Raw genomic sequence first — 57,671 nt, 5'->3', positions numbered from 1 at the left:
AAGTTATGTTAAATTTATTACACAACGCTTATCAACATTCGCCAGAAAACACATCTATTACGATACGTGTACTCATGAAAACAGATTCTTTTACAATAAGTGTACAAGATGAAGGTGAAGGTATTCCTGAAGAAGATATCCCGCATATTTTTGACCGCTTTTATCGTGTCGATAAATCTAGAACACGAGCTACAGGCGGAAAAGGTATCGGGCTAGCTGTTGCAAAGGAAATTGTAGAATTGCATAACGGTTCCATTCTAGTAACAAGCCAATTAGGAGCGGGAACAAACTTTATAATCGAGCTACCTTTTGAATAATATGCGTGTGAAAACACCAGTAGTAGTAAACACTACTGGTGTTATTTTGTTCATAAAAACAGCTCATCTAAGCTAAGCTTTTGAAATTATTCTTATTTCAATATAAAATAAAGGTACATTTGCAAAGATTTGGAGGGTGATATAATTGGATATCCATGTATTAACAAAAGACGAAGCAGAAATTTACTTAGAACTTCGCGTAGAAGGATTAAAGCAAAACCCTGAAGCATTCAGCTCTTCTTATGAAGATATTATTAATAAAGAGTGTGCGATTGAATATAAAGCACAAAAATTAGCACAAGATGAAAACTATACGCTAGGTGCATTTAAAGATGGAAAATTAATCGGAGTTGCAACACTGGAAACGAAACCATATGTAAAACAAGAACATAAAGCTAAAATCGGTTCTGTATATGTATCTCCAAAAGCACGCGGACTTGGAGCGGGAAAAGCACTTATTAAAGAATGTCTTGAGCTTGCTAAATCTTTAGAAGTAGAACAAGTTATGCTTGATGTTGTCGTTGGAAACGATGGAGCGAAAAAACTTTATGAATCATTAGGTTTTAAAACATTCGGTGTACAAGAACGTTCATTAAAATATAACGGACAATATTGGGACGAAGAGCATATGGTCTTATTCTTAGATGAAAATAAATAATAAAAAACATCCTCATGTTTGGAGGATGTTTTTTACTTTCTTGTAAACCATGCCTTATGTAATAATTGAATCGCTTTCGCAATCTCTTCCTCTGATAATATCGCAAACCCAAGTAAAACTACACTCTCAGGTGCCGTACCGTCTTTATAGTACGTAGACACAGGATATATTTTGATACTATGTTTCGCAGCTTCTTGAATTAATTCTTCTTCCCGCATTCCATTATGCACTTTTAATAAAATGTGTAATCCCGAATCTTCTCCTATCACTTCAACACGATTAGAGAAATACTTCTCTATTTCAAAAACAAGTCGATCTCTCTTCTTTCGGTAGACAACACGCATTTTATGAATATGTTTTTCCCAATATCCTTCATTTAAAAATCTTCTAATCACTTCTTGATCTATTCTTGAAACACTTTGTGTATAAAATAAATATTGCTGTTGATACTTTTTAATTAATTTCTTCGGCAACACCATATAGCTCATCCGTAGCGATGGCAATAATGCTTTAGATAGCGTCCCCATATAAATAACTTTCCCCTCTGTATCTAACCCTTGCAGCGCCGGTATAGGCTTTCCAGAATAGCGAAATTCACTATCATAATCATCTTCAATAATATACCTGCTCTCTTCTTTCTTTGCCCATTGTAAAAGCTGCACCCTTCTCGTAATAGGCATAATCATTCCATATGGAAACTGATGGGAAGGTGTAACAAATACAACATTCGCATTGCTATTTTCTAAATCTGCAATACAAATTCCATCTCTATCTAAAGATAACATTTGGACTCTTGCTTCTCCTTGTTCAAAAACAACCATCTTCCTATGATACCCTGGGTTTTCAACTGCATAATTGCTTCCCTTTAACAATTGAAACAATAGTTTCACTAATATTTGTGTTCCCGCTCCTAATACAATTTGACTAGCTGAACAACGCACACCTCTAGATTCATACAAATAATTCGCAATCTCTTCTCTTAAGCTTGCTTCTCCTTGAGGGTGTCCTAGAAAGAGAAGTTCGTTATTATGCGGCTGCCATACTTCATTTACAATTTTCCGATACATATTGAATGGAAAAGCATTTGTATCAATTCCTGTTTGTGTAAAATCAAATTTATAACTCTTCTCCTGAAACGGTACTTCTTCTATTCTATCTCCGCTATCCTCTACATGAACCATTTGCTCAATTTTGCATACAAAATAGCCTTTTCTCGATATCGACTCAATATAACCTTCTGCAAGTAATTGTTCGTACGCTGCCTCTACTGTATTTTTACTTACCTGTAAATGTATCGCTAACTTTCGCTTAGCCGGTAATTTCGTAAAAGGGACAATCGATCCATCTTTAATTTCTTTTTTTATATACTCATACAATTGCACATATAATGCCTTTTTACTATTCATATTTAAATTAGGCGTTAATTCTAACATAGTATCTGACCCCTTAATAAAACTAAAATCTGATACTTTTTATAGTACCAGAAGTTATATATAATTCCTTTTATCATGTCACACATAAAAAATCAAATACTGGAGAGGAGAAACATGATAATGAAAAATGGTAGACGTATCGGACTCATTATGATTATTACAGGGGCTACATTATGGGGATTATCTGGTCCAATGATTCAGTGGCTATTTCAGCATACTAATGTATCCTCAATTGATTTTTTAACAATTCGATTGTTGCTTGCAGGAATATTTATTTTGTCTTTCTTACTTATAAAGAAACAAAACATATTTCAAATTTGGAAACACCCTAGATATTCTATACAACTTATTATTTTCTCTATTCTCGGCATGCTTGGTGCGCAATACGCCTTTATCGAAACGGTTCATATTAGTAATGCAGTCACAGCAACACTATTTCAATTTCTAGGTCCTGTTCTTATTACCATGTATGTTGCATTTGAACAAAGAAAATTCCCTGCTTCCATGCAACTATTCGCAATTATAGCCGCGCTAATAGGAACATACTTTATTATTACAAATGGCTCAATTGAAAATATTGTTTTATCCAAAGAAGCTATTATTTTTGGACTATTAACAGCAATCGGATTTGCATTTTATACCCTTCATCCGGCTTCTCTCATTAAAGAATGCGGGACAACTGTAGTAATTGGTTGGGGAATGTTAATCGGAGGAATTGCACTACTTATTTATAATCGTTCATTCGGGTGGAATCAATTTTCACAAACCCTCACACTAAAAACTTTTTCTATGCTTATTCTTATCATTATTAGTGGTACCCTTTCTTTTCTTCTATATATCGGTAGTCTTAAATATTTAGCAGCAACAGAAACAAGCATTTTATCTAGCATTGAACCCCTTGTAGCTGCCATCGTTTCAATCACTTGGCTAAATGAATCTTTTGGAACATATCAATTATTAGGCGGCGTATGTATCGTTCTGTCCGTTATTTTTTTGACGATGCCTCAAAAAGAAACCGAACCAACCTATACAACGGAACAAATATAAAATGAAACTTTAATTAGTGGGGACTATCTCCCACTAATTATTAACCTACACCAATCGGGCTTTTACGGGATAAAAATGTCAAAAGAGGTCGTACAAAACTTACGACCTCTTTTTATACTTTAAAGGAATTGTCCCGCCTTCTAGCAAATACAATTACACTAACAATAAAAACTAGGAGTGTGGCACCATGAAAAAAATTGGAACTATGCTACTTCTCTCCTTCCTCATCACTGGATGCACACAAGCACAACCTGATTCAAAAGCATCTAAAACTGAAGCTGTCGCAACGTCATCCACTCAAGTGAACGCACCTTCCTTCTTTCACCTTAGTGTTTTAAAAGATGTAAATTGGGAAGAAACACCTTCTTTCATAGAAGGAAAAATGCCTTTAAAAGGCATCGAAGGTAAAGTCGCAATGGCTGATAGTCCTATTATCGCAAATGAACAAAATGAAATAATGTGGTACTTTCTAGATTCTGAAATACCAACTGGAAAATTGTCTATTATTGCGCTAAAACAAGGATCTGTAACTCCAACACCAGTACTCTTTCAAAAAGAAACTTCCAAACAAACTTGGACTACTTCAAATACAATCGATTCTACTACAAGCGAACTCCCTCTCGCTATGTCACTACCTTCACCTGGATTATGGTTATTAAATATATATGTGAATGAAAAATATTATAATCAGTTTGTAATCACCGCTAAGTAAAGTGACAAAGATAAATCACTTCCTTACAACAATGTAATTTCTACGTCATGTACTTCGATAGTTGAATTATCTCTCTTCTCTTATACTTAAAGTAAGAAATGAAACGAGGAGAGATGAGAGATGAAAAAAATGATAGAAGTGATCGTAGCAGTAACTGAGGTTTTAGTGAATGGTAAACAAGTTGCAATGGAATTAAATAAATAGTGAAGAAACATAAATAATTCTACACTTCTTCATTATTTTGATTTCTTATCTCAAAAAAGCAGTGCCTTTTAGGCACTGCTTTTCGCTATTAATAACGTGGTATTTTCGTAATTTGCGCGACGCCCGAATCAATAGCTGCTTTCGCTACTGCTTCTGCAACACTTGGAACAACTCTTTTATCTAATGGATTCGGGATTACATAATTCGCATTACGTTCTTCATCAGTAATGATGTTAGCGATCCCATATGCTGCCGCTAATTTCATCTCTTCTGTAATATCAGTTGCGCGCACATCTAACGCACCGCGGAATATTCCGGGAAACGCCAATACATTATTTACTTGATTCGCATAATCCGAGCGCCCAGTTCCTACTACAGCTGCCCCAGCCTCTAATGCATCCTCAGGGAAGATTTCTGGAATTGGATTCGCCATTGCAAACACAATTGCTTTCTCATTCATCGTCTGTACAAGTTCTTTCGTTAATACGTTAGGAGCAGATACGCCAATAAAAATATCAGCTTGGTGAATCGCTTCTTTTAACGTTCCACGCACATGTTCACGATTTGTCTTTTTTGAAACTTCAATTTGTGCTTCGTTCATCCATGTTTCACCTTCACAAACAATACCTTCTAGGCTAACTAGCGTAATGTGCTTTGCACCAGCCTTTAATAATAATTTTCCAATTGCAATTCCTGCCGAACCCGCACCGTTAATAACGATTTTCACATTATCCATTTGTTTGCTAACAACTTTTAATGCATTAATAACAGCTGCTAAAACGACAATAGCTGTTCCATGTTGATCATCATGGAATACAGGAATATTCGTTTCTTCTTTTAATCGTTTTTCAATTTCAAAACAACGCGGTGCTGCAATATCTTCTAAATTAATCCCTGCAAATGTAGGCTCTAAATTTTTTACAAGGGTAACGATTTCATCTACATCCGTTGTGCCTAAACATAATGGGAAAGCATCTACATTCGCAAACTTCTTAAACAAAATACTTTTTCCTTCCATAACAGGCATAGCCGCTTTCGGTCCAATGTTTCCTAAACCGAGTACCGCTGTTCCATCTGAGACAACTGCCACCATATTGCCACGTGCTGTATAGTCATACACTGTTTCTTCATCTGCCGCAATTGCTTTACACGACTCCGCTACACCTGGTGTATACGTCAGGCTTAAATCATCCGCTGAATTTACCTCCACTTTACTTGTAATTTCAATTTTCCCTACTAATTCTTTATGCAATAACAATGATCTTTCATTAATTTGATTTGCTAACATACTTATAATCTCCCCTTAATTTGACAAGCTAGCTATATGAATATAGCTAGCTTGTTTGATCATGAAAACATTTTTAATAATATTGTCGCCGTTACAACCATTGCCGCCCCGCCTAAACGAGTTGAAATTTGCGCGAACGGCATTAATTCCATACGATTTGAAGCCGATAAAATAGCAACATCTCCAGTTCCGCCTAAACCGCTATGACATCCAGTTACAATCGCCGATTCAACTGGATACATTTTCATCACTTTCCCTACAAGAAAACCTGATGCTACCATTGTAAGAACAACCGATGCGCACACAACAACATATCCTACTGAAAGAACTGCTGCTACGTCTTTTAACGGAATATATAGCAATCCTAATCCAACCATTAAAGGCCAAGTTAAATTCTTCGAAATAAATTTATATAAATGGAATGCTCCTTGCTCCATTTTTGCTGGCATTAATTTAAAGTATTTCACAAGTGCTGCTGAGAAAATCATAATGATTGCCCCAGGAATACCGATGAACTTAGAAGCAAATCCTCCGAAGATGAAGAACGTACACGCAATTAATAAACCTGCTCCCATTAATGAGAAGTCAATTGGCTTCTCTGTATTTTGTTCTTTTAATAATTCTGCTTGATTGTCTGTTTTCACTAATACACCGTTACCACTAAGCTCCGGTTTCTTCTCACCTAAACGCTTCATATACCCTGCACTTACAATTGCGAACATATTTCCAATAATAGCTGCTGGAATAAGCTGTGATACAAACGTTGCTGACGATTCATTTAAAATATCACTATAAGCTAGCGACAATGGTAAAATCCCTTCCCCGATACCACCACTCACAATTGGTACGATGATAAAGAAGAATGTGTGCTTCATTTCAAATCCAAATAATGAACCGACCAATAACCCTACTGCTACAGAAGCTAACGTCCCTACTACTAAAGGAATAAACATGCGAACGAAACCTTGTACTAACACTTTACGGTTCATTCCTAAAATACTTCCGACTACTAAACAAGAAATATATAAATATAAAAAGTTCGATTTTTTCATTAACATAGTCGCAGCTTCCATTGAAGCTGGATTCATCCAGTTAAAAAATACAAGTAATGATGGAATAAATAACGAAAGTATTGCTGGACCGCCGATATTTTTTAAAATTGGAATTCTCATCCCAATATCGCCTAAGAAAATCCCCATGATCATAATAACTGCAAATCCACCAATCATATCTGCTGGCAATTTATTATATACAGATGCCCCATAAATAATAGCAGCCAATACTACATATAACGGTAAAGGTATAACACCGATTTTTACATTCATAATTTTAGAAGCGAAAGATTCTCTTTGTACTTCATTTCCTTCAGAAAATGATACCGCTTCCACATTCTTTTGAATTCCCATATGGCACCCCCTCGTTTTCTTAATAACAATATTAAAACGCTTTCAATAGTAAAAATAGTTTTTGTAAGTTTTGTAATTGATTTTGTAATTAAAAAAAGTATAAGCGACTTATACTAAGTCGCTTATACGTAAAACTCTATTTTCTTTTGATCAACACATCTTAATTTACTTACAGGTCTTCCCACATGTTGGTACATCATTTCGTTTTCTAACACCCCAATGTCAGTCAAAAACATTACATATTTTCGAATAGAAACTCTTGAAATTCCAACTAATTGTGCCATTTCATCTGTTGTAAACACCCTTCCATTCAACGACTCGATCTTCTGCCAAATTAATTGCAATGTTTGCTTCGTTAACCCTTTCGGAAGCTCTTTCGTGACAGTAGGCGCCCTTTTTTCTTTTTGTAAAATTAACGAATCTAATTCCGATTGACTAATTTTTTGTTGTTCTTTCATAAAAGTAAGTTTTTCTCGATATATAGTTAATGCCTCTTTAAATCGTTCAAATGTAAATGGTTTAATTAAATAATCTACTACGCCATATTGTAATGCTTTTTTAATACTTCCCATATCATGTACAGCTGAAATCATTATAATATCGATTTCTTTTTCTTGGTTCCGGATATACATTAAAAGCTCAAAACCAGTCTCTTCAGGCATAAAAATATCAAGTAATACTAAATCTACTCGTGATTTCTCTAATATTTCTATCGCCGACTTTACTGAGTTAACTGCTTGAACAAGCTCAAACCCTCCTACTTGCTCTAAATAATGCGTATTTAACATTGCTACCATCGGGTCATCTTCTACAATTAAAACTTTAATCATATTTGCCTCTCATCCCTACCTTTAGGTATTTCAATTGTTATCGTTGTTCCCTTTCCTACTAATGAATGCATATGAATTTCCCCATTTATTCGCTGTATACTTTCTTTTACAAGATACAAACCATAACCGCGGTTATCTCCCTTTGTGGAATAACCTTTCGTAAATAATTCCTCTATTTCTTTTTCTTGTATACCTTTTCCCGTATCTTGCACTGTAATAGTTAATATATCCCCTTGTTGTACCTTAACTTCAACTTGTTTCTGTTCACAATTCGTAACTGCCTCTAATGCATTATCAATTAAATTTCCAACAATCGTAATAAGTTCATGGATAATACTTTCATCATCTATTTCCGGCATATAAGAATCTTCACTTATAATTAATTTTATATTTTTCTCTCTAGCATAGCTGAGCTTCCCGAGTAAAAAACCAGCAAATACTGGACTTTTTATTCTTTTCATAACTCCACCAATTTCATATTGATGCTCTGATACCATGCCGCTTATATACTTCTGTAATTCTTCATACTGTTTCATATGTGTAAGCCCTAATACGACATGCATCTTATTCATAAACTCATGAGATTGTGCCCGTAATGCTTCTGCATATAGTCTAATACCAGTTAGTTCCTCTGCTAGTTTTCTAATCTCTGTTTTATCACGAAATGTTGCAATTGCACCAACTATTTCTCCTTTTACATATAAAGGAACTCGATTCGTCACAATCGTAATTCCGTAAATATTTTGTTCTTCGTTTAATTGTACTTCTCCCGTTTGCAATACTTCTTTTATACGTGAATTTGGCATATACAACTCAACATCTTTACCGATAAAATCTTCTTCAAGTCCGCTTTTTTTAAATAGACGTTTCGCTTCATTATTAATTAACGTTACTCTAGCCTCTTTATCTACAGCAATAATACCTTCCTTTACAGATTGTAGCATCGTATTTCTTTCTTCAAGAATTTTTGCTATCCTGTGCGGCTCAAGACCGAATAAACTTTTCTTTATATGTCTAGCTAGCAATATTGCTCCTATAATTCCGACTAATACACCAACTCCGACACCAATATAAATGATATGTCTACTTTCCTTAACTCTCTCTTTTACATTATCTGCTGAAATACCAACAGCCACTGCTCCAAGTTGTTCACCTGTTTCAGAAAATATTGGTACAAACACTCGCATGGAAATACCTAAAGTTCCTTCTGCTAACGATACATGTTCTTTTCCTTTCAATACAGGCCCTTCATCCCCGCCAATAAAATGATGACCTATTTTTTGAGGATCTGGATGAGATTTTCTTATTCCATCCATGTCCATAACTACAATAAATTGAACACCTGTGTTTTTTAATATCCTATTTGTATACGTTTGGATTGCAGAGGTATCTGCTTTCCCAACCAAACCATCGATTACAATCGAATCATTCGCCACAATGTGTGCAATTGTTTTTGCCTTCTCTGATTGGCTATCCTCCGTCGTCCGTTCCACATTATGACTAATTAATACATCTGTCACAAGTAAAGAAAAAATTACAACTGTACAAACTAACAATGTAATCGTTTTCCACAAATTCCATAGTCTTTTTCTTTTTTTCATCCCGTTAATGACTCCCCTAATTGCTGAATAGAAAAATAAGTAAGGTGATATTATTTTCACCTTACTTATCTGCTATTATTATACTTTAAATTTACTAGTCATCGCTTGTAGTTCTTCGGCCATCTCAGCTAAGTTTTGCGAAGCTGAACTAATTTCTTCCATGGAATTAACCTGTTCTTCTGTTGAAGCTGCAACACTTTGCATACTAGCTGTATTTTCTTCTGCAGCAGCTGCAATTTCATCAATAGCATTTGTCACTTCATTTGCATCTCCAGCAATTCTCTTCGTTGTTTCTACCATTTGATTAACTTGAGAAACAATATGTGTAGTAGAACTTAAAATTTCCGTAAAACTTACTTTCGTTTTTGTTACAACATCAAGGCCTTGTTGAACTTCTCCATTCACATTATCCATTGCCTTAACAGTATGTTCAATATCCGCCTTAATTTCTGCGATTAAATTTGCAATCTCTCCAGATGACTCTCCTGATTGCTCTGCTAATTTTCTAACCTCATCTGCTACAATAGCAAATCCTCGTCCCTGTTCACCTGCTCTTGCTGCTTCAATAGCCGCATTCAAAGCTAATAAGTTCGTTTGAGTAGCGATGTTTTGAATTGCTTCAGAAATAGCCCCTACCTGCTTTGATTTCTCATCAAGAAGTTTAATAATAGCATCTGACTCGGATACTGATTTAGAAATAGACTGCATTTGTTTTGCGGTTTGTTCAACTAAATCTTCTCCCTCTTCAGCTCTTTCTCGCGCATGTAATGAGGAAATAGAAATTGACTCTGCGCTTCCAGTTACATCTTGAATTGCTGTATTTACTTGTTGCAATGTAGCCGCACCTTCTTCAACACCTTGACTTTGTGATTCGGCCCCACCTGATACTTGTTCCATTGCAATTGTAATTTGGTCTGTCGCATCATTTGCTTGCTGTACGCTCGCTGTTAACTCTTCTGCCGATGCTGCAACATGTTCTGCTGAAAAGCTTATTTGGGTAATAACATCTTGTAAAGACGTAGACATTTCATTAAATGAATTCCCTAATTTTCCTATGTCATCCTTGGAATGGATTGTAATTTTCTCTGTTAAATCTCCCTTACTAATTTTATATGCCGATTCAGCTATTTTTCGTAATGGCCTTGTAATAGACTTTGTAATGAAATAAATTAATACACTACCAAATGCAATAGCGATAGCAATGACAATCAAAGTCTTATAAAACACTGGACTGGCAGCTTGAGTAATTTCTTCATCGAACATAACGCCAACTACTTTCCAGCCTGTTTTCTCATTTGTTGCAAAGATTAAATTCTTTTTATCATCTTGTTCTGTATAAGACACATTTCCTTGTTTATCTTCATAAATTGGTTTAATCCAAGGATCAGTAACTTTTGCACCTGGTTTTCTAGATGGATGACTAACAATTTGCTTATTTTGATCTAAAATAACTGCATAACCTTTTTCACCAATGTTAATCATTTTGGAAATTTTTAAGATGTTATCTAAGTTTAAATTAATTCCTATAACACCTTTACCATCTTTTACTTCTTTCGCAATTGTCACTACCATATTTTTTGTAGATGCTGATTGATATGGTGCAGTAACAATTACTTTCCCTTTATTTTCATGTGCTTCTTTATACCAAGATCTATCTGTTGGATTATACCCATCAGCCATTTGGATAAATGGTTCTCTTATAAACTTTCCCGTCTCTGTTCCAATATAAATACCTTCTACTTCTGGATGAAGCTTTATATATTGTGCTAACTTCGTTCTTACTATTTCTTCTTGTCCGTTTGGATATGTATCCTCTGTTAAGATGTCTGCAAAGTACGTCGCATCAACAAATTTCTCTTCTATATTTTGAGAAATAACAGTATTTAAAACTGAAATATTCTCCTTTGCTTTATCTGTCATTTGATGTTCAAAATTTGTTTTGGCAGTTTGATATGAAACACCACCGATAATAATTCCTGGTATAGTTAAAATAATAAAAAATGAAATGATTAATTTTTTATTGATACTCATACATTTAACCCAGTTAAATATTTTTTGCATAATAAGCCTCCTTTATGTAATGTGGATACTTGTGTCATTTTATACAATTAACATATATAAAACAATATATAATGATAACATGTATTTTTTTCGTCAATTATGCATTTTTGCATATTCAATCCTTATACGTATTTTAATCATAAAAATAAGAGAACTTTAGCATTATATATGCTAAAGTTCTCTTATTTCTTAACAGCTTCTACTCTATAAAACTTTTCTTATAATCCTCAAATGTTTTATCCTTCCCCTTATAGTCATATTACTAAAAATCTTCGTCCTAATTTATTTAGCGCTCTTTACATAACTAATTGCCTGACTTCCCATTTGTACCCATGCCTGTTCAAAGGCTTCTCTCGGTACTTTTACATCTAAGCTATCCTCAAGTGGATCTCGAATATATACAGATTCCTGATCATACCCAATAAGTACAACACAATGTTCATTATACGTAATAGAAACATCTCCACTATTTGTTTCCCATGTAGTAAATTCATCTTCATCTAATGGTGCAAATGTTGCATTCGTGATCATGACTACAGGTTTCCCTGCTTTTACACTCTTATAAATTTCTTCTATATTCTTCCCTGTTAAGTCTACAGCTTTATTAGGTAAATATTTTTCCGCTAACTGAAAAAGTGGCCCATGATATACACCGTATCCTGATTCAGAGAATGTATAAATATTACCTACAAATCCTTCATTTGGATTCCCGCGCACACCATTGTCTATAAAATCAACTTTTTTTATTTCATTTGCTAATGTCATCTTATCCACTGAAACACCAGCGTATTGTAACATCATCGCTAAGCTTGTCACTTCACAGCCTCTATCCAATTCTGGTAACTGCTGAATTAATGGAACATTTGATAAGATGACTTTTTCATCGTTATTACTAAACTCCGTTTCTTTTCCTCTTTGTATATTTGAGAATGTTAACTTCTCTACATACTTTGGAATTCCATTTGTATATACACTCCATATTGCTGTACCTAGTAAAGCTGTACATATATACCACTTCAATTTTCTTATCGCTTTCACGCCCTTATTAATTCGTTAAATAAGAATAAAATGCGTCAGCATCCGTTCGTATCATCGGTACAAAATTTAGTTCTTTTCCTTTTTCAGGCTGATCTTTTTTTATCTTTTCTGCTAACTCTTGAATATTCATATTCATTTTATCCATATTAAGCTCATCTGCCATTTTTAGCACCATTTGTTCATTAATTTCTCTTAATATTTGATATATATCTTTACCATACAAATCAATATGATATTTTTTTGCTTCTTCCTGTACTTTTTGTTCGTACACTTCTTGTGCTAACTCTTCAATTTCTTTTCCTTTTTGAGAAATGTCTAACTTTCCTGCTTCTTCTCTTACTTTCTTTCCGTAGATTTCTTCCGCGATGTCTTCGATTTCTTTTCCATCTGTCGAAATACCTAATTTATCTGCTTCATCTTTAATTTTAATCGCATTAATTTGAGTAATTAAATCTACAATTGATGTATTCTCTATAGATATACCTAGCTTTAATGCTTCTTGCTTTACTTTTGTTTCATAGATTTCTTCTGACAGCGTCCCAACATCTTTTCCTTCAATCGATATGCCTAACTGCTCTGCTTCCCTTCCTACTTCTGTTTCATGAATTTCTTTTTCTAGTGTAATTTGTTCTTTTCCTTCCGTTTCAATACCTAGTTTCTCTGCTTTTTCTTCTGTATGCACTGCATGTATCTTACCATTGTTCAATTGTTCTTTACTGCGCTGCGTGTAATCAGTCTTTCCTTTTGATGTTTCAGAAGGAGAGGCACCCCCTAATATAATTAAACTCATTACTCCAATAGCGAATACCGTCATCATTTTCTTTTTCAAAATTAATTCCTCCCTCTTATACTTTCTTTCCCATCATTCCCCTAGTTTTTTTAATACTATACATACATCTCATCGCTGCTTGAGATAACATTATGATTGATAAAACTCACTCACATACACCTAGTCTCTTCTTCATGTAACGAACTTTCTTTATGCCATACATAATATAAATAGTTTCTTAACTTTATCTTAAAAAAAGACGACCTTGTAAAAACAAGATCGTCTTCTTACTTATATTCTTTGATTTTTAGGGAATATCACTTCAAAGCAAGTTCCATCTCCCCATTTGCTCTCTACTGATATTTTTCCATAATGCTTTTCTACAATCCAATTTGCGATTGAAAGACCTAATCCAGCTCCTTCTGACGTACTTCTTGCTTTATCCCCTTGATAAAAACGATTAAATAATTTCGGAATATCCTCTTCTTTCACTCCTATCCCGTCATCTTTCACCTGTATACGAATTGAACTACTCGTTTGCGTGCAATCGATTTGAATATGCCCACCTTCGTTTGTATACTTCATCGCATTATCTAACAGTATGACCATCATTTGATGAATCCGCTCTCTATCCCCCATAAAAGATACACCACGTTCTACTTTTAGCATCATTTCTTTTTCTTGATAAGAAGCAATCTCCTTATATGGAGCTACTATTTCTTCTAACAATTTATCAAGTTCAAATGTTTTCTTATCCATCTCAATTTGATTAGAATCAGAACGTGCTAGCAATAATAAATTACTAACAAGTTTCGATAACCGCCTACATTCTTTTGAAATTGTAGAAATATCCATCGCTTTTTCTTCTATCGTAGCGGATGGTGACTGGAATAAAACATCCGTTTTTGATTGAATAACTGCAAGTGGTGTCCTTAGTTCATGTGATGCATCAGAAACGAATTGTTGCTGTTTCTCCCATGAATTTTGAATAGGTACAAGTGCTCTACCAGCTAGGAAAAAGCCGATACCTATCGCACAGAGGCTTCCTATGCTACAACCTATAACGAGAATTAAAAATAAAGTATTTAACATTCCTTCTTCCGCTGTTATATCTCGCACGATTTGAACTATTTCTCCATCTTTTTGAAGCGAAAATGCTCTAAAATATCGTCCTTGTACTTCAATATCTTGTAAATCCTCTAATTTTTTTGGAGAAAACTTTTCCAAATTCTCTTCAAAAATAGAACGAAATTTACGGTTATCGCCCTCTATTTTCACTATTTTTCCATTCCAAGTTATTCTAGTTACTCGCGGATCTCCAATTTGGATATTCTCCATGCGTTTTCTTGGTGGTATTTTAACATCTAATTTTTCTCTATACTGAGCTATCATTTTTATAGATTGATCCACTTCATTATAAATACGCTTATATGTGTATGAATAAATAATACTACCTAATATACCTATTAATAGAATAAATACTAATGAGTTCACTATAGTCAAACGAATGCGTGTTTTTTGAAACATACTTCCGTTTTTCATTGTTCTTTTAATATATATCCAATACCTCGAACGGTTTGAATATCTTTCTGATAACCGGATGGCTCTAATTTTTTACGTAAATGATGCACATACACTTCTACAATCGCTACTGTCGTATCTGAATCAAATCCCCAAACACGATCAAAAATTTGTTCACGCATTAAAATCTTCCCGCTATTTTGAATGAGATACTCTAGTAGCTCATATTGTTTCAATGTCAGCTTAATACCTTGTCCATCTACTTGAACATCTTTATCTTTTCCGAACAATTCAATCCCTCTATAACGAATCGTTTGCTGCGTTGTTAAACTACCACTTCTGCGTAGTAAAGCGCGAATTCTCGCTTTTAATTCAGGGGCCTGAAATGGCTTAACGATATAGTCATCTCCACCAAAGTCCAATCCCTTCACCCGATCTTCTAAAGAATCTCTCGCTGTCAAAAACAGGACTGGTGTTTCAATCTTTTCATCACGTATTTTTTGAATCACTTCAAATCCGTCCATCCCTGGCATCATCACATCCAGCAAAATTGCATCATATATATTTTGAAGAGCTAAAAACAATCCATCTTCTCCATTTATTGCCGTATCTACTTCAAATTCATCACGCAAAATTTGTACGATAGACTCTAATAACGAAGCATTATCTTCTACTACAAGTAAACGCATGCTCTCACCTTCCATCAAATAGTTCAATTCTATTTATTATTACATTTCTTCTCTTCATAACAAAAGAATGTAGTTGCATTACGTAATTTCATTTTTAACTATTTCCTTCTAAAATTTTGAAGTTTTATTATAAAAACTTTGTCTTAAATTTAGCTTAATAAAAAATTGAAAGAAATAAGATTCCTCTTATCTCTTTCAATTTTTTATTACATATACCTTTTTACTCGGCAACTCTAAACAATTTAGCTGACCGCCATACACAGCCCCGCCATCAATTCCAATAATACGATTACTACCAAAATACACTCCGCACTCCTCACTACCATGAAACGTTTTTGTTTCCGTATGCCCAAATACAACAACCTTTTCACCGCTATATCCATTATGAAATTCATTACGGATCCACATTAACGTATATGGTTCAGATTCAGAAACTCGTTTCATCGGTTCAACCCCAGCATGTACAAATATATACTCTTCTGTTTCAATATAATGATCTAATTCTTGAATAAACTTTATATGTTCCTCTAATACACGAGAGTGTAAAATTGGTTTTTGGAAGTCTTTCTCATTAACCACAATATCTTCTTCTACAAATCCATAGCTATATAATGTCTTATCTCCACCATTTCTTTTTACCCAATGGTTCCATGAACGTTCCTCATTTGTCGTTAACGCCTTAATCATCATATCTTCATGATTTCCCTTTAAAATGAGTGCTCCCTCTTCTTTCAATTCTCTTACCTTTTCAATTACAGCACGCGCATTTGGACCACGATCTACATAATCTCCCAGTAAGATTAATTGATCCTGTTTCGCATCATATTGAGCTTCTTCCAATAACTGTTCAAACTTTTCTATCTCTCCATGAATATCACTAATAACAAGAATTCTTTTCATATTATCCCCCCTCTTTCTAATTATAGTTCAAAACAACGGAAAATTCCGAATCTTAACCTTGAATCATATTTATCACGCATTAACGGGCCGTAAGACCCCCACTGATTAAAGTTTCACTTTATTACAAACTAAACTATTACCCTTACAACAATGTAAGTCTCTTGTCATCCAATTCGATAGTTGTAATTACTGTATTTCCTTATACTGAAAGTAAGAAATGAAACAAAAAACAAGGAGAGATGAGAGATGAAAAAAGTAATGGAAGTTGTAGTAGCGGTAGTAGAGGTTTTCGTAAATGGTAAACAAGTCGCAATGGAGTTAAATAAATAATGAAAAGGACAACATTCACTCTAGACCCTTTACTCATATAAAAGAGATAAGACTTCATCATTTCTTTGATCCCTTATCTCCCTATAAAGAAAGCCGTATCCCTTTTAAGGATACGGCTTTCTCTTATTTTTGACTCGTACGAGCTGAAATACTAATTGCTCTATCTGTTGCTTTGGCAGCTTCATCTAACGCTTCTTTACTATTCTTCCCGTCATACATCGCTTCTAATGCTTTTACAACTGCATCTCGTGATTCTGGGAATACACTAATTAAAGCACCTTGTGTTGCTGGAGATTGCTTTGTCGCTTGCAGTTGATCTACTGTTACTTTCAACTGCGGATATTTTTCATATTGCTCTTTTACTAATGGCTCATTATATGCATCTGGATTAATTGAGAAATAACCTGTTGCAGTATGCCATTTCGCTTGTACGTCTGGCTTCGTTAAATATTTCATAAAGTCCCAAGCACCTTGTTGCGTTTCTTCTGAAACCATATTCGTCATCCATAATGATGCTCCCCCAATAACAACACCATTTTGTTTCGAATCCTCTGGATATGGAATATATGAAACACCTACATTAAACTTAGATGCATCAATTAAATCACGAACACCTGCTGAAGAATCTAAATACATAGCAACTTGTCCAGACTGGAACGCAGCACGAATATCATCCCAACTTGCTCCATACTTTCCAAGGGCGCCAGCTTTATTTAAATCATCTAACATTCCAAATACTTTCTGTCCTTCTTTACCGTTAAATACCGCCTTCTTTGCAGCATCCTTACGACCGTTTTCGTTATCTACATATAAAGCACCTTGTGTCGCTAACAATTCTTCAAAGAACCAACCGTAGTTAAGCATGGAGAATCCATATTGTTTTACATTTCCGCCTTCTTTAATCGTTAACTTTTTCGCTGCTTCTTGTAATTCCGCATATGTTTTTGGAGCTTTCTCTGGATCTAAGCCCGCCTTTGCAAAAGCATCTTTATTATAAATTAATACTGGTGTAGATGAATTAAATGGCATAGAATACATTTTTCCATCAACTGAATAATAATTTGTAATTGCTTTTTCTAATTTTGACGTATCGTACTTATCTTTTTTTATCCAGCTATCAATTGGTGTGATTTTTTTGCTATCAATCATATATTTCGTTGTAATTTCACTCGATTGAACAAGAGCTGGCGCTTCTTTCGTTGCAGACATCGTTCTAAATTTCGTTAAAGACTCTTCATATGTCCCTTGGAACTCTGCCTTTATCTCGTATTTATTTTGCGACTTATTATAGTCTGCAACAAGACCATCTAGTACTCCTTGTGTTTTTCCACCCATCGCATGCCAGAAGCGAATTACAGTTTTATCACCATTTTTTTCAACTGGTGCTACTTTTGCCTGTGCTTCAGGTTTTCCCTCTGTTTTACTATTTGAACAAGCGGCACTAGATAATGCCATTGTTGCTGCCATTAATAAAGCAGCACCTTTTTTAACTAGACTCATTTAAATCTCACCTTCTCTTAGTTATTTAATTGCACCTTTTGTTAATCCTTGTTGTAATTGCTTTTGCCCTAAAAATAGTAAAATCAATGTTGGAATAACGATAACCGTAACACCGGCCATTACGCTTCCCCAATCAGTTGCAACTTCTTGAGACTGAAGCTGCTTTACACCGATTTGCACTGTTCTTACTTTTTCATCAGTGGTCACTAAAAGTGGCCATAAATACATATTCCATGTTGTTAAAAAGCTATATACTCCAAGCGTAATAAAACTCGTTTTACAATACGGTATTACAACGCTGAATAAAAATCTTATATTTCCAATCCCTTCAATAAAAGCAGCTTCTTTCAGTTCATTCGGGAGTGTCATAAAATGTTGACGTAACAAGAAAATACCGAAAGCTGTTGCAAAAAACGGCACTGTCATCCCAGCGAAACTATTGATCCAGCCAAAGTTTTGAATCGTTAAAAAGTTAGGTACCATCGTTGCTTCCCACGGAATAAGCATCGTTGAAATAAACAGGAAGAAAATTAAGTTTCTCCCTTTAAATTGAAGAAAAACAAAAGCATACGCCGCTAAGCTTGATACGATAAGTTGTCCAATCATAACGACTGTCGATACAATTAAACTGTTATATAAGTATGTAAAAAGTGGTACTTTTTGAAAAATATTAATGAAATTATCAAAAGTAAATTGAGTTGGAAATAACCTTCTCATTTGAATATCGTCTGGTGTCATAAAGCTTATTAAAAACGCATACAGTACAGGAAAAAATACCATTACTGCACTAATTATGAGCAGCATGTATAATAGGAAATTTTGCTTCCACTGTTTAACAATCATTTATAATGCACCTTTCTCTCAGCAAACTTAAATTGAAGTAATGTAGCAATGAAAATGAAAACAAATAATACCATCGCTTGTGCACTTGCTGTTCCAAATTGATGATTCACAAACGCCTCTTTGTAAATCGAGTACACAATTAAATTCGTTGCATCATTCGGTCCACCGTGCGTTAAAATATCAATTTGTCCAAAGCTTTGGAACGCACTAATTAACGTTACTGTTACAATAAAGAATAAAGTTGGCGATAGCATCGGTAATGTAACACGGCGAAGCTTATATAAATAACTAGCACCATCTATAGATGCACTCTCATATAAAGACGTATCGATATTTTGTAAACCACCTAATATAACTAAAAATGCAAACCCTGTATTCACCCAAACTGTTGTAACTGATACAGAGAATAGTGCCCAGTCCGGGCTCGTTAACCATGCGATTGCAGGAAGATTCATAGCGGCTAATATATTATTAAATAATCCTACACTTGGATGAAATAAAAATAGCCAAATCACTGCACTAGCAGCTACTGAAATTCCCATCGTCGAAGAAAACAGAACTCGGAATAACCCAATACCTCTTACCTTTCCATTTGCAATCAATGCAAGAAACAAAGCAAATATAATACTTGTAGGCACTGTATATAAAACAAATAGTAAAGTTGATTTTATACTTTTGTAGAAGGCTGGATCAGAGAATAAATATTGATAATTTTCTAAGCCAACGAAAAGATTAGCTTCTCCATGTATATCGGTTAAATAAAAACTATAGTAAATCGTCCTAAACAATGGATAGAACAGAAAAATCGAAAATAGCAAAATAGATGGCGCCAAAAACAATAATCCTATTCTTAAATCTTTCGTTCTCCCCCATATTTTTTTCTTTTTTGACACCTTTGTTTGAACTGGTAACTTACTTACTTCGATCATTATTTCGCCACCACTTTCAACTCTTCTTCAGCTACCACTTTTAAGCGTTCATTCGTGTTTTCGTTAAAGAAGCATAACTTTTCTTGTGAGAATAATAATTTTACTTTGTCACCTTTGTTCAAGAGTAACTGTCCGATGACTTTCGCACTCCAAGTTGTTCCATTTACCGCAAAGTTTAATATAGATTCATTCCCTAATACTTCTACAGATTGCAGCGTCACTTCTTGTCCTTCCTCAGACAGTGCAATATGCTCAGGACGCATGCCTATACGAATTATTCCTTCTGGTAATTGCTTTAACTGTCCAATAGATAATGGAATTTGCAATTTCCCTATATGTAATACACCTTTTTCTTTATCCACTTCTCCATCATTTATATTCATAGAAGGAGAACCTATAAAGCTTGCAACAAATTCGTTTGCTGGTTCGTTATATATGTCAAGTGGTGTTCCAACTTGCTGTATACTTCCTTTATTTAAAACCATGATACGATCTCCCATAGTCATCGCTTCTATTTGATCGTGGGTAACGTAAATCATCGTAATTCCTAATCGCTGCTGAATTTCTCTAATTTCAATTCTCATTTGCGCACGTAATTTCGCATCTAAATTCGAAAGTGGTTCATCCATTAAACAGATTGGTGCTTGACTCACGATCGCCCTAGCAAGCGCAACACGCTGTCTTTGTCCGCCTGATAATTGACCTGGTTTCATTTTCACATACTCTTTCAGTCCTACCATTTCAATAGCTTCCATTAGTCGCTTTTGTCGCTCTTCTTTTTGTACTTTTCTTACCTTAAGTCCAAATAAAATATTTTCTTCTACAGATAAGTGTGGATATAATGCATAATTTTGAAATACCATTGATAGATTACGGTCTTTCGGCTCTAGATCATTTGCAACACGTTCATTAATAATTAAATCTCCCGAAGAAATCTCTTCTAAGCCAGCGATCATTCGTAATAATGTGCTTTTCCCGCATCCCGAAGGTCCAACTAAAACAAAAAATTCGCCCTTCTTAATATGAACCGATACGCCTTTAACCGCTGTCTCTTCTGCATTTTTATATACCTTTGAAACATTTTTCAATTCAATCACAAAGTTGCACTCCTTTTTTCTTCATGTATCCATACTTCATAATGACTTGTTGAAATCGCACTTGCTCCTGCACGAATTGCAATTTCCGCAACTTCTCGCGTTTGAATCAACCCGCCTGCAATAATAGGAAACTCTATTTCCTCTACTAGCTGTTTAATTATAGAAGGCATAATCCCCGGCATAATCTCTACTGCATTTGGTCTAGTCGTTTTACAATTTTCAATTGATTTAGTAAGAGATAAAGTATCTACAATAAAAATACGTTGAATTGTTTTCAATCCAATTTTATTAGCATTTCGAATTGTCGAACCCTTTGTTGAAATAATACCTTGTGCCCCGATAACATCTTGAATATACAAAAGCGCTTCCTCTGTATTCGTATTTAAACCTTGTATAAAATCACAATGAAGAAATACATCATGTCCATGTTTCTGCAATTCATATACACGCTCTGGTAATTCCAGCATTGAACCAGTCATAAGAAAAACTGTTTTCGGCAATTTTTTGTATGCTTTGTATCCTTTCCAATCCTTTATCATCGCAATATAAGGTTCTTTAAACATTTATTCCACCTAACTGTTCTATTTTTATCCAAACTAAAAACACCTACTTACATAGAACGCCTTTCTCCTTATTTGAACTCTAGGGAATAGAGCACACCTAAGAAAGTGGCACATTATATGTAAGTGGGTGTTCTCAAATGTTCTCTACCCTAGTTATTTTGTTACCTTTACTATATTACGCATTTATTAAGTCAGTTTTGATAGATTGTTAATTAGGTGTTAACCGAATGTTAATATTCACCATATCACCATTTACATTAATCTATATATTTAAATACAAACAAATAGAACGAAACAATACTTAAAATTCAATCAATATGTAAATTCATTCCATAGTTAATAAGTTTTAGTTTGCTTGCCACTGCTTGCGAAGCAAAATTATCCCAAGCAGTACTATAAAGTGGAATGCGCTTTTCCTCTTGTATTGATAAGGCCCAGGCTGTAACAACATCAGTACCATATCCATTCCCTTGAAATTCCGCTAAAGTTTCCACACTTGCCTCAGCAGCTACGGGCGTACTTCTGGCACTGCAACAAACAGAAACTACCTTTTCATTTTTTACAATTGCAAAATAAGGTTTCCTCCATTCCATCTGTTCTATTAGATTAGGAAAATTTTCTCGCAAAAGCTCTCTATTCTTCTCAGTTATTTGTATTGTTCTAGTCGGCTTATGTAAATTACTATGAAACATGAAAGCAGGACCCATCCAAATATTTTCCACTGTTCTTTCTTCATTTAATATATTAATAATCTTTGCTATCTCTATATGCTTTGAAGGTTCTCGAATTAACTTCTCAATCTTACTTACCGTTTCATCATCCACATTACAATGATATCTCGTTATACTCCCTTCACGAGTTCTGCCAAGAAAAAAACGTGGTGCTTTCGGATTTCCTTGTTCATTTACATATTTCATTTTTCCTACTCGATTATGAACAAATAAAACCTCTGCCTGAATTACTATTAAATCAAGTTTTGAGAGCCTCATTTTTATCCTCCTTATTTACTCCATTTACCATCCATTCATAATCTATTTTTCATGTTCAAAATAAAAATCCCATTTAAATACACATTACTGAATCCATCATACTAACTGATTTCTTCATTCTGTCTATCTAAATGGGATTATTTTTCGTTTTTTACTCTACTGGTTGTTGTGGCTGTACTACTTCATTCGCTCCAGCTAACCTCAACATATTTACAATATCTTTAAAACCTCTTTTTTCAGCGTATTGCAGTGGCGTCAGATGTTCCTTGTTAGCCATGTTTACATCTGCACCGTGATCAATAAGCAATTGAATTACTTTCTTATGGTTTTCACTACCATTTCCTAATACAATTGCTTCTAATAGCGCTGTTCCACCACGTTCATTTTTATAATTCACATCAATATCTGTATGCTCTAATAATTCTTTAACAACCTCTACATGGCCACGTTCAGATGCAGAAATAAGTGCTGTCCCACCTGACCTAGTCGTTTCTTTCGTATTAACTCCTGCATTAATTAATACTTTTACAATATCCGTATATCCTTCTCTACTTGCATAAAGAAGTGGATTACTTTTTTTCTCATCTTTAATTTCAATATTAGCACCTGCACCAATTAATGCTTTAACTGTCTCTACATGATTTTGGTACGTCGCTGCAAGGACAGGCGTTTCTCCGTTGTCACCTTCTACGTTTATATTCGCTCCATCCTGAATCAACTTCATAGCTGTCTCTGTGTCTCCAAGAGTAGCTGAAAGTAACAACTGTTTGTCCATTAAATTTATACTTTTCTCTTCTTTAGATTCTTCCTGTTCTTTATGCTTCTCTTTTTTCTTTTCATTTTTCACATGAACCGGTTTCGATTCTGGTTCTTCTTGCTTATCGCAAGCCACTACCGTCATTAAAAGTCCTAATAAAATACATAATAAAATTTTTTGTTTTCTCACAACTACAGCTCCTATGAAAGATAATGTTTTCTTAACCATTCCTCCATCACATACAATAACTCTTCTTGAGTACATTTATCCATAAGCCCTTTAGATTCCTTCTTTAATCGGATTATCTTAAGCTTATACTATGTTTCTCAACCTATTGAAATGATACGCCTGATGGCCCCATCATTAACATTATGAAGCAATTAGTTTAGCACGTTTTTACCGCATTTGTATATATTTCTAAAAAGTACATAAATGATTGCTTTAGGTTACTATATTCCATTGTAACCGTTCTGCTAAAAATTTTACACCTTTTCTATATTTGCACCTGAGTAATAATAGAAAAAGACAACTACATAGTTGTCTTTTTCTATTAATGATGTCCACCATGATTTCCTGCTTTCGGTTTCCCCATCATTTCTTTATTCATTTCCCATTTATGCTCTGCTAGCTCTTTATACGAAAGAACTTTCCCCTTATAGTTAGATACAAAGCTCTCTGCATCTTTTTTATTTTTAAATGAAATGACATTATAAGCCATCGGTGTCGTTATTGTTTTATCATATACGTAAGTAGCGTCTTCTAACGAAATCCAATCTTTCGAATCATAATCTCGGACAAATTTCTCTTTCGTCTTTTCATCTGAGTTGATCTCCATCCATTTATACATACAACCGATATCATCAAACTTTAACGCTTTTCCATTTTCTAAAATAATTTCTGTTGCAAATTGATTATCTGTTACCCCAATTTGGCAAATATCACATTTATCATGTTTCTCATCAATGGCAACAGCTGCTGTTTCCTTTTTCCCACACCCGACTACCGTAAATACGAAACATAAACATATAGCAAGTACGACATATTTTACTTTCATCAATATTCCTCCCTAGAAACCGTATACTCCACGAAAAGAATACCAAAAGGTTGTGTGAGATTTGTGAAAAAACAATGTGCTTTTTGTAATATAGGAAACCAAAAAAGATGTGTAGTTATTTCTACACATCTCTCATCACTCGCAACCTGTAATTAACAAATCATCTTCTAATTTAACTAATAATGTATCCGCACTAATTTCCTGTCCAACTTCTACATTTACCAATCTTATATTTCCACTAATCCCGACTGCAATTTTTTTAAGCTCACCGTCATTTTTTCGGATCATCAGTAATTTTTCCCATTCATATACGTAAGAAGATTCATTAATAAAAATCTCCTCTACTTTTCCTTCATAAGAGCTATAAATCTCTTCAATTCTCGTTTTCATATAACATCTACTCCCTATTTCACACTTCACTATTTTCATCTTATTCTACCATTCTTACGAGAAGCAGCTTACTTTTTAAAAATTCAAATTAACTACCGTGAACAAAATGAACAAAATAAAAATTATGCTTCTAATGATGTTATTTTTCAAATTATTTACCATTTGAATAGATGCTTTTATTATAAATAAAAAACCTTTTTCTGAATTTTTATTCTATTTTGAAAGCGCAATCATTCTTTTGAGGGGGAAATTACATGTTAGCACTACTTGGATTTGCGATGGTATTTGTCTTTATGTTTTTAATTATGACGAAACGTATGTCAGCGCTAGTAGCATTAATATTAATTCCGAGTGTTTTTGCATTAATTGGCGGATTCTATGCCAATATGGGGCCAATGATGTTAGAGGGGATTCAAAAATTAGCACCTACTGGTATTATGCTTATGTTCGCTATTTTATATTTTGGAATTATGATTGATAGCGGTTTATTCGATCCTGTCATTAGTAAGATTTTAAAATTTGTAAAAGGAGATCCTTTAAAAATCGTTGTCGGAACGGCTATATTGACTATTATCGTTTCTCTAGATGGTGATGGTACAACAACATACATGATTACAGTTTCCGCAATGTATCCACTATATAAGCGCCTTGGAATGAACCCCCTCATATTAGCTGGAGTTGTTATGTTAGGGGCAGGGGTAACAAATCTTACACCTTGGGGTGGACCCACAGCTCGTGTTATGAGCGCACTTGGACTTGAGGCTTCCGAATTATTTACACCTCTTATTCCAGGAATGATTGCTGGTGCAATTTGGGTTGTTTTCGTTGCCTACTATCTTGGAAAAAAAGAAAGAAAACGTTTAGGAATTATGGATGTACAGTATTTAAAACAAATGCAAACAATGGATGAGCAAGCTGCAACTGTCGAAGCAGCAGTGCATAAACGTCCTAAACTTCTATGGATTAACTTTTTATTAACCGCCACATTACTTGTCTGTCTCATACTAGAAGTTATGCCGTTACCTGTTTTATTTACAGTCGCTTTTGCTATCGCTGTTATGATTAACTATCCAAACTTACAGCAACAGAAAGAACGTATTGCTTCTCATGCAGGGAATGTATTAGCAGTTGTTTCTCTCGTATTTGCTGCCGGTATTTTCACTGGTATTTTATCTGGAACAAAAATGGTAGATGCAATGGCTAACAGTGTAGTAACTCTTATACCAGATGCACTTGGACCACAACTACCAATTATTACAGCACTTCTCAGTATGCCATTCACATTTTTCATGTCTAATGATGCATTTTACTTCGGGGTATTACCTATTTTGACGAAAGCTGCTGCTACTTACGGAATTAGTGCAGCTGAAATGGGACGTGCTTCCTTACTTGGACAACCCGTTCACTTATTAAGTCCTCTTGTCGCTTCCACTTATTTATTGGTCGGAATGGCCAAAGTTGATTTCGGTGAACATCAACGCTTCACTTTATTGTGGGCCGTTGGAACGACAATGGTTATGTTAATTACCGGAATTGTGATTGGGATTATTCCAATATAAGATGCAAAAAAACAGTAGAAGAAATAAAATCCTCTACTGTTTTTTATTATGAAGAAACAAGAAAATAACGTCTCTCCGGTCTCCCAACACTTCCATATATTAGCTCTGCGTGGACTTTCTTCCTAGATATCAAATACTCTAAATAGCGCCTTGCCGTTGATCGGCTTACTCCAATCATTGAGCTTAACATTTCTGCTGTAATCCCTTCTTCATTAACTGTTAACATATGCTTTTTTACTTTCGCTAAAGTATAAGGATCTATCCCTTTCGGGGCATATTCTATTTGATCTCCCTTCACGCCTCTTTGAGACCATAAATATTCAATTTGCTCCGTAGATAATTGATTGTTTTTCTTTAACTGTATAATCTTTTTTTGATAGCCTTCCAGACTTGCTTTAAATCGGTCAAACATTAGTGGCTTTACGATATAATCTGTTACTCCACCTCGCAGCGCGTGCCTTACTACATCTGTTTCCGATGCCGCTGTAATCATAATAATATCTGTATCGTGCAAATGATGCCTAATATATGTGACAAGTTCCGTTCCTTGCATATCAGGTAAGTACACATCTAATAAAACAAGCTGTGGCTTCACAAGCTCTAGCCATTCTTTCGCTTGTTCTCCAGTCGTTGCCGTTCCAATTACTTTAAATCCCTCAATTTTTTCAGTAAAACGACGATGAATGTCTGCAATCCGAATATCATCTTCTACAATTAATACTTCAATCTCCTCACCCATTACTATTCGCCTCTCTCTTTCGGTAGTGCAATAATAAATAACGCACCACCTAAATCCCCTTTTTCGATTGCAATACTTCCATTTAAATCTTCTACTAACTCTTTCACTTTTGCTAATCCATATCCTCGCTCTCCTCCTTCTTTCGTCGAAAAGCCTTTATAGAATATGCCAGTAATTATTTCATCATGAATCCCTTGCCCTGAATCTTCCACTTCAATTAATATTTCTTCTCCAATATCAGTTACAAACATCCTTACTTTCTTATCATTCTCTTCATTTTTTTCAATTGCTTCAAATGCATTCGTAATTAAATTCCCTAAAATAGAAACGACATAATTACTCTCAATATGTGGACTTAATTTGTCTAAACCACTTTCTCTATCTAGCATAAAATCAATCTTCAACTCTCGTGCTCTATTATAAAATCCAATTAAAATTCCACCTAGCCATGGATTTTGAATCCGCTTCATAATAAATTGAACAAAATCTTGATATACCGCTGTTTCCTTATGAATAAGCTCTAAAGCATCTTCGTATGATTCTAATTGGATAAGACCTGAAAGCGTATACAATAAATTGTTATATTCGTGCGTTTGCGCTCGTAATGCCTCTGTATATTGCTTCGTCTGAGATAATTCTGCTGTTAACTGATCCATTTCAGATTTCAAACGTAAGCTCGATACAACGCCAGTTACTTTATTCTTTACTTTAATAGGTAGACGGTTCGCAATAACAGCCTGTCCTTTTATATTTAATTGACGATCAAACTGTTCTTCACCAGTTTGAAGTACATCTAGTATCGTTGAATTAGGAATTACATTTAAAATAAATTCCCCAATAATATTTTGTTGCTTATCTAGCGAAAGAATATCATAAGCTGCTTGATTGACTAAACTAATCATGCCATTTTTATCGATTACAATAATCCCTTCACGTACAGATTGAATCACTGTACTATGCTCTTCATATAAAGATGAAATTTCTTCTGGTTCCATCCCGAACATCATTCTTTTTATACTTGCCGCTAAATATATAGAGCCGATTATCCCAATTAAAAGACCTATTATTGTAATCCAAAATACACGCTTTCCATACACTTCTACCGCTCCATGAATATCAGCCATTGAAAACCCAACAGACACCACACCAATAATTTCATTTTCCTGGTTACGGACTGGGACTTTCCCACGCAACGAAGGGCCTAATGATCCATTAGCTTTAGAAACATAAGATTTCCCTTCTAATAAAACGCCTTTATTATCTCCGCCAACCATTTTTTCTCCTATTTTATCTCGCTCAGGATGTGCATAACGAATCCCCTCTTTGTTTCCAACTACAATAAAGTCAGCCTCTGTATCAATTCGAATTTTTTCTGCGATTGGCTGAATAATAGAAGCTGGATTTTCTTTTTGAAAAGCTTCCTGAATTTCTGGTATCGCGGCAACTGTTTTCGCAACATGCAAAGCCCGTTTACCAATTTGCTCTTCTACCGTTTCAGATAATATGTAATAAAATAAATAACTCGTTAGCATAAGTACAACTAAAATAAGTGTACTAATAGTTAATGTAATTCTCGGTTGGAGTTTTAATTTTTTAAATTTCAAAACCATTCCCCTAACATGATTAAAGATAGAATTTAAAGAAAATACAGTTTTTTATTATCATAACACGGTTACTATATATTTCTTTCTTTTTTATCTTCATAAAAAAAGAAACGAAGCATAAGTACTACTTCGTTTCTTAACAGTTTATTATTATATTTTAAACTTACCAATCATCTCTTGTAATTCTTCTGCCATTTGTGATAAATGGACTGCTGCTGCATTTATTTCATCTACTGAAGCTAATTGTTCCTCAGAGGAACCAGCAATATTTTGAACACTTGCGGCATTTTCTTCAATCGTAGCTGCAATTTCATTAATAGATGCACTTACTTGTTTTGCATCTACCGTCATTTGTTTTGCTACATCTACCATGCTATCAATTTGTACAACTGTATCATTTGTAGACTTCAATATTTCGACAAAGCTTTGCTTCGTTTCATTTGCAACTACAAGTCCTGATTGTACTTCTGCTCCAACTTGATTCATAGAGCTTACTGTTTCTTTTATATCAAATTGAATCTCTTTCACTAGTTTCCCAATTTCCGTAGAAGACTGTCCTGATTGTTCTGCTAGCTTTCGCACTTCATCTGCTACAATTGCAAATCCTCTACCTTGCTCTCCAGCTCTCGCAGCCTCAATTGCCGCATTTAACGCTAATAAATTTGTCTGTTCTGCAATATGTTGAATTACTTCAAGGATTGCTCCAATTTGTTTCGACTTATCGTCTAACAAACCAATGATTTTGTCTGACTGTGAAACAGACTCATGAATTAATTGCATTTGATTCACAGTTTGTTCAACTAACTTCCCACCATTTTCAGCTTTTTTCTTCGTATACATAGAGGCTGTAGATACTAATGAAGAACTATCTGCAACACGCTGAATTCCTTCTGTAACTTCTTCTAACAATGTTGCTCCTTCTTCAACTTCTTTCGTTTGTATTTCTGCACCACTTGATACTTGCTCTATAGCCTGTGTAATTTGTTCCGTTGCTTCGCTTGTCTGCTTCATACTAGCTGTTAATTCTTCTGAAGATGCCGCTACATGACTTGCTGAAGTGTTTATATTGGAAATGACACTTTGTAACGATGCAGCCATCTCGTTAAAACTTTCTCCTAGCTGTCCAATTTCATCTTTAGAATGAACTGTAATTGATTCTGTTAAATCACCTTCACTAATCTTCTTCGATGATATGACAAGTTGTTTTAACGGTTTAATAATAGACGCAATTATGAAGTAAATTACAATCCCACCGATTATTAGTGAAATTCCAAGAACAGTTATTGTTTTATAGAAAATAGGTTCAGCCGCTTCGATAATTTCTTTGGAAGGCATAATTCCTGCTATTTTCCATCCAGTTTTCTTATTCGTTTTAAAAGTGATATTGCGATCTTCACCATCTAATGAATAATGAAAATCCCCAGCTTCCTGTTTATACAATTCTTTACTAAGTTTCTCTTCTAATTTCTCTCCTGGCTTCATTTTCGGGTGCGCTACTACATTTTTATCTTGATCAAATATCGCTACATATCCTTCCTTACCGATATTAACCATCTTAGAAGTAGTAACAATATCATTAATGATTAAGTCAATCCCAAGAACTCCACTTTTATCCTCGTTTTGTTTTGCTAGTGTAATAACAATATTTCCTGTCGTTTTTGACTTATATGGAGCAGTTACAATTACTTCTCCGCTTTTCTTCACTGCCTCTTTATACCAATCTCTTTCTGTAGGATTATATCCATCTGGCATCTGAATAGCTGGTGATTGAATGAACTGTCCATTACTAGATCCTGTATAGATTGCTTCCATTTCTGGATGCAGTTTATTGTATTCTTCTAGTTTATTCTGTATGTTTTGAATTTGATCTGCTTGGTAACTTGATTGTGTAAATAATTTCGTAAAATAAGTTGCATCTATTTTTTTACTATCCAATTCCTTATTAATTACATTATCCAAAATTTTTATATTATCTTTCGCCGAGTTTAAAATTGTTTCATTAAAATTCGTCTTCGCCTGTTGATAAGACGTCCAACCAATTACAATACTTGGAAGAATTAAAATAATAATAAATGATACAAGTAACTTTGTTTTTAAACTACTACTCCTTAATTTCCCTTGAAACATACTTCTACCCCTCCATACCGTTTTAAATGTAATTAATTAACATTTAATCTTTCTATAAAAATAATACGATTTAAATGTATCAATGAGACTCTCTATCTTTTTATACATCTAAAGAATTGATACATATCTTTTTCATTCTATATAAATTAAATAATTAAAACAATGTATAAAAATGTATATTATTCGAAATATTATAATTCATAGGAGAACCTCTAGTATTTCACTTACTAGAGGTTCTTTCCACCTTACTATTCTTTATCTACTTTTTTTTTCTCATCTTCTACTACAGATACAACAGGTTTATCGCTTGATAATTGTTGTACCGCTCCTTTTCCTGCAAATCCTTCTAATAGCTCTTTTAAGTCAATGCCAGAAGAAGCTTTTAACGTTTCTTGCATCGTTGCCATTAAATCAGTCGCATAACCCGCAACTTTTCCGGCCCCGCTATTTTTACCACCGCCGCCTGTATCGACAACTGTGATTTTATCAATATTACTAAGCGGACTTGCAAGTTCCTTCGCATAACTTGGAAGCATTTTAAGAACCATATCCATAATTGCCGCTTGACCATATAATTCAAATGCTTCTGCGATTTTTTGTTTCGCTTCTGCTTCTGCTAAACCTTTTAATCTAATAACATCTGCCTCTGCTGTACCTTGCGCTTTTTGTACTTCCGCTTTCGCTTGACCTTGTGCTTTTTCAATTTCCGCCTTCGCTAAACCTTCTACACGTACTTCTTCTGCACGTGCTCTCGCTTCTGCTTCAATCTTATATTGATCCGCATCGGCTTTTTTAATTTGTTTTACTTTTTCTGCTTCCGCTGATTGCTCAACAGCATAGCGATCTGCATCGGCTTTTTTCTTAACTTCTGCATCATATTGCTTTTCACGACGCGCAATTTCTTTTTCTTCTAACTCAATTTGCTTTTCACGCTCAATGATTTTAACGCGCATTTGCTCTTCTGTAACACCTTGTTGTGCTTTCGCTTGTTGTAATTCGTAAGAAAGATCCGCATCTGCACGCGCTTGTTCTTGTTCTCTCTTATAAGACTGTACTTTTAATTCTTTATGTTTTTCAGCTTCAGCGATTTGTGCATCACGTTGATATTCTGCTTCTTTTGCCTCTTTTTCAGCACGGGCTTTTTCAATACGTGCTTCTTTTTCACGCTCTGCATTCGCAATTGTTGCATCACGCTTAACTGTCGCAATTTGGGGCTGACCAAGCGCATCTAAGTATCCGTTTTTATCCATTATTTCTTTAATTGTGAAAGAAACAATGCGAAGTCCCATCTTCTTTAAATCTGTAGAAGCTACTTCATGTACCTTTTGAGCAAATTGCTCTCTATTACTATACGCATCTTCTACTGTCATAGAAGATAAGATAGCACGGAGATGCCCTTCTAAAACTTCTTTTGCTTCTATTTTTAACTCTTCTGTTTCTTTTCCTAAATATTGTTCAGCTGCTGTGGAAACTTCTTCAATTGTTGATCCCACTTTAATAATAGAAACACCGTTTACTGTGATCGGTACACCTTGTTTCGTATACGTATCACGTGTACCAACTTCTAATTTATAGTTTAATAAGCTTAAAGGCTCTGCTCTCTGCATAATTGGAACTACGAAAGTACCGCCCCCGCGAATAATCTTAATCTTCTTTCCATCATCAGTGGTAACTACATTCTTTCCTCCACCAAGCCAGTTCCCTGTAACAATTAACGCTTCATCCGGACCAACCGTACGATACTTCGTAATAAATACTAAAATGAGTAGAATTAAAATTGCGAGTAAAACTCCACCGATAATTAATGGAATCGTCATGTAAGTTCCCCCTTATAATTTTGGTTTCTTTAAAGAATAAGCGATGTTTTGTACAAGTAAAACACCATCTTGGACTCCCTCGATAATAACCTCTGTTCCTTGCGAAATATCTTTTTTTCCAACAGTTTTAGCTGGGATTGCATTACTTCCAAATTGGGATGAAATTAATACTTCACCAAATCCTTCTGTAGGAATTGTCGTAATGACTTCTCCTTTGCAACCGATAAATTCATCCATACGTTGCATCGTATTTTGTTCTGCTTCTGCAATCGGTTTTAAAATTAGTATTTTCATGATGAAAACACCGATAAAAGATATAGCAAATGCAGCCCCGAAAATAGTAATACTATTAAAGGAGAATAAGTACTCTCCTATATAACTAAGCCCACATAACATGGCGAAAAAACTAAGTAATAAAGTAACAACGGATACAGATCCGCCCCCAAAACTAAATATCGATTCAAATATATCTCCAAAAAAGATATAAATAACAGTGAGTATAGTAGCAATAATAAATCCGTATAAATAAATTGTTTCAAGTGGATAACCAAACAAAGCCATTTCTTATCCCCCTCTCTTAAACAATCCCCTTTTTTGTTATGTGTATGCCCCACCTCTTTCAAAGATTATTGTTCTTAATTTTCAGTCATTTACCTTTTAAATAAAAGCCTGTAAGACAGGCCTCTAAAAAAGAACAGGAGAAACCTATTGTGACAGGCTCCTCCTAGAAAATAACCGATATATTATATATCTATATAATATACTATTTTCCACAAAAAGTAAAGTTAAACATACATTGGAAAAGCACTTATTTTACTGACAATTCGTATGTTCCATCGCCATTATCATATTTATATACATACAAGTAATACTTACCTGGTTTTGCATTAAATTTTGCTTCTATATGATTCCCATTAGCTTGACCGTAAGCCGCATAATTTTGCATATCTGATTCATGGTGAAGTACCCATGTCATCCCAATTCCATACTCATTTAAAACAGAAATATCGATATCTTTCGCTGATGCTACATTAAATGTATAAACATCAGTGTGGTCCCCGCCAATAAGACTACCTTTTATCTTACTATTTAGCTCGATACGATTTGCTTCCTCTGGACGATTATTTGGTTCTGATTCTGTTAAACTTCCATCTTTAATCGTAACAGTTGTTTCGCTTCTGCTCTCTTTTCCTTTATCGTCTTTTACTCTTAACGATACTTTATAAGAACCTTCTTTTTCATATACATGTACTGGATTCACTTCTGCACTTGTGCTTCCATCTCCAAATTCCCATAAATAAGAAACAATTTTTCCATCTTCATCGTTTGAATCATCACTTTTAAATTGAATTCCCTCTTTTACAAGCCCATTATAAGGGCCATTTATATTAACTGTTGGAGCTTTATTTTCTCCATCATCTTTCGCAATTCCATGGAAGACTACATCATATTCAAATTCATTTGAACTATTCACACGATAATTAACGAAGTAAGCTGTAACAGTTTTGTAGCCACTCCATTCTTTTTGCGCCAATTGTTCTAAAGATTCATTTACTCTTTTACTCATTTCTTTCCAATCTTCTGATTCACCTTTTGTGACACTTCCTGTATACGTACCTTCTAATGTAAATGTATTAAAGAATTGAGAATTATGTTTTGTCATTTTTGTATCTTTCATAGGCAACGTATCACTAATTTCTTTCTTCACCGCTGTTAATGACTTCGTTGCATGTTCAGCTAAATAATCACCAGCTACTTCTGGTACAGTGTATGTATCTTGATTATCAATTAACTGCTGCATATACTCTTGATACTCTTTATTTAACTTAGGATCTTTACTTAGATTTTCACGATATGCATCATAATTTTTCACATCATTCGCACGAATCAAATCTTGAATTTTATCAAATGTTTCAAACTGATGCGTATATAAGTAAGACTGCAATGCGAACGAGTAATTATAGAAATCCCAAGAACCGTATTTAGCAAATAGTGTACGCTCTGCTGTATAACGGCTTGCAGGATCAGATGATAATCCGCTAATTATGCTCTTTCTTGGTACAACGTTATTCGTACGAGTAGATCCTGCGAAAAACTCTGCATTTCCTTCTTGGAACCAAGTTAACCTTTCATTTTGATACATATCTCCTCTTCCAAATAGACCTGGTACTTCATATCTACCTTGCAGGTAATGAGTAAATTCATGACGGAATAACTCTTCTAAACTATAAATACTTTGCTCTGGTGTACGCTCATATGTAAAGAATGTACCTGTCTCTTCAATATAAATTCCACCGTTGTTTGTTTCATATCCATACAATTGTCTATTTAACTGATATTCATCTGGACTATTATAAATTACGATCGTTAATACATCATCCGCATTTCCTGGCTCTAACGCTTTGTCATTTCCAATTACACGGTGATACTGTGCCTTTACTTCCTTCGCAGCCCAATATAGTCTCTTAATTTTTTCTTCTGATACTTTATCTCCTGTTTTGAACACAATTGATCCATCGTCGAATGTATACGTTTTTGGTAAGTATTGCTCTTTTCCTTCTTTACGTATTTTCTCTAAATCTACTGTATTCCCGCTATAATCTTTACCATTATAATTTGTTGTAATTTGTTCTACCGCAACAAAATAAGGTTCACTTAAGCGCGGGTACATATGCATGGCTTTTGTAACAACCTCTAATCCTTTATTTGGATTGCTATGAAACTTCCCTAAACGGCTAGCAAAATAAATTCCATTATTAACGAGCCATTTATTTTCTGACGTTACTTCATTTAGAAGAGCAATACGATTTATTTCATTAATAAACCCATCTACTTTTCCATACCACATCGTTTCATTCGCTTCTTTACGAGCCTCAGTTAAGTACGACTGTATATCATAGTCAATACCTTGCATAATATCGTATATTGCTTGTCCCTTCATTCGATCATTTACATAAGTAGTATAATTATCATTGTATTGCTTTAAAATATTCGATGCGTATTGAACCGTTTCAACATCGCTTGAAGCATTACTAATTAATTTACCGTATGCAGATACGACTGTATCTTGTTCAACTGTACCAAGCTTAAAGTTTGGATTTTTTGCGATTGCTTTTAAAGCAGGTAAACATTTATCCTGGAAGCTTCTTTCATTTAAGTCGCTTAATTCACTATTATAAAATGCAAGATAAAAAGCTGAACGCAACACTTCAGTAAACGTTTGAATTCCTTTTGAATCATCTTTCGTAAATGTACTACCTCTATGAGCTAATTCATCTATAATGACTTGCATTTTTCCTTTATCTTTATAAAAAGCCTTTGCATCTTCATTAAACTGGAATAAGTCTGTAATTTGGTGCCACTTAATACTGCCTAACGTTTCAACTAATTCTTGATCATTCATTTTGTTTAAATCAGCCATTGAATAGCTTTCTTTAACTTGCTTTACTGCAGTTTTCTTCGTAATAGATGCTGGTCGCTGTGAAAAATCTCCTACTTTTAAACGTTCTTGAAATGATAAAGTTTCATCAACTTTTGAAATATGTCCAACTTCATCTACCGACTTTTCAATTCCAACCGGTTTCGTTTTCAACACGTTATACGGTACTTTTTCTTCCGCTGCTGCATGAGTTTGAAGTGCCCCTAACGATAAAGCCATTGTACTAATGCTAAGCATCACTTTATTGATCTTTGATTTCTTGTTCATATCCTTGCCCCCTATTTTAATATTCCATTCAAGAATTTAACATAAAATCTGGATGTAACAATATAAAATGCAATATTTCATATTATTTCTTCCTATAATTTGTACATATCGTGAACGCATTGCTCTTTACCTCCCTAAAACAAATTACATCCTTTCATGTTACAAAAAGAGAATTTTTTGACAATTAAAAACTTAATTGTTATGATTATTATAATTGTTAACTTTATTAAATAAGGGTGGGATTCTATGATAAAAAAAGAAAACAGTGTATTTTATATCTCCTTCTTGCTAACAACATTATTCATTATATGGGGAATTACCCCAGCAAGTTGGATACAAGGCTACGATTTACAAAGTGTTACATCTTCTTTAAACTCATTTATCCTCAATAAATTTGGGTGGTTTTACTCTCTACTTATGACTACAATGATTATTTTGGCTGCTTATTTAGCATTTTCTAAGTACGGTTCTATTCGTCTTGGTAAAGATGGAGAAAAGCCAAAATATAATTATCCATCTTGGCTATCCATGTTGTTTGGGGCAGGAATGGGAATTGGACTCCTCTTTTATGGAATCGCTGAACCGATTTCACATTTTACAGATCCATTAACAGGAAAAGCAGGTACAGAAGAAAGCGCCAAACTCGCTATGCAATATTCATTTTTCCACTGGGGACTCTTTCCGTGGTCACTATACGCAATGGTCGCTTTAACAATTGCATATTTCACATTCCGCAAACAAAAAGGTAGCACTATCGGGGCTACAGTTACTCCATTATTTAATCGATCGAAAAATTCCCGTATCGGAAAAACAGTTGATATTTTAGCTGTTTTAGCCACAGTGTTTGGCATTGTACCATCTGTTGGGATTGGTGCTCAACAAATTGCTGGAGGATTAAGCTATTTATTCCCTTCCATTCATAACACTTTACTTACCCAGCTCGTACTTATAGCTATCTTCGCTGTTTTATATTTAACAAGTGCACAAACTGGCTTAGATCGTGGGATTAAATATTTGAGTAACTTGAATTTCTCTCTTGCAGGTATTTTACTCATCTCTTTCTTACTTTTAGGGCCAACCGTATTTATTATGAAATATTTCACATCTACACTCGGTTCTTATATTGGAGCTTTGCCTAGTATGGGATTAAATTTAGGAGCATTTAATGAAAAATCTTCTTCTTGGATTGAAAATTGGACTATTTTCTATTGGGGATGGTGGATTTCTTGGTCTCCATTCGTCGGCACATTTATCGCACGTATTTCTAAAGGGCGTACAATAAAAGAATTTATTTTTGGAGTTGTATTAGTCCCAACTCTTATCTGTACATTTTGGTTTGCAGTATTTGGTGGTACCGCAATTCATATGGAAATGTTCCAATCGCTTGGAATAGCTGATGAAATTGCAAAAAATGGTACAGAGATTGGATTATTTGCTGTTATTTCACATCTACCATTCTCTACATTTTTAACGATTATCGGGTTAATTTTAGTAGCCACATTTTTCGTTACTTCTGCTGATTCAGCAACATTTGTTGTTTCCATGCAAACGAGTAACGGAAGCTTATCACCGAAAAATAGTTTAAAACTTATATGGGGATTAACAATCGCGATAATTGCCGCTATTTTATTACAAGCTGGAGGATTAAATGCACTACAAATCGCAGCTATCATCGCAGCACTACCATTTTCTATCGTAGTCGTTCTTATGGTCATTTCGCTCTTTAAGGAGCTGCGAAAAGAAGATGTTAATTTGCAAACAAAAGAAGTATCTCAAAAAATAAAAAAGGTTATGTAACGATTAGCACCTCAAATTACTTCTGAATCCGTAACAACTGAGGGAAAAGTAGATTAATAAAACCCATTCGTATGAAATATAATTTTCATACGAATGGGTTTTCACTCTATTATATAGTGTTGTAAACATGCCTTCTCCTCAAATCCTACTTTCTTGTACAATTTCATCGCACGATCATTATTCGTATTCAAACATAATTCTATCTCCTTCATTCCTTGGAAGGAAATAATATACTGAATTGCCTTTTGTAATAACCGCTCTCCGACACCTTTTCTTCTACTATTTTCAGCGGTTGCAATAAATTCGATATTCGCTTCTTGAAACTCTGGATTTACTTCCACATATACATAACCTTCTAACTTATCATTCTTCATACTTACAAATAATTTATTCGTATTACTTAAACGTTCAATAATTTCGTTTCCGTCATAATACGTATTAGAAAACACATGATTGTGTAAAGCGATAAACTGCTCAAACACTTGTGGTAAAGCCTCTTCTACATTACATATAATACGGTGCTTCACAATATTATTTAAAACGAGAATACTATGTCGACCTTGTTCTTTTGCATGTAAATTCCTCATTAAACGGGCACAATTATTATTTTCCACATGATAAAAACCATAAAATCTCTCAATATGAAAAGGCACCTTTTCTATAAGTTCCTTCCACATATGTAAAGCAACTTCTTCCCAATTCTCTGCGATAATAAACGGTCCCCATATCTCTGCACATTTCTTTACTTCATCCACATCAAATCCTAATAAACCTATTAAATTATTATTCTCATAAGTAGCAACAAAAGATTGTTCCCAGCCTATATCTGAAAAATCATGAATAATTGTCTGTAACAACTCCTCTTTCTCATCTCCACAATAGCCAACATGATGAGTAGCATCTTTATTCATATTCGCAATAAATGCTGCCACCTCTTCAATTTCCAAAATAGAACTGACATACATAACCTCTCCTCCTTCACTAATATATTCACACCTTTTCCATTTATCTCCTTCTAAAAAAGACATCACCATAAGCATATTTCAAAATGAAATCGCCATGATAATGTCTTCTCAAAAACTCATATAATCATCTTACGTTATAATAAGATAGAACGTTTTTTATTTCTTAAATAATCTCTTTCTAAATACAAACATACTCAGTGCTGAAAGAACTAACGCTATGCCTGAAAGTAATGTTGATGTATTCTCTTGTCCACCTGTTGCTCCTAATGATTTCTTACTTTCTTCTTGCTTATTAACAGCTGGTTTATTTTCTTTCACAACTTGATTATTCACGTTTTGTTCTTGGACTACTGCTGATTGATTTACCGCGTCTTTTGAACCTTCAATTTCTTTTCCTGTTTCTTTTACCTCCGCTTTCGATCCTTCAACTCCTGTTGTTGGCTCGTCCACTTCCTCTTTCGCTTCTTCAACTTCTTTCGTTGGCTCTTTTACTTCCTCTTTTACTTCTTTTACCGGTTCTTTCACTTCTTCTTTTGTACCTTCAACTTCTTTTACCGGTTCTTTCACTTCTTCTTTTGTACCTTCAACTTCTTTTATCGGTTCTTTCACTTCTTCTTTTGTACCTTCAACTTCTTTTATCGGTTCTTTCACTTCTTCTTTTGTACCTTCAACTTCTTTTACCGGTTCTTTCACTTCTTCTTTTGTTTCTTCAACTTCTTTTACCGGTTCTTTTACTTCTTCTTTTGTTTCTTCAACTTCTTTTACCGGTTCTTTTACTTCTTCTTTCGTTTCTTCAACTTCTTTTACCGGTTCTTTTACTTCTTCTTTCGTTTCTTCAACTTCTTTTGTTGGCTCTTTTACTTCTTCTTTCGCTTCTTCAACTTCTTTTGTTGGTTCTGTCACTTCTTCTTTTTCAACTATATTTTGGATTACCGTTCCGTTAAACCTTATGCTAATTTCATCAGAATCTAAATCAAATTTATACACCTTTTCACCTGGGGTACTCCATTTTATTACTCCGTTATTAAACGTCCCTCCCTCACTTACCAATTGAATATTTTCAATACTTTCTCCTTCTAAATCATATACAGGAACTTGAATTTCTTTGTTTATTTTTGCATCATTTAAAATGATATTTTGTCTTCCAACATCAATTGTAAACCACTGACCTAATTGTATTAACGGCCTTACATCACGAATCTCATTTCCAGCTAAATTTAAGCTAAATAAGTTTAGCATGGAACCAATAACCGTTAAATCTTTAATATGATTGTCCGCAAGATTTAACCACTGTAAATTTTCCAATGAAGATAGTGGTGTTATATCTTCAATTTGATTATGAGATACATTCACATTATTCAATTGTTTCAAGTTTGAGATAAACTCAATATTTTTCAGGCCTACTCCTTCTAAAGTGAGTTTTTCTAAGTTCGTCATGTATTCTAAACCTGTTATATCTTTTATCTCATTTCCTTTTTCTTTAAGTATCTCTAATTTTTTAATCTGTAATAAATCTTCTTTTGTGATAGGAGCGTTTACATTCTCTCTACCTAAATTCTCTTTATTAATATGTTGTTGTAAAGTTTTATCGAGAATTACATTTTGACTTTCTTTTTGTTTTTCAACTATATTCTGTATAACCGTGCCATTAAATCTTATTTTACTTTCAGTAGAATTAGTATCTAGTTTAAATTCATATATTTTTTCTCCAGGACTATTCCATTTTATAAATCCGTTATTCAGAGTAGCCCCCTCACTTTGTAGATTAATATTTTGAAGTGGCTCTCCTTTAAGGTTGTATACTGGGATTTTTATTTCTTCATCTACACTTGCTTCATTTAAAAAGATTTTTTGTCTTTGAATGTCAATTGAAATTCGCTTACCTAATTCCTCAACAGGCCTTACGTCAGAAATTTCATTTGCTCCAAGATTTATCTCATGTAAATTTGTTAAGGTGCTCAGCGGCGATACATCAGAGATATAATTCTCTTCTAAATTCAGCACTTGTAAATTTCCTAATTGAGATAGTGATGATATATCTTTTATTTCACTATCAGAAATTTCTAGTTCAATAAGATTACTCATTTTACTAATAGATTCAACATTATTAATTTTATTGTTCCCTATCCATAATAGTTCCACATTATTTAATCGATCAATTCCCGTAAGATCACTGATTTGATTATTTGCTAAGTATAATTGTTTCATAGTTGATAATGTAAATAATGGCTGGATATCTTTAATGTTATTACCGATTAAATCTAATGTTTTAATTTTTTTCATTTTACTTAATGGTGTAAGATCAGAAATTTTATTATCTCTTAAAAAAAGCATATTAATATTCTCTAGCTGCTCAATTGGGTGAATACTTTCAATTGAATTAGACGTTAAATCAACGTACTTCAAACCTCTCAATTTCGAGATGGCTGATATGTCTTTTACATTAGACTCTCGTAACGTCAACTTCTCTAAATTTGTCATATACTCTAAACCAGTTATTTCATTTATTCCTTTACCAGAATAAATGGATAACGTTTTAATTTTTAATAAATCTTTCTTTGTGATTGGCGCATCAACATTATCTCTATCTAAGTTGTATTTATTAATATATTTTTGTAATTGCTTATCTAATATTACATTTCCGTTTTCATCTTGTTTCTCCTCTTTATTTTCCTTTTGTTTTTCAGGAACATTGTTCTCTAAATTCAATGTATTTACTTCAAACTGTACTTGGTACTTATTGTCATAGGCCATTGTTGGAATATAAATATGCATTCGCATATTATACCTTTTTCCTAATTCCCCTACTTCAAACTGAATCACTTTCGTTCCATTTTTCTTTTTATCTTCTGATATTACTTTCACATCATGAAACACACCTGGAGTATGAATATCCTCTGTTTTCAAGTATTGAAAGAAATCACTATCACTTAACGTTGCTGTTACAATTTTCTTTCCATTCTCAATTGTTAATTTCGGATCCTTTATATAAACAGCTGCCATAGACTCTTCATTCGTTTTATCTTTATAGGCTTTAATAACAGCATCAAATGTACCATCTTTTAAACCTTGTCCAGTTTTATTCGCCTCAATCGCTACCGCTGCTAAAGCAGGTGTCGAATACACAGCAAACGGAAGTGATAACGCCGCCGCTATAATCATTGCATTTATACGTTTTCTTTTATTTTGTTTCAACTTTACATCTCCTCTGAAATATATAATTCGAAATGTAATCATTTCTCGAATAAATGATAATGATTTTCATTATCATTGTCAACTAGAAAAATAAAAAGTTTACAAAAAAAGAACCTCTTTACAAGAGGTTATGCCATTTTCTCACCTGATTCTTCTCTAAAAAAGCTTTTCATCGCATGAAATACGTCTGCTTTTTGCTTTAAAATATAGTATCTAAAGTTTTCATCTTTAATATTTTTATAGGCTGACATGAGTGTACTGTGGCGATTATACTGGTTCACTTCCCCATACCCAAACATATTACACTTCTTCATTAATTCTTCCACAAGCTTTACACATCTAGCATTATCTGATGTTAAATTATCACCATCTGAAAAATGGAATGGATAAATATTATAGCGATCTGGTGAATATTTATTATCGATTAGCTCGAGTGCTTTTTTGTATACGGAGGAGCAGATTGTTCCACCACTTTCTCCTTTTGAAAAGAACTCTTCTTCTGTAACGACTTTCGCTTCTGTATGATGAGCAATAAATTCAATATCAACTGTTTCATACTTTGTGCGTAAAAATCTTGTCATCCAGAAAAAGAAGCTACGTGCCATATACTTCTCCCACATTCCCATCGATCCACTCGTATCCATCATCGCTAAGACAACAGCCTTTGAATCTGGCTTTAATACTTCATTCCAAGTGCGGAACTTTAAATCTTCTTGATGAATTGGATGGAAAGATGCTTTACCACGCATCGCATTTCGTTTATATGCGGATATCATTGTTCGTTTCTTATCGATATTTCCCCATAATCCTGTTTTTCTAATGTCATTAAATTCAACATGTTCAATCCGGTTTTCATCTATTTCTTTTCTCTTTAAATTAGGCAGCTCTAACTCTCTGAAAAACGCTTGCTCTAATTCTAAAATAGAGACTTCAGCTTCATAGTAATCTTCCCCAGCTGCATCTCCTGCTCCTTGCCCTTTTCCTTGCCCTTTTCCTGGCCCTTTTTGTTTTTGACCACCTGATCCATCTCTCGCAACGACATCACCAACTTTGCTGTCACCGTTTCCTTGCCCAACATGTTTATTTTTATCATAATTGTATCTAATCTTATATTCATCTAGAGAACGAATTGGTATTTTTACAACATCCTTGCCATTAGACATAACTATACTTTCTTCTGTTACAAGGTCGGGTAAATTATTCTTAATTGCCTCTTGTACTTTTTCTTGATGGCGCTGTTGGTCGTCATATCCTTTGCGATGGAGGGACCAGTTTTCCTGTGAAATCGTATAATTTGGTTGATTTTCTTCGCCCATTCCTTTCCCTCCTTACTGTAATTGTCTTCCTGTATGAACAGCAAGCTACAAATTTTGTTCTGTAATGTGCAAGCTAGAATATTTGAAAGGTAACTGCCCATAGAAAATCATCCCATAAACATTTATAACGTTTTTCATACAATACCCCGAGCATCCTAAACAAAATTTTGCCACTCACATAATAGAAAGAAATATTCAGCCACTGATAAGAAAGAAACACAATGCATTGTTGCACATATTTTTACTTTGCAACATATTGTATTGTGTTGGCTTTTTTCGTATGAATGGTTGGTTACTCTATCATATGCATATTGTAAAAATAATTGACAATAAATTCATGAAATTGCATCTTAATTTATTACATTTGGACAAGGTATGACACTTTACACACATATGACCGGATAATAAAACGCTGTCCCGCAAAATACAAGAGACAGCGTTTTGTTATCAAACTATCGGTTTAACAAGCTACCTACATAGCGTAGTAATTCATTTGCTGAAGAAGAATTATAGCCATGCTCATCAATTAAACGCGCAACAACATCATTGATTTTCTTAAGCTGATTTTCGTCCGGTGTTTTCGTTGATGTTGTAATTTTCACTATATCTTTTAAATCAGCAAATAGTTTTTTCTGAATCGCTTCACGAAGACGTTCATGTGAATTATAATCAAAGCGTTTTCCTTTACGGGCATAAGCAGAAATGCGAATTAAAATCTCTTCACGGAATGCTTTCTTAGCATTTTCTGAAATTCCAATTTGCTCTTCAATTGAGCGCATTAATTTTTCATCTGGACTCATTTCTTCCCCTGTTAACGGATCACGTAATTTCGATTTATTGCAGTACGCCTCGACGTTATCTAAGTAATTATCCATAAGCGTCTTAGCTGATTCTTCATATGAATAAACAAACGCTTTTTGTACTTCTTTCTTCGCGATTTCATCGTATTCTTTTCTCGCTAATGAGATGAAATTCATATAACGTTCACGGTCTTCATTACTAATCGATGGATGCTGATCCAGCCCATCTTTTAAAGATCTAAGTACATCTAACGCGTTAATAGATGGTACCTCTTTTCGAATGATTGTAGACGAAATTCGGTTTATGACATAACGAGGATCAATACCCTTCATACCTTCATCTTGATATTCGCGTTGTAATTCTTCTACATCAATCGCATTATAACCTTCTACCGTTTCTCCATCATACAAACGCATCTTTTTAATTAAATCAATATCCGGACGCTTCGGATCTTTTAAACGAGTTAAAATAGTGAACATTGCTGCAACGCGAAGTGTATGTGGTGCAATGTGAACATTCGACACATCACTTTCACGAATCATTTTTTCATAAATATGTTCTTCTTCACTTACTCGTAAATTATAAGGAACTGGCATTACAATAATTCTTGAGTGTAATGCTTCATTTTTCTTATTTGCTATAAATGAGCGATACTCTGTTTCATTCGTATGCGCTACAATTAATTCATCTGCTGAAATAAGCGCAAATCTTCCCGCTTTGAAATTCCCTTCTTGCGTAAGCGATAATAAGTGCCATAAAAACTTCTCATCGCATTTTAACATCTCTTGGAACTCCATCATTCCTCGGTTTGCCTTATTTAATTCTCCATCAAATCGATACGCACGCGGATCTGATTCTGAACCATATTCTGCAATCGTAGAAAAGTCCAGACTACCTGTTAAATCTGCAATATCCTGTGATTTTGGATCAGACGGGCTAAATGTACCAATCCCTGTACGGCGATCTTCAGAGAAGAAAATACGCTCTACAACTACATCCTCAATTCTTGATCCGTATTCTTGCTCTAAACGCATGACATTTAGTGGTGATAAATTCCCTTCAATTCTAACTCCATACTCATCAAAGAAATCATCTCGTAAATGATGTGGAATTAAATGCAGTGGATCCTCATGCATTGGGCATCCTTTAATTGCAAAAATTGCTCCGCGATCTGTTCTTGAATATGTTTCTAATCCTCTTTTCAACATCGTAACTAACGTTGATTTCCCTCCACTAACAGGACCCATTAATAATAAAATTCTTTTTCTAACATCTAATCGTTTTGCAGATGGATGAAAATATTCCTCTACAAGACGTTCTAGAGCATCCTCTAATCCAAAGAGCTGATTACTAAAGAAGTTATACTTTCTTCTACCATCAACTTCTTCAATTCCGGCATCTTTTATCATATTGTAAATGCGAGAGTGTGCTGTTTGAGCCACCCATGGTCTTTCTTTCACAAGCTCCAAATACTCCGCAAACGTACCTTCCCATTGTAAACGTTCTTCTGCTGCTCGATGCTGTTCAATCTTTTTTAGAATATCCATTATAGCTCCTCCCCCATCTCCTTGTTCAATCGGATTATTATAAAAGGTATGCTAGGATGTCCTTAAACATTCTTTAAATCAAAACGAAATATATAATAGCACGCTAAAATTCTCTCCAAAATTCAAAGAAAATTCTGTATAATATAGGTATTAACGTTTTTACACTGCTATTCATTATAAATAAATTCTTTTCTTCTAAGAACCTTACATACATTTTGGGTAATAAATAAAACTCGTGAACCGAAAAAAGTAAGGAGGATATTAGTATGAAATTATTATTAATTTTAGGTGTATCACTCACATTTCTTACAGCTATTTTTACATCCGGTTACAATGACAAACCAGGTACACATAAAAAATGATGTGCTTTTAGCACATCATTTTTTTATGCATTATTTATAATACATATTTTCCATATCATATTTGGATAGTGGTCGGCTATAATAATAACCTTGTACAAGCTTCACATTCTTTTCTTTCAAAAACTGTATTTGCTCCTTTTTTTCTACTCCCTCTGCAATTACATTCAATTCTAAAGTATGAGCTAAATGAATAATTGCAGCTGTAATATTCGTATCACGTTCATCTATATGTATACCTTCCATAAAAGAACGATCAATTTTTAAAGTATCAATTGGATATGTTTTTAAGTAACTTAAAGATGAATAGCCTGTTCCAAAATCATCTAAATGAATCTTTAAATTTTGTTCTTTTAATTGTAGTAACACTCTCTTCGATATATCTTTATGTATAAGAGCTCCTTCTGTAACCTCTATCGCTAATAAATGAGCTGGTACATTGTACTTATTTAAAGCCCGTGTAATCATCTCTATTAATGTAATAGAGCGAAAGTGTCTAGCTGAAATATTAACTGCAATTGGGACCACTTCATATCCTTTATTTAACCATTCGCGCAGTTGCTGACACACTTGATTTACTACCCATTCATCGAGCTTAATAATAAATCCTGTTCTTTCTGCCAACGGAATAAATTGGTTTGGAGAAACAAATCCTAATTCCTTATTCTCCCACCTTATTAAAGCTTCCATACTAGCTATTTTTTTCGTTTCAATATTAATTTGTGGCTGATAATATAAGAAAAACTCGTTTTTTTCTATAGCACGATGTAACTGGTTTTCTATTATAAACCTTTGTTCACGCTCACAGTCTAATCCACTACAATAAAAATGATAATGTCCTTTTCCTTTTTCTTTTGCTTTTTCTAAAGCAGCATCGACCCTCTGAAATAGTATTTTTTCATCTTCTCCATCTGCTGGAGCCATTACAATTCCAATTGACGCACTTAAATATACATCTTCTTCTTCGATTACAAAATATTCACTAATATTTTTCAGTATGCTTTTTGCAACTTCCTCTACACATTCTTTCGTTATATTTTCTATCAACATAACAAATTGATCATCGTGTTCTCTAAATAAGTGCATACCTTCTATTTTTAGATTGCTTAAACATTCTGTAACTTTTTGTAATACTTTATCTCCCTCTTTATGACCAAATGTATCATTAATACGATGAAACTCATCTAAATCTATAAATACAAGCGCAAAATTTATACTCTCATTTAAAAAAGTATTTAACTTATTTGCACATGAAATTCTATTCATTAATCCCGTTAACTGGTCATAGTAAGCTAAATATTCTGTTCGCATTTCGTTTAATACTTGCCTTGTAACATCTCTCGTAACAATATAAACTCCAACAATTTCACCGTTCACAATAATCGGGATAGTTCTCAAAGAAATATATAGCTCGTACCCTTCTTTATGAATATATTTCTTTGAAACAATTTGTTTTGCTTTTCCTTGCATCGATCCCTTAAATATAATTTGAAAATCTTTTTCATATTCTTTATTAATGAATTCAAAAATAAATTTATTATTTAATTCCTCATACCGGTATCCAAATATTTCATACGTTGCCGGGTTTGCATATGTAACTCTCCCTATAGAATCTATAGATATAATTGAGTCATTATTATATTCCAGTAATGACTTAAATAACATTTGTTTTTCCTCTATCTCTGTCTTCTCCTCAATTTGAGCTGTAATATCTCTTGTAATACAAATAACAAATTGACATATTCCTTCTTCATCGCAGACAGGATTAAGTGAAGATTCATAATGTATCTCACCTTTTGGTAATTTGACTACATCACAAAAAGTGTGTGCTTTCGCTTCTCTCACTACTTTTTCATATTGCCTTTGCAATATCCCCGCTATATCTTTTGGTAATACTTCTGCAAAAGTTTTTCCATAGCACTCTTCGCTTAACCTAGCATAATCCATTCCTATTTTATTCACATACATATATTTAAACGTTTCATCATCAATAACTTTTAATATAAATACTAAATCTTGAATAGCATGTAATAACCCTTGTCTAATTAAATCCATATCTATCATACTTAAAAAGGTATTTTGATTACTATATTCTTCCTTCATATTTATCTCAACCCGTCTTATCTATTTTTAATCATATATCCCATTCTATATGATTATGTCCTCTCTTTTAAACGTATGATCACATATTATTTTTATTTTATAAAAAAAAGTCGCCATATGGCGACTTTTAATAAACGATTTCTAAATCTAATCCAGGGTAATTTTGTTGACGGAATGCTTCATAAATTAAAATTGCTGCTGTATTAGATAAATTTAATGAACGTACTTTATCTGTCATTGGAATACGTAAACAATGATCAAAGTTTTCTTCGATTACATTAGCTGGTAAGCCGTTTGTTTCTCTTCCAAATACAAAATAGTAATCCTTCTCGCGCTTGCTATAGTCAAACGCTGTATGAGCTTTCTCGCCATACTTCGTTAAATAGAAGAATTCACCATCTTTATTTTTTTCATAAAATTCTTCAATTGAATCATAATACGTAATTTTCACGTGCTGCCAATAATCTAATCCGGCACGCTTTAACATTTTATCATCCGTTGAAAATCCAAGCGGTCTAATCAAATGTAATTCTGTTCCAGTTGCTGCACAAGTACGAGCAATATTTCCTGTATTTGCTGGAATTTCTGGCTGATATAAAACAACATGTACTCCCACGCGATATTCACCTCTGTTTTTTGTCTACTACGTATTATACCACTTGAGCGAAAAATCTCTACCCATTAATAATATGAAAGAATTTATATTTCATTTGTGGTGTATATTTACTAGAGTCTTCATAGTTCCAATAACGTCGACGGCTATTCGCTGAATGTGCATTTACAAGCGGCATACCATCTGCATCTTTTGCTACTACAATCGTCGTATGATTCCATCTTCCGTCATCCTCGAAATCATAAGCAATTACATCTCCAAGAATAAGTTCTTCTGGCCTCTCTACCGCCTCTGCTCGAAGTCCTGTTGTAGCACCTGACAAATACCAATAAAAAGAATGTGCAACAGCCCAGCTCCAACTCCACTGATTCTCCCTTTGCCACCATCCTTTACGAATATTAGGATATCCGTTCATAGGTACTTCTCCAGTATGAAGACATTGAGAAATGAAATTCGTACAATTATCAGGGAAATTACGATACATAGGATTTCGGTCATCCCACCAACGCTCTGCATATTTCACTGCCTCTAAACGATTATACTGATAAGAACCGTACTTCTCTTTCGTAATTTCCCTTTCTAATGTCTCACCCATTCTAATTTCTTCTGACACTTCAATATCATAATCGCCTATAATCCGACTATTATTTAAACAAACTCTTCGTTTTAATTGTTCCTCTTCAATATAAAATAATTCTTTATGCTTAATTAAATATTTAAAATGTATTTGATAATCAATTTCTTGATGGTCATTACTATTTAATTGTCTAATGAAAGAAACATCCGCAGTTGCTTTCACTATATGTGCACTACGCCTTTGAAACAATTGTTTCTTTCTCTGTGCCATTTGTAGTAAATCCTCAGCAATACCATCCACGTCTGTTCGTTTCTCTGTGATATATGCTAAAAACTGTTGTACTTGCTTTTCAATATTCATTTTTACAGCCATTTCGTTTCCCTCCCATATTACAATATGAAAAAGGGAAATATTATCTACTCTTTTTTCTGTGCTAACAATTCAAGCCCGCGCTTCATTTCATGAAGTACTTCTTCATCTTTCTCACGTTCAATCGCTTTCTCAATCGCTTCGCCTACTCCATCTCCCCCAATTTTCCCAAGTGCCCATGCTGCCGTTCCGCGCAATACCGGTCTTGGGTCATCTTTCATAACACCAATTAAATCAGGAATTGCCGATGCTTCTTTAAAATGTGCTAATGCTAAAATCGCATTTCTTTGCAGTGGCTTTTTCCCTCTCCATGACCCTGACATAATCCCATATTTCTCTTTAAAATCACGATTACTAATTGTTAAAAGTGGCGTTAATAATGGTTTAACTAGCTCAGGATCCGGCTCCATCTCAGGATGATTATGAAAATCCATTCCTTTATTTTTCGGGCAAACAGTCTGACACGTATCACATCCATATATACGATTTCCTATTTTATCGCGATATTCTTCAGGTAGGAATCCTTTCGTCTGTGTTAAAAACGCAATACACTTCTTCGAATCTAACTGTCCCCCCTGTATTAAAGCACCTGTAGGACAAATATCGATACATTTCGTACAGCCCCCGCATTGATCTTCTATCGGCTTATCTGGCGGGAATGGAACATTTGTAATCATTTCCCCTAAGTATACGTACGAACCGAATTCAGGTGTAATAATAGCACAGTTTTTCCCACTCCAGCCAATGCCTGCACGCTCTGATACAGCTCGATCACTTAATTCACCTGTATCAACCATGGACTTCACTTCTATATCTGGAAGTTTTTCAATTAAATATGCTTCTAATTTTTGCAAACGATCTCGTAAAACAAGATGATAATCTTGTCCCCAAGAAGCACGGCAAAAAATTCCACGGCGTTCTCCACGCTTACTTAATGGTGCATTTTTTAATTTTGAAGGATATGCTAAAGCAATCGCAATAATTGATTTAGCACCCGGTAATAAAAGTTGCGGATTCGTTCTCTTCTCTATATCAGGCTCTTCAAATCCAGATTGATAATTTAATTGTTGTTGCTGGATTAAGCGCTGCTTTAATTCCTCAAAAGGAGAAGCACTCGCAAAGCCTATTTTATCTATGCCAATTGTTTTACTATACGCAATTACATCTTGCTTTAATTTTTCAAAATCCACTCTTAATCGCCTCCTCAGATGAATCCATCATCCCTTATGTAACGACTTTATTGGTTAGTAATTCACTTTTGGAATACTATTATTTACTTCTATTTTCGCATGTAATTATATTTTTCAAACATTAAAAAACGCAATGCCTCGTTTATCTCGGAAACGAAACACTGCGTTGATCACAATTTATAGAAAAACATTTAATAAAATTTGGAGCGGGTGAAGAGAATCGAACTCTCGACCAGAGCTTGGAAGGCTCTTGTTTTACCACTAAACTACACCCGCAAATATGAATTACATATAAGATATTAGAATAACTTATGTAAAGTAGTATAGCATGTTAAAAAAATAGAGGCAAGAATTTTATCGAAAAAAGTCGAAAAAGTGATGAGAGACCTCATCACTTTTTCAATTCTTTATCAATGGCCTTCTTCATACTATCGAAATCAGGGTTTGCAAGATTTCCGTTTACATATACTGAAGGAGCACCTTGAACTTTTAATTTTTGAGCACGATCTGAATCTTTACGTACTTTTTCTGTAATTTCTTTACTGTGTAAATCTTTCTTAAATTGCTCTACATCAACTTTTGGAAGTTTCTCTTTCACAATGCTAAGAAGCAAATCTTCTGTAATCCATTCTTCCGTATCTTTCTTTTGATTTTGATAAATCTCATCATAGAAAATCCAGAATGAATCTTTATCTTGTTTATAAATTGCTTCACCAGCTGCTGCACCTAAATCCGAGTCTTTTCCGATAAATGGGAAGTTAATAAAATATAACTGCACTTTGCCTTTATCAATATACTCTTCTTTTAATCGAGGTAATACTGTTACATCCCAAGTACGACAAGCAGGACATTTAAAGTCTCCAAATTCAACTACCTTAACTGGAGCATCATCTTTCCCTAAAGATTGTTGCGTAGAATAAGCAAACATCTCATTCCCTTTATCTTTTTTGTCATTTATGATGCTATACGCAATTGTTCCAATTACAATCAATACTGCGATAGAAAAAACTATACCAAGAGCCATGAGTTTATTTGATTTCATATACATTCCTCTTTAATTTCATATTCTGTATACAGCATTGTACACAATACACATAATATCAACACTTATATACGTCACGCAATGAACACGCTCACATAAATTACAAAAACACAATAATTGTGACGATATTGTGTCACAATTTGTCACAATTTATTCAAAAAAAGAAGCTCCTCTTTAGGAACTTCTCTTAACTTACTGCTTTTTTACGCGCACTATTTAACATCGACTGCTCTATTTTTATATCATGACGAATTACTAATTTCTCACTAACTGCTTGAACATACTCATCATGGCTTATATAGCCTTCTTTCTCCATTAGTCTCAAAACGACATTTCGTCTCTCTACTGCTTTATCATAATTTTGGGCAGGTGAGTAATAAGCAGGTGCTTTTACTACAGCAGCCATCATTGCACTTTCAGCCAACGTTAATTGGTTCACCTTTTTACCGAAGTAAAGGTTTGCTGCTTTTTCAATTCCCCATGCTCCTTCACCATAATAAATGTTACTTACATATAATTTTAAAATTTCATCCTTCGTAAATGTGCGTTCAATTTTTTTCGTATAAAAAATCTCTTTCCACTTACGAGAAAATGTACGCTCATTAGTTAAAAAAGCATTTTTAGATAGCTGCTGTGTAATCGTGCTTCCTCCTTGCACGACACCACCAGCCTTTATATTCTCAACAGAGGCCCTAATAATTGCTATATAATCTAAACCGTTATGATGATAAAATCTTTTATCTTCTGTCGCAATAAATGCATGTGTTAATGATTCTGGCACCTCTAAATTAGCCGGTACATGTAATTTACTAATGTCACTTTTCTCAATCATTACATTTCCAATGAATAATAACGTACAACTTAACAATAATAATAATATAATGGCTTTATAAAAAAGTTTAGTCATTGGATTTAATGCAACTTTTTGATGATAGTTCACCCTAGATAATACTCGTTCTTTCATCTTGAACACCTCTTTTCCACACAGCATATAACTCTTACTTTAAGAATACATTGTTGTAAAAAAATATCCCATCGATTTCTCTTACACGTACCTTACATCATTGTAAGGTATAAAGTGAAACTTTAATCAGCCCTCACCAATCACGTTCCCGGCAAATAGCGGGGTAAAAAAGTATTGTATCACAGACCTTTTTTATCTACTATTCATCTGAAATATTGAATATAGATTATATTCAATCACGAATAACCAATAACAGAGTAAGCCTTAAAGCTATTATATTTTCACTTTACACTTTAATTATATCATCTACAAATATATATACTTTTGACTATCTAGTAATCTTAATGTATATAACATACACATTATAAAGAACAAACGTTCTATAAATCAATACTAACACTATTATTATTTTGACCTTTTTCTTAAACAGTATACAAAAAAGAGTAGTGATTTGAATGTATCTCAAATCAGCTACTCTTTTCTTTACAATCTTCCTATTAAATTATATGGCTGTACTTCCCACGTTTCATACGGAATACAATGTGTTACTCTCATTGCATCAAGCGTTCTGGATTTCATATGAGGACGCGTTATATACTCATCTATGTTCTCTTCATTTAAATCAACAAATTTAGCCTCTTGTATTTCTTCAGGTTGAATTTTTATTTCGCCACTCACATATGCTACTTTAAAAACAACAGCTAGAATGTGCATAGAGGCATTATAATAAACCCCAGTAATTCCGATAGGCTTCACCGTTAACCCTGTTTCCTCTTTTATTTCCCTACAGACAGCTTGATCGAGTGCTTCTCCTTCTTCTACCTGTCCTCCTGGCATTTCCCACGTATCAGCTCGCCAGTGTACCTTTGTTAATAACACTTCATTTTTCTCATTTGTTAAATAACCTGCTACGGCAACTATATGCTTTGGTGTCTTATGTTCCATACTAAGCCTCCTAGAAATAATGGTTATTTCATATATCCCTATAAGCATATTCCCTATCTACACCAAAATACCTTTAATAATTCATCACCTTAATTAACTTCATAAAAAAAGCCCCTATTCGTTAAACGAAAAGGGGCTTTCATCGTATTACTCTCCTAAGTCTACGTTGTGGTAAACTTGTTGTACATCTTCTAAATCTTCTAATGCATCAACCATTTTCTCAAATTGTACTTGAGCATCTTCAGGAAGTGTAACATCACTTTGTGCAAGCATTGTTAATTCTGCAACTGTAAATTCTTCAACACCAGCACCTTTAAGTGCAGATTGTACTGAATGGAATTGATCTGGTTCAGCATACACGATAACAGCATCTTCTTCTTCTAGAATGTCACGTGCATCTACATCTGCTTCCATTAAAATTTCAAGAACTTCATCTGATGTTTTACCTTCAAGGCCGATAACAGCTGTCGCATCAAACATGTAAGCTACAGAACCGTTTACACCCATGTTACCACTGTTTTTGCTAAATGCAGCTCGTACATCTGCTGCAGTACGGTTTACGTTATTTGTAAGTGTATCTACAATAACCATAGCTCCATTTGGTCCAAATCCTTCATAACGAAGCTCGTCATAATTTTCCTCTGAACCGCCTTTTGCTTTTTCAACTGCACGATCAATAATTGTTCTTGGTACATTGTATGTTTTCGCACGTTCTAATACGACTCTAAGCGCTTGGTTTGATTCTGGATCTGGCTCGCCTTGTTTTGCCGCCACATAAATTTCACGTCCAAATTTCGCGTATATACGGCTTGTATTTGCATCTTTTGATGCTTTTTTGTCTTTAATATTGTTCCATTTACGGCCCATACTTTCCACTCTCTTTCTCGTTTTAAATCTACATAAAAATATTAATATGAAATATAATGTGTGTTCAACACATTTTTAAAAGAAATATAAAAAGTTCATTTTTGATTCATATTACAGACATAATATAAATCACTATCATTTTGTTCTTTCGACAAGTTATATTATACATGAATTCCTAAGTTTATTACGAATTTTAGCATCACATAATATAATTTAACAAAAAAGACTCTAAGATTTCTATTAGAGTCTTTTTATATTGCTGATACTTATTTCCATAATATCCCTATAATTACTTTCTACTGTTGTATAATAAAAATAGGAAAAAATTTAAAGAAAAGATGAAGGGAGAATTATGACACATTCAAATGAAAAAAAATCACATGCTTTTAAAGGAATAGGAGAAAAGTTAAACCCAACTATCTATCAAGTAAGATTCATGAAATTAGATGAACCAATCCAATTTGAGGCGTTTCCTGAATTGAAGGAATTAGGGGACTGGTTAAGTACTTCAACGCAAATGTGGGCGTGCCACTCAACAATGTATAAGTACAACAGAGAAGAGTTTAAAAAGAAGTTTTTAGAAATTACAAACTTAACCGTTGATAATGTACTAATATCTACTGGTGGTGTCGGATTTAACCTCATGTCACCGGGTGGAGAAATTCTCTCTAAATACCGCAATTAAAAGGATAAAATTGAATGTTTGTTTTTATCCTTTTAATGTTTCGCAGTTTACTCACCGTACACTTTTTGTGCTTATTTTGTCATGTAATGAAAAGAAAACAAAAAAACTCTATACTAATTGTATAGAGTTTTTTTACGACGTTCATGATACCGATGGTCGGGGTCGAACCGACACTCCCGAAGGAACACGATTTTGAGTCGTGCGCGTCTGCCAATTCCGCCACATCGGCACAAAAGAAAAGGCGGCAACCGGATTTGAACCGGTGATAAAGGTTTTGCAGACCTCTGCCTTACCACTTGGCTATGCCGCCATATTAAATTTTATTGGAGCGGAAGACGGGATTCGAACCCGCGACCCCAACCTTGGCAAGGTTGTATTCTACCACTGAACTACTTCCGCAAAAATGGCTGGGCTAGCTGGATTCGAACCAGCGCATGACGGAGTCAAAGTCCGTTGCCTTACCGCTTGGCTATAGCCCATCGAATTCTTACTTAATTATATGTAAGTATCAATTAAATTATTTGTAATTTTTAAAATAAAAATGGGGCGACTGATGGGAATCGAACCCACGAATGCCGGAGCCACAATCCGGTGCGTTAACCACTTCGCCACAACCGCCATGTTGTGTAAATATATTTGGCAGGGGCAGTAGGAATCGAACCCACACTGGAGGTTTTGGAGACCTCAGTTCTACCTTTAAACTATGCCCCTATGTAAATGGTGGAGGGGGGCAGATTCGAACTGCCGAACCCGAAGGAGCGGATTTACAGTCCGCCGCGTTTAGCCACTTCGCTACCCCTCCGAAACTTACATGGTGCCGGCTAGAGGACTTGAACCCCCAACCTACTGATTACAAGTCAGTTGCTCTACCAATTGAGCTAAGCCGGCGTATTTTATTGAAATAAATGGTGGCTCGGGACGGAATCGAACCGCCGACACGAGGATTTTCAGTCCTCTGCTCTACCGACTGAGCTACCGAGCCTTATTAAAATGGCGGTCCCGACCGGGGTCGAACCGGCGATCTCCTGCGTGACAGGCAGGCATGTTAACCACTACACCACGGGACCATTTGGTTGCGGGGACAGGATTTGAACCTGCGACCTTCGGGTTATGAGCCCGACGAGCTACCGTGCTGCTCCACCCCGCGATAATACTATTCATATAAAATTTATATGGTGGAGGATGACGGGATCGAACCGCCGACCCCCTGCTTGTAAGGCAGGTGCTCTCCCAGCTGAGCTAATCCTCCAAAGTGGTGACCCGTACGGGATTCGAACCCGTGTTACCGCCGTGAAAGGGCGGTGTCTTAACCACTTGACCAACGGGCCAAATATTATAAATCCTATGGCGGAGAGCAAGGGATTCGAACCCTTGATACGCTTGTGACGTATACACGATTTCCAATCGTGCTCCTTCGGCCAACTCGGACAGCTCTCCAATGGCTCCGCAGGTAGGAATCGAACCTACGACCGATCGGTTAACAGCCGATAGCTCTACCGCTGAGCTACTGCGGAATAATATTGCCTGGCAACGTCCTACTCTCACAGGGACAAGGTCCCAACTACCATCGGCGCTAGAGAGCTTAACTTCCGTGTTCGGTATGGGAACGGGTGTGACCTCTCTGCCATCATTACCAGACATTATTCTTTTGAGACAATCATTATTATAACTTGTTTACTTTAAAAGTCAACAAGTTTTTTATATTCTCTCAAAACTAGATAACATTTGCTACATATTATATGGTTAAGTCCTCGATCTATTAGTATTCGTCAGCTCCACATGTCACCATGCTTCCACCTCGAACCTATCAACCTGATCATCTTTCAGGGATCTTACTAGCTTACGCTATGGGAAATCT

General features: G+C 34.5%; 44 protein-coding genes, 16 tRNA genes, 2 rRNA genes and 2 pseudogenes (1 of these 64 running past the window's edge). 7 read left to right on the top strand and 57 right to left on the bottom strand.

The window, feature by feature from the left end; genetic code table 11:
- A protein-coding gene (locus tag ACO6VI_RS14690; RefSeq protein ID WP_161520017.1) for a HAMP domain-containing sensor histidine kinase crosses the window boundary here: on the top strand, nt 1–317 show its end. Its footprint begins 1,138 nt before the window's first position; only the last 317 of its 1,455 coding nucleotides appear in the window; its start codon lies off the left edge, out of view; its stop codon occupies nt 315–317.
- 145 nt (nt 318–462) lie between these two features.
- A complete protein-coding gene (locus ACO6VI_RS14685) occupies nt 463–975 on the top strand; it encodes a GNAT family N-acetyltransferase (RefSeq protein WP_000351212.1) in 513 nt (170 codons plus the stop codon).
- A 32-nt stretch (nt 976–1,007) separates the two neighbouring features.
- Here the strand turns inward: ACO6VI_RS14685 and ACO6VI_RS14680 are convergent, their stop codons facing one another.
- Complete coding sequence (locus ACO6VI_RS14680) at nt 1,008–2,408, bottom strand: PLP-dependent aminotransferase family protein (RefSeq protein WP_000891883.1); 1,401 nt, start codon at nt 2,406–2,408, stop codon at nt 1,008–1,010.
- Between the two features lie 120 nt (nt 2,409–2,528).
- Here ACO6VI_RS14680 and ACO6VI_RS14675 point away from each other — a divergent pair, with 120 nt between their 5' ends.
- On the top strand, nt 2,529–3,455 hold the full coding sequence (locus ACO6VI_RS14675) for a DMT family transporter (protein ID WP_161520016.1): 927 nt from the start codon (nt 2,529–2,531) through the stop codon (nt 3,453–3,455).
- Between the two features lie 187 nt (nt 3,456–3,642).
- Entirely contained in the window at nt 3,643–4,167 is a 525-nt protein-coding gene (locus ACO6VI_RS14670; protein ID WP_000719683.1) for a DUF4871 domain-containing protein, read from the top strand.
- A gap of 292 nt (nt 4,168–4,459) precedes the next feature.
- Here the strand turns inward: ACO6VI_RS14670 and ACO6VI_RS14665 are convergent, their stop codons facing one another.
- From ACO6VI_RS14665 to ACO6VI_RS14575, 19 genes are all read right to left on the bottom strand, one after another.
- Entirely contained in the window at nt 4,460–5,659 is a 1,200-nt protein-coding gene (locus ACO6VI_RS14665; protein WP_000880780.1) for an NAD(P)-dependent malic enzyme, read from the bottom strand.
- Between the two features lie 59 nt (nt 5,660–5,718).
- Nucleotides 5,719–7,065 (bottom strand): 2-hydroxycarboxylate transporter family protein, encoded by a 1,347-nt coding sequence (locus ACO6VI_RS14660; RefSeq protein ID WP_000512722.1) that lies wholly within the window; start codon nt 7,063–7,065, stop codon nt 5,719–5,721.
- 122 nt (nt 7,066–7,187) lie between these two features.
- Nucleotides 7,188–7,895 carry a response regulator gene (locus ACO6VI_RS14655; RefSeq protein ID WP_000598664.1) on the bottom strand — a complete coding sequence of 236 codons (708 nt, stop codon included), beginning with the start codon at nt 7,893–7,895 and terminating at the stop codon, nt 7,188–7,190.
- The gene (locus ACO6VI_RS14650) at nt 7,892–9,496 is read right to left on the bottom strand and encodes a sensor histidine kinase (RefSeq protein WP_161520015.1); all 1,605 of its coding nucleotides are present in this window, start codon (nt 9,494–9,496) and stop codon (nt 7,892–7,894) included. Before ACO6VI_RS14650 ends, ACO6VI_RS14655 begins: the two co-directional genes overlap by 4 nt.
- A gap of 78 nt (nt 9,497–9,574) precedes the next feature.
- Complete coding sequence (locus ACO6VI_RS14645) at nt 9,575–11,416, bottom strand: methyl-accepting chemotaxis protein (protein WP_151260853.1); 1,842 nt, start codon at nt 11,414–11,416, stop codon at nt 9,575–9,577.
- Nucleotides 11,417–11,839: 423 nt separating this feature from the next.
- Complete coding sequence (locus ACO6VI_RS14640; protein ID WP_000644447.1) at nt 11,840–12,595, bottom strand: C39 family peptidase; 756 nt, start codon at nt 12,593–12,595, stop codon at nt 11,840–11,842.
- 7 nt (nt 12,596–12,602) lie between these two features.
- Nucleotides 12,603–13,424 carry a transporter gene (locus tag ACO6VI_RS14635; RefSeq protein ID WP_161520014.1) on the bottom strand — a complete coding sequence of 274 codons (822 nt, stop codon included), beginning with the start codon at nt 13,422–13,424 and terminating at the stop codon, nt 12,603–12,605.
- A gap of 231 nt (nt 13,425–13,655) precedes the next feature.
- Complete coding sequence (locus tag ACO6VI_RS14630) at nt 13,656–14,906, bottom strand: sensor histidine kinase (protein WP_000788471.1); 1,251 nt, start codon at nt 14,904–14,906, stop codon at nt 13,656–13,658.
- Nucleotides 14,903–15,574, bottom strand: coding sequence for a response regulator transcription factor (locus ACO6VI_RS14625; protein ID WP_001238624.1), 672 nt, complete (start codon nt 15,572–15,574; stop codon nt 14,903–14,905). Before ACO6VI_RS14625 ends, ACO6VI_RS14630 begins: the two co-directional genes overlap by 4 nt.
- Nucleotides 15,575–15,769: 195 nt before the next feature.
- Nucleotides 15,770–16,474, bottom strand: a complete 705-nt coding sequence (locus tag ACO6VI_RS14620; RefSeq protein ID WP_161520013.1) for a metallophosphoesterase family protein — start codon at nt 16,472–16,474, stop codon at nt 15,770–15,772.
- A gap of 453 nt (nt 16,475–16,927) precedes the next feature.
- Entirely contained in the window at nt 16,928–18,304 is a 1,377-nt protein-coding gene (locus ACO6VI_RS14615; protein ID WP_000060579.1) for an ABC transporter substrate-binding protein, read from the bottom strand.
- A 21-nt stretch (nt 18,305–18,325) separates the two neighbouring features.
- Complete coding sequence (locus ACO6VI_RS14610) at nt 18,326–19,147, bottom strand: carbohydrate ABC transporter permease (protein WP_000635946.1); 822 nt, start codon at nt 19,145–19,147, stop codon at nt 18,326–18,328.
- Nucleotides 19,144–20,076 (bottom strand): carbohydrate ABC transporter permease, encoded by a 933-nt coding sequence (locus ACO6VI_RS14605; protein ID WP_000573794.1) that lies wholly within the window; start codon nt 20,074–20,076, stop codon nt 19,144–19,146. Before ACO6VI_RS14605 ends, ACO6VI_RS14610 begins: the two co-directional genes overlap by 4 nt.
- The gene (locus ACO6VI_RS14600; protein ID WP_000571382.1) at nt 20,076–21,173 is read right to left on the bottom strand and encodes an ABC transporter ATP-binding protein; all 1,098 of its coding nucleotides are present in this window, start codon (nt 21,171–21,173) and stop codon (nt 20,076–20,078) included. The genes ACO6VI_RS14605 and ACO6VI_RS14600 overlap by 1 nt, the downstream gene beginning before the upstream one ends.
- Nucleotides 21,170–21,736, bottom strand: coding sequence for a glycerol-3-phosphate responsive antiterminator (locus ACO6VI_RS14595; RefSeq protein WP_000472004.1), 567 nt, complete (start codon nt 21,734–21,736; stop codon nt 21,170–21,172). Before ACO6VI_RS14595 ends, ACO6VI_RS14600 begins: the two co-directional genes overlap by 4 nt.
- A 308-nt stretch (nt 21,737–22,044) precedes the next feature.
- Complete coding sequence (locus ACO6VI_RS14590) at nt 22,045–22,725, bottom strand: GNAT family N-acetyltransferase (RefSeq protein WP_001239779.1); 681 nt, start codon at nt 22,723–22,725, stop codon at nt 22,045–22,047.
- Nucleotides 22,726–22,876: 151 nt separating this feature from the next.
- On the bottom strand, nt 22,877–23,746 hold the full coding sequence (locus ACO6VI_RS14585; RefSeq protein ID WP_000287335.1) for an ankyrin repeat domain-containing protein: 870 nt from the start codon (nt 23,744–23,746) through the stop codon (nt 22,877–22,879).
- A gap of 286 nt (nt 23,747–24,032) precedes the next feature.
- On the bottom strand, nt 24,033–24,536 hold the full coding sequence (locus ACO6VI_RS14580; RefSeq protein ID WP_000865665.1) for a nitrous oxide reductase accessory protein NosL: 504 nt from the start codon (nt 24,534–24,536) through the stop codon (nt 24,033–24,035).
- 135 nt (nt 24,537–24,671) lie between these two features.
- Nucleotides 24,672–24,926: a hypothetical protein gene (locus ACO6VI_RS14575; protein WP_000857376.1), complete on the bottom strand. Its 255-nt coding sequence runs from the start codon at nt 24,924–24,926 to the stop codon at nt 24,672–24,674.
- A 254-nt stretch (nt 24,927–25,180) separates the two neighbouring features.
- Here ACO6VI_RS14575 and ACO6VI_RS14570 point away from each other — a divergent pair, with 254 nt between their 5' ends.
- A complete protein-coding gene (locus ACO6VI_RS14570; protein ID WP_153592710.1) occupies nt 25,181–26,485 on the top strand; it encodes a CitMHS family transporter in 1,305 nt (434 codons plus the stop codon).
- Between the two features lie 46 nt (nt 26,486–26,531).
- On the opposite strand, the gene ACO6VI_RS14565 is transcribed toward ACO6VI_RS14570, so the two are convergent.
- The 7 genes and pseudogenes from ACO6VI_RS14565 to colA form a co-directional block, all read right to left on the bottom strand.
- Entirely contained in the window at nt 26,532–27,224 is a 693-nt protein-coding gene (locus ACO6VI_RS14565) for a response regulator (protein ID WP_053565294.1), read from the bottom strand.
- Between the two features lie 2 nt (nt 27,225–27,226).
- Entirely contained in the window at nt 27,227–28,834 is a 1,608-nt protein-coding gene (locus ACO6VI_RS14560) for an ATP-binding protein (protein WP_161520012.1), read from the bottom strand.
- A gap of 144 nt (nt 28,835–28,978) precedes the next feature.
- Complete coding sequence (locus ACO6VI_RS14555) at nt 28,979–29,839, bottom strand: methyl-accepting chemotaxis protein (RefSeq protein WP_369812832.1); 861 nt, start codon at nt 29,837–29,839, stop codon at nt 28,979–28,981.
- Between the two features lie 129 nt (nt 29,840–29,968).
- Nucleotides 29,969–30,955 (bottom strand): annotated as a pseudogene (locus tag ACO6VI_RS14550) (cache domain-containing protein); the annotation flags it as partial.
- A 248-nt stretch (nt 30,956–31,203) separates the two neighbouring features.
- Nucleotides 31,204–32,772, bottom strand: a complete 1,569-nt coding sequence (locus ACO6VI_RS14545) for a flotillin family protein (RefSeq protein ID WP_422423541.1) — start codon at nt 32,770–32,772, stop codon at nt 31,204–31,206.
- 12 nt (nt 32,773–32,784) lie between these two features.
- Nucleotides 32,785–33,333: an NfeD family protein gene (locus ACO6VI_RS14540; RefSeq protein WP_001173146.1), complete on the bottom strand. Its 549-nt coding sequence runs from the start codon at nt 33,331–33,333 to the stop codon at nt 32,785–32,787.
- 247 nt (nt 33,334–33,580) lie between these two features.
- Nucleotides 33,581–36,478, bottom strand: coding sequence for a collagenase ColA (gene colA / locus ACO6VI_RS14535; RefSeq protein WP_078994602.1), 2,898 nt, complete (start codon nt 36,476–36,478; stop codon nt 33,581–33,583).
- A gap of 246 nt (nt 36,479–36,724) precedes the next feature.
- On the opposite strand from colA, the gene opuD reads away from it, so the two are divergent.
- The gene (gene opuD / locus ACO6VI_RS14530) at nt 36,725–38,275 is read left to right on the top strand and encodes a glycine betaine transporter OpuD (protein WP_071739131.1); all 1,551 of its coding nucleotides are present in this window, start codon (nt 36,725–36,727) and stop codon (nt 38,273–38,275) included.
- A 101-nt stretch (nt 38,276–38,376) separates the two neighbouring features.
- Here opuD and ACO6VI_RS14525 read toward each other — a convergent pair whose 3' ends face one another.
- The 13 genes from ACO6VI_RS14525 to ACO6VI_RS14465 all read right to left on the bottom strand — a co-directional run bounded on the left by ACO6VI_RS14525 (nt 38,377) and on the right by ACO6VI_RS14465 (nt 55,128).
- On the bottom strand, nt 38,377–39,240 hold the full coding sequence (locus ACO6VI_RS14525) for a GNAT family N-acetyltransferase (protein ID WP_000289526.1): 864 nt from the start codon (nt 39,238–39,240) through the stop codon (nt 38,377–38,379).
- 156 nt (nt 39,241–39,396) lie between these two features.
- On the bottom strand, nt 39,397–42,435 hold the full coding sequence (locus ACO6VI_RS14520) for a leucine-rich repeat domain-containing protein (protein ID WP_422423538.1): 3,039 nt from the start codon (nt 42,433–42,435) through the stop codon (nt 39,397–39,399).
- A 128-nt stretch (nt 42,436–42,563) separates the two neighbouring features.
- Entirely contained in the window at nt 42,564–43,751 is a 1,188-nt protein-coding gene (gene yhbH / locus ACO6VI_RS14515) for a sporulation protein YhbH (protein WP_422423536.1), read from the bottom strand.
- A 452-nt stretch (nt 43,752–44,203) separates the two neighbouring features.
- The gene (locus ACO6VI_RS14510) at nt 44,204–46,099 is read right to left on the bottom strand and encodes a PrkA family serine protein kinase (RefSeq protein WP_000353273.1); all 1,896 of its coding nucleotides are present in this window, start codon (nt 46,097–46,099) and stop codon (nt 44,204–44,206) included.
- A 392-nt stretch (nt 46,100–46,491) separates the two neighbouring features.
- On the bottom strand, nt 46,492–48,561 hold the full coding sequence (locus ACO6VI_RS14505; protein WP_088021006.1) for a sensor domain-containing protein: 2,070 nt from the start codon (nt 48,559–48,561) through the stop codon (nt 46,492–46,494).
- Between the two features lie 127 nt (nt 48,562–48,688).
- Nucleotides 48,689–49,177 (bottom strand): tRNA (uridine(34)/cytosine(34)/5-carboxymethylaminomethyluridine(34)-2'-O)-methyltransferase TrmL, encoded by a 489-nt coding sequence (trmL, locus tag ACO6VI_RS14500; RefSeq protein WP_000538147.1) that lies wholly within the window; start codon nt 49,175–49,177, stop codon nt 48,689–48,691.
- Nucleotides 49,178–49,235: 58 nt separating this feature from the next.
- On the bottom strand, nt 49,236–50,123 hold the full coding sequence (locus tag ACO6VI_RS14495) for an amidase domain-containing protein (protein WP_000279323.1): 888 nt from the start codon (nt 50,121–50,123) through the stop codon (nt 49,236–49,238).
- 44 nt (nt 50,124–50,167) lie between these two features.
- Entirely contained in the window at nt 50,168–51,310 is a 1,143-nt protein-coding gene (queG, locus tag ACO6VI_RS14490) for a tRNA epoxyqueuosine(34) reductase QueG (RefSeq protein ID WP_063546364.1), read from the bottom strand.
- Nucleotides 51,311–51,512: 202 nt separating this feature from the next.
- Nucleotides 51,513–51,586 (bottom strand) — tRNA-Gly (locus ACO6VI_RS14485).
- A gap of 115 nt (nt 51,587–51,701) precedes the next feature.
- Nucleotides 51,702–52,352 carry a DsbA family protein gene (locus tag ACO6VI_RS14480; RefSeq protein WP_000841308.1) on the bottom strand — a complete coding sequence of 217 codons (651 nt, stop codon included), beginning with the start codon at nt 52,350–52,352 and terminating at the stop codon, nt 51,702–51,704.
- Nucleotides 52,353–52,539: 187 nt separating this feature from the next.
- Nucleotides 52,540–53,316 (bottom strand): transglycosylase domain-containing protein, encoded by a 777-nt coding sequence (locus ACO6VI_RS14475; protein ID WP_000664716.1) that lies wholly within the window; start codon nt 53,314–53,316, stop codon nt 52,540–52,542.
- A gap of 483 nt (nt 53,317–53,799) precedes the next feature.
- Nucleotides 53,800–54,261 carry an NUDIX hydrolase gene (locus ACO6VI_RS14470; RefSeq protein WP_023521008.1) on the bottom strand — a complete coding sequence of 154 codons (462 nt, stop codon included), beginning with the start codon at nt 54,259–54,261 and terminating at the stop codon, nt 53,800–53,802.
- Between the two features lie 147 nt (nt 54,262–54,408).
- Nucleotides 54,409–55,128: a YebC/PmpR family DNA-binding transcriptional regulator gene (locus ACO6VI_RS14465; protein ID WP_000532949.1), complete on the bottom strand. Its 720-nt coding sequence runs from the start codon at nt 55,126–55,128 to the stop codon at nt 54,409–54,411.
- A 352-nt stretch (nt 55,129–55,480) separates the two neighbouring features.
- On the opposite strand from ACO6VI_RS14465, the pseudogene ACO6VI_RS14460 reads away from it, so the two are divergent.
- A pseudogene (locus tag ACO6VI_RS14460) lies at nt 55,481–55,800 on the top strand (DUF3884 family protein).
- 160 nt (nt 55,801–55,960) lie between these two features.
- Here the strand turns inward: ACO6VI_RS14460 and ACO6VI_RS14455 are convergent.
- The 17 genes from ACO6VI_RS14455 to ACO6VI_RS14375 all read right to left on the bottom strand — a co-directional run.
- A tRNA-Leu gene (locus ACO6VI_RS14455) sits at nt 55,961–56,042 on the bottom strand.
- Between the two features lie 10 nt (nt 56,043–56,052).
- Nucleotides 56,053–56,123 (bottom strand) — tRNA-Cys (locus ACO6VI_RS14450).
- A gap of 14 nt (nt 56,124–56,137) precedes the next feature.
- Nucleotides 56,138–56,212: transfer RNA gene (locus tag ACO6VI_RS14445), tRNA-Gly, on the bottom strand.
- Nucleotides 56,213–56,217: 5 nt separating this feature from the next.
- Nucleotides 56,218–56,292 (bottom strand) — tRNA-Gln (locus ACO6VI_RS14440).
- Nucleotides 56,293–56,355: 63 nt separating this feature from the next.
- Nucleotides 56,356–56,431 (bottom strand) — tRNA-His (locus ACO6VI_RS14435).
- A gap of 19 nt (nt 56,432–56,450) precedes the next feature.
- Nucleotides 56,451–56,524: transfer RNA gene (locus ACO6VI_RS14430), tRNA-Trp, on the bottom strand.
- A 7-nt stretch (nt 56,525–56,531) separates the two neighbouring features.
- Nucleotides 56,532–56,615: transfer RNA gene (locus ACO6VI_RS14425), tRNA-Tyr, on the bottom strand.
- Nucleotides 56,616–56,625: 10 nt separating this feature from the next.
- Nucleotides 56,626–56,701 (bottom strand) — tRNA-Thr (locus tag ACO6VI_RS14420).
- Between the two features lie 18 nt (nt 56,702–56,719).
- Nucleotides 56,720–56,795, bottom strand: a tRNA-Phe gene (locus tag ACO6VI_RS14415).
- A 9-nt stretch (nt 56,796–56,804) separates the two neighbouring features.
- A tRNA-Asp gene (locus ACO6VI_RS14410) sits at nt 56,805–56,880 on the bottom strand.
- Between the two features lie 3 nt (nt 56,881–56,883).
- Nucleotides 56,884–56,960 (bottom strand) — tRNA-Met (locus tag ACO6VI_RS14405).
- A 26-nt stretch (nt 56,961–56,986) separates the two neighbouring features.
- A tRNA-Val gene (locus ACO6VI_RS14400) sits at nt 56,987–57,062 on the bottom strand.
- Between the two features lie 4 nt (nt 57,063–57,066).
- A tRNA-Glu gene (locus ACO6VI_RS14395) sits at nt 57,067–57,141 on the bottom strand.
- A 17-nt stretch (nt 57,142–57,158) separates the two neighbouring features.
- Nucleotides 57,159–57,250: transfer RNA gene (locus ACO6VI_RS14390), tRNA-Ser, on the bottom strand.
- A 2-nt stretch (nt 57,251–57,252) separates the two neighbouring features.
- Nucleotides 57,253–57,327: transfer RNA gene (locus tag ACO6VI_RS14385), tRNA-Asn, on the bottom strand.
- A gap of 8 nt (nt 57,328–57,335) precedes the next feature.
- Nucleotides 57,336–57,451, bottom strand: a 5S ribosomal RNA gene (rrf, locus tag ACO6VI_RS14380).
- Between the two features lie 101 nt (nt 57,452–57,552).
- Nucleotides 57,553–57,671: ribosomal RNA gene (locus ACO6VI_RS14375) — 23S ribosomal RNA — on the bottom strand; the annotation flags it as partial.

The sequence above is a fragment of the Bacillus sp. PSXD-155 genome (assembly GCF_049310765.1).
Classification (GTDB): domain Bacteria; phylum Bacillota; class Bacilli; order Bacillales; family Bacillaceae_G; genus Bacillus_A; species Bacillus_A cereus.
This window is presented reverse-complemented; position numbering and strand designations above follow the sequence as displayed.

What these genes read in the sequence shown, in the direction of transcription:
- ACO6VI_RS14680 (WP_000891883.1), bottom strand. Translation starts at nt 2,408, where the DNA reads ATGTTAGAATTAACGCCTAATTTAAATATGAATAGTAAAAAGGCATTA.
- ACO6VI_RS14675 (WP_161520016.1), top strand. Translation starts at nt 2,529, where the DNA reads ATGAAAAATGGTAGACGTATCGGACTCATTATGATTATTACAGGGGCT.
- ACO6VI_RS14670 (WP_000719683.1), top strand. Translation starts at nt 3,643, where the DNA reads ATGAAAAAAATTGGAACTATGCTACTTCTCTCCTTCCTCATCACTGGA.
- ACO6VI_RS14665 (WP_000880780.1), bottom strand. Translation starts at nt 5,659, where the DNA reads ATGTTAGCAAATCAAATTAATGAAAGATCATTGTTATTGCATAAAGAA.
- ACO6VI_RS14660 (WP_000512722.1), bottom strand. Translation starts at nt 7,065, where the DNA reads ATGGGAATTCAAAAGAATGTGGAAGCGGTATCATTTTCTGAAGGAAAT.
- ACO6VI_RS14655 (WP_000598664.1), bottom strand. Translation starts at nt 7,895, where the DNA reads ATGATTAAAGTTTTAATTGTAGAAGATGACCCGATGGTAGCAATGTTA.
- ACO6VI_RS14650 (WP_161520015.1), bottom strand. Translation starts at nt 9,496, where the DNA reads ATGAAAAAAAGAAAAAGACTATGGAATTTGTGGAAAACGATTACATTG.
- ACO6VI_RS14645 (WP_151260853.1), bottom strand. Translation starts at nt 11,416, where the DNA reads ATGACAGATAAAGCAAAGGAGAATATTTCAGTTTTAAATACTGTTATT.
- ACO6VI_RS14630 (WP_000788471.1), bottom strand. Translation starts at nt 14,906, where the DNA reads ATGAAAAACGGAAGTATGTTTCAAAAAACACGCATTCGTTTGACTATA.
- ACO6VI_RS14625 (WP_001238624.1), bottom strand. Translation starts at nt 15,574, where the DNA reads ATGCGTTTACTTGTAGTAGAAGATAATGCTTCGTTATTAGAGTCTATC.
- ACO6VI_RS14620 (WP_161520013.1), bottom strand. Translation starts at nt 16,474, where the DNA reads ATGAAAAGAATTCTTGTTATTAGTGATATTCATGGAGAGATAGAAAAG.
- ACO6VI_RS14615 (WP_000060579.1), bottom strand. Translation starts at nt 18,304, where the DNA reads ATGAGTCTAGTTAAAAAAGGTGCTGCTTTATTAATGGCAGCAACAATG.
- ACO6VI_RS14610 (WP_000635946.1), bottom strand. Translation starts at nt 19,147, where the DNA reads ATGATTGTTAAACAGTGGAAGCAAAATTTCCTATTATACATGCTGCTC.
- ACO6VI_RS14605 (WP_000573794.1), bottom strand. Translation starts at nt 20,076, where the DNA reads ATGATCGAAGTAAGTAAGTTACCAGTTCAAACAAAGGTGTCAAAAAAG.
- ACO6VI_RS14595 (WP_000472004.1), bottom strand. Translation starts at nt 21,736, where the DNA reads ATGTTTAAAGAACCTTATATTGCGATGATAAAGGATTGGAAAGGATAC.
- ACO6VI_RS14590 (WP_001239779.1), bottom strand. Translation starts at nt 22,725, where the DNA reads ATGAGGCTCTCAAAACTTGATTTAATAGTAATTCAGGCAGAGGTTTTA.
- ACO6VI_RS14585 (WP_000287335.1), bottom strand. Translation starts at nt 23,746, where the DNA reads ATGTACTCAAGAAGAGTTATTGTATGTGATGGAGGAATGGTTAAGAAA.
- ACO6VI_RS14580 (WP_000865665.1), bottom strand. Translation starts at nt 24,536, where the DNA reads ATGAAAGTAAAATATGTCGTACTTGCTATATGTTTATGTTTCGTATTT.
- ACO6VI_RS14575 (WP_000857376.1), bottom strand. Translation starts at nt 24,926, where the DNA reads ATGAAAACGAGAATTGAAGAGATTTATAGCTCTTATGAAGGAAAAGTA.
- ACO6VI_RS14570 (WP_153592710.1), top strand. Translation starts at nt 25,181, where the DNA reads ATGTTAGCACTACTTGGATTTGCGATGGTATTTGTCTTTATGTTTTTA.
- ACO6VI_RS14565 (WP_053565294.1), bottom strand. Translation starts at nt 27,224, where the DNA reads ATGGGTGAGGAGATTGAAGTATTAATTGTAGAAGATGATATTCGGATT.
- ACO6VI_RS14560 (WP_161520012.1), bottom strand. Translation starts at nt 28,834, where the DNA reads ATGGTTTTGAAATTTAAAAAATTAAAACTCCAACCGAGAATTACATTA.
- ACO6VI_RS14555 (WP_369812832.1), bottom strand. Translation starts at nt 29,839, where the DNA reads ATGAAGCAGACAAGCGAAGCAACGGAACAAATTACACAGGCTATAGAG.
- ACO6VI_RS14545 (WP_422423541.1), bottom strand. Translation starts at nt 32,772, where the DNA reads ATGACGATTCCATTAATTATCGGTGGAGTTTTACTCGCAATTTTAATT.
- ACO6VI_RS14540 (WP_001173146.1), bottom strand. Translation starts at nt 33,333, where the DNA reads ATGGCTTTGTTTGGTTATCCACTTGAAACAATTTATTTATACGGATTT.
- colA (WP_078994602.1), bottom strand. Translation starts at nt 36,478, where the DNA reads ATGAACAAGAAATCAAAGATCAATAAAGTGATGCTTAGCATTAGTACA.
- opuD (WP_071739131.1), top strand. Translation starts at nt 36,725, where the DNA reads ATGATAAAAAAAGAAAACAGTGTATTTTATATCTCCTTCTTGCTAACA.
- ACO6VI_RS14525 (WP_000289526.1), bottom strand. Translation starts at nt 39,240, where the DNA reads ATGTATGTCAGTTCTATTTTGGAAATTGAAGAGGTGGCAGCATTTATT.
- yhbH (WP_422423536.1), bottom strand. Translation starts at nt 43,751, where the DNA reads ATGGGCGAAGAAAATCAACCAAATTATACGATTTCACAGGAAAACTGG.
- ACO6VI_RS14510 (WP_000353273.1), bottom strand. Translation starts at nt 46,099, where the DNA reads ATGGATATTCTAAAAAAGATTGAACAGCATCGAGCAGCAGAAGAACGT.
- ACO6VI_RS14505 (WP_088021006.1), bottom strand. Translation starts at nt 48,561, where the DNA reads ATGAAGGAAGAATATAGTAATCAAAATACCTTTTTAAGTATGATAGAT.
- ACO6VI_RS14495 (WP_000279323.1), bottom strand. Translation starts at nt 50,123, where the DNA reads ATGGCTGTAAAAATGAATATTGAAAAGCAAGTACAACAGTTTTTAGCA.
- ACO6VI_RS14480 (WP_000841308.1), bottom strand. Translation starts at nt 52,352, where the DNA reads ATGAAATCAAATAAACTCATGGCTCTTGGTATAGTTTTTTCTATCGCA.
- ACO6VI_RS14475 (WP_000664716.1), bottom strand. Translation starts at nt 53,316, where the DNA reads ATGAAAGAACGAGTATTATCTAGGGTGAACTATCATCAAAAAGTTGCA.
- ACO6VI_RS14470 (WP_023521008.1), bottom strand. Translation starts at nt 54,261, where the DNA reads ATGGAACATAAGACACCAAAGCATATAGTTGCCGTAGCAGGTTATTTA.
- ACO6VI_RS14465 (WP_000532949.1), bottom strand. Translation starts at nt 55,128, where the DNA reads ATGGGCCGTAAATGGAACAATATTAAAGACAAAAAAGCATCAAAAGAT.